Raw genomic sequence first — 43,413 nt, 5'->3', positions numbered from 1 at the left:
GGGCGTCGAGCTGGGCGAGCAGCTCGCGCAGGTGGGCGGCGGTGATCGGCTGCCCGTTCACCTCGCCCGGTTCGGTGGTCTGGCCGGTGAGCGCGGCGAGGGTGGCGATGATCTGCAGGTGTGCGGTCACCGCCGGCCGGCCCGGCTCGCCTGCGCGCAGGAACACCGCCGCGTAGAGCTCGGTGCGCAGCTCGCTCATCGAGCGGGGGTCGCCGGCGTCCTTGGCCAGCCGCGCCATGGAGTCGAGCACGGCCATGCAGGCGGCGGCGACCTCGGCGGGCAGTTCGGCGATCATCAGCGCCATGCCGTCCTGCGCGGAGGGGACGACGCGGACGTCGGCGGTGCGGGTGGCGTCGTCCTTCTTGCGCTCCACGGCGTCGGGGTCGAGTTCCAGCAGCGCCTCGACCGCGCGCTTGCGCAAGGTCCGCAGCGTCCACTCCGCAGCCCGGGGCAGCAGGCGCGCCTCGACCCGTCGGGCCAGTACGGGGTTGGTCCACTGCAGCACGTCGACCAGCACCATCGCCCGGCGCTCGTCCAGCTCCCCGGCGGCCAGCGCCGCCCACGTGGCCGGCAGCGACTCCCGGTAGGTCCACGCCCGCTTCGCCAGCGTGGCGGCGGTGGGCCGGCCGACGTTGAGGACCACTGCCAGCTCGGCGGTGAAGAACTCCGACACCCCGGGCAGCTCGGGATCCGGCGCCCACGACCCCGACCGCGCACCCGGGCTTCCCGCAGGTGGGTCGAGGTCGGCGGGGCGGGTCTGGGCCAGCCGCAGCACCAGCTCCGCCTCGTAGGCGGCCTCCATCGCCTTGCGCGCCTGCACCCGCGCCAGCTCCGCGGCGGCCTGGGCGTCGGAGAGCACCGCCACCGGCAACCGCCCGATCCGCACCGGCTGCTCGATCAGCACCCGGCCAGGCCGCGCTCGATCGGCGACACGTGCCCCGCGCCCGCCGACATGACCCCAACCTAGAGCCGGGGTACGACATAAACGGCAGGTCAGCGGCCGGATCGGCTCACATCCGCGACGGGTCCACGACCACCTCGACCGTCACGACGTCGCCGTCGTCCTTGCCGCGGCGGACCCGCGCCGGGACGGCCAGCAGCCACCCGGCGCGGCGGTCGCGCCACACGCTCGTGGCCCACGTGCTCCCGTCGACGGTGGCCGTCACCGGCACGCGGCCGAAGGGGCCCGCGGAGTCGGGCGCGTGCTCGGCGGGCACCGGCGCGAACACCCAGCCGCCGGAGCCGGGCGAGCGGACGAGCGTCGTCTCGAAGGGCACGCGCGCACCATGCCGCAGGGGACCGACAGGTCAGCCGGCGAGCAGCAGCCCCGCGACGGCGAGCGGGACGCAGACGAAGGGGAAGACGCCCATGGGCTGGAGCGCGCCGCCGAGGTCGGCCTGGTCGCGTTCGGGTGCCCGCCCGAGGAAGGCGCGCACGTCGGAGGTGCCGGCCCGGGCGACCACCGTCCCGCCGACCAGCGCGAGCAGCCCGGCCGCGACGACCAGCGCGACCGTCAGCTTCGCCCGGTAGCCGCCGCCGGCGAGCAGGACCCAGATCCCGGCGGCCGCTGCGCCGACCGCAGCTCCTCCGACGAGCATTCCCAGTGCCTGGCGGAGACCACGGACGACGTGCACGGGCGGAACGCTATCGGTACGGATGCTCAGCAGCGGCGTCCCGAGTCGACCTGCCAGGTCGAGTCCGGCCCCTGGACGGCGTGCAGGGTGACGTCGCCGGCGCGCAGCTCCACGCCGTTCGCGTCCTCGCCCACCACCCGCCAGCCCGTAGGAGGCTCGTCCCCGGGGCCGGCGTACGCCTCCGCCGCGGCCACCGGGGAGGCGGCGCCACCCCGGTCCGACGCGAGGGACACGGCGAACTGGTCGCAGCCGCCGAGGTCGCAGGCGGCCGTCAGCGGCAGGAGCCACAGGACGGCGAGCACCGGCAGCGTGCGCACGGTCGCAGCATGACGGATCGGTGCTCACTCCGGGGCGCGGTGCCGCCCGCCCGAGGGTGGGTGAGGAGGCGTCGCGCGGGCCCGCTCCTCCTCGCGCTGCAGCCACCGCCAGCGGGCGGTGTCGGACGGCTCCGCCGGGAGGCCGGCCGCCTCGCGGGCGGCGCGTGCGGCGTCGGTGACGGCGATCTCGCCGGTGCGCGGACCGCGCGCGTCGACCCGCGCCTCGGCCCGGGCCGCCAGGCGCCGCGCGCGCCGGGTGGGCCGCTCGGGCGCCTGCTCGTCCACGCGACCTCCCCCCGCCGGCCGCGCCGGCCGGCGTGCGCATCGTCGCACGTCTCTCGGCAGGACCTGCCGTCCGACCAGCACCGATCCCGTGGCATCTCGCCGTGGGCGGGAGGGGACGGTGGGGCGACTGCGCCGTCCGTGACGAGCGGGACGACGCGGGGAAAGCGCCCGCGGTACCGCCCGGGACCGCTGTCCGCGCTGTGTCAGCGTCCACGCCGTGCCCGCCTCCCGCCCCCGGACCGCCCGGTGACCGGCCCCGCGCCGGTGCTCGTGCCGGTCCTGGCGGCGCTGGCCGGGGCGGGCGTCGGCCACCTCGTCGACCGGGCCGCCGCACGCTTCCCGTGGCCGCGCCCGGCGACCGTCGGCGCCGTGCTCGGCGGCCGCGGCGGCGCCGCCCCGCGCGGGCTGCTCGAGGCGGCGACGGCGTCGCTGTTCCTCCTCGCCGCCCTCCGCTTCGGCCCGACGGCGGAGCTCCCGGCCTGGCTGTGGTTCGTCGCCGCGGGCGTCCTGCTCAGCGTGATCGACCTGCGCGAGCAGCTGCTGCCGAACCGGGTGCTGCTGCCCGCCGTCGCCGGCGCACTGGTCCTGCTCACCGTCGCCGCCGCCGCGGGCGACCGCTGGGACGACCTGCTGCGCGCGGTCCTCGCCGGCGCGGCCGCCCTCGGTGTCGCCCTCGCCATGGCGATGGCCGCGCCCGGACTCGGCATGGGCGACGTCAAGCTCGCCGGCCTGCTCGGGCTGCTGCTGGGGTGGCTCGGCTGGGGCGTCGTCCTCGCCGGCTTCTTCCTCGGCTTCCTCGCCCAGGCCGTCCTCGGGCTGGCGCTCATGGCCGCCGGCCGGGCCGGGCGGCGCACCGAGCTGCCGTTCGGACCTGCCCTCGCGGCGGGCGCGCTGGCCGCCGCGGTGCTCGCCGGCACCTGGCAGGGCCTGCTGTGACCCCGGGGGAGGGGCGACCGTGCCCCCGACCGGGTGTCCGCCACCACCCGTCCCGGTGGTCCCCGGCACGCCCGGTGACAGGGGGAGGCCGCCCCGGGACCCGGCGGCGTGAGCCGGCCCCCGGGATGTGCGAACGGGCCCCTGAGCTGGGGAGACCCACCTGAGCCGCCGGTCCTGACCGGGCCCGTGCAGCGCCCGGCGTCACCCCCGGGGGGGAGACGCCGCGCCGCCTGCTTCACCCGCCCGGTCGACCGGCCGACCACCACTGCGACGCCGCGACACCGGGTCACACCGACCCGGAGCGCCGACGGCCGACCCACTAGGAGAGCACCGTGACCAGCATCTTCGCCGCCCTGCAGACCCTGTCCCTCGTCGTGTCCGACCGCCTCGCCGCGGTCAAGGAGAACGAGAAGGGCGCCACGATGGTCGAGTACGCCCTGCTCGTCGCCGCCATCGCCGCGGTGGTCGCCACCGCCGTCGCCGCCTTCACCGACGACCTCACGGGCCTGTTCGAGCGCATCATCCCCTGACCCGTCGCGGCCGAGCCGCTCCTGAGGGGTCGTGCGAGGCGGTGCGGTGCCCCACCGGCACCGCGCCGCCTCCACCCCCTCCCGCACCACCCCGCCGGCCCGGCCGGCACCCCACCCCCGAACCGCCCCGAGAGGACGTGCACCGGCCATGCGCTCCCGGTCGAGCCGCCGTCCCCGCACCCTGCGCACCCGCCTGCTGGGGGAGCGGGGTGCCGCCGTCGTCGAGTTCGCCCTCGTCGCCCCGGTGCTGGTGATGCTGCTCATCGGCATCGTCGAGTGCAGCAAGATGTTCCAGGCGCAGAGCACCCTGTCGGCCGCCGCCCGCGAGGGCGTCCGCGTCATGGCCCTGACCAACAACGCCACCAACGCCCGCACCGCGGCGGTGAACGCCGCCGGCTCGCTCGGCGTCCCGGCCGGCTCGGTGACCTTCACCTTCTCCCGTGGCAGCTCCTGCTCCGGCGCGACGCCGACCGACACGGTCACCGCCCGGGTCGCCTACCGCCAGACCTTCGTCTCCGGCCTGCTCGGCCGCACCGGCGTCGACCTCACCGGCACGGCGAGGATGCGATGCGGCGGCTGATCACCTGGCCGCTCCGCCGCCTCACCCCGCGCCGCCTCGCCGGTGAGCGCGGGGCGACGGCCGTGATGACGGCGATGCTGCTCGTGCCGCTGCTCGCCTGCGGGGCCATCGCCGTCGACGTCGCCTCGTACTACTCCGACCGCGCGCAGCTGCTCAACGCCGCCGACGCCGCGGCCATCGCGGTCGCCTCGGACTGCGCCCGCGGCAACTGCGGCAGCACGACGGCGACCGCCACCGCGCTGCAGTCGGCCAACGCCTCGGTCGCCGACTCCTTCGACGCGACCCTCCGGACGCCGACCGTGACGGTGGGCACGCGCCGGGTCGACGTGACGACGTCGGCCGACGCCGCCCACTGGTTCGCCCCGGTGCTCGGCCGCGACGCCAGCCGGGTCACCGCCACCAGCCGGGCCACCTGGGCCCCGACCTCCGGTGGGACCGCGAAGTTCCCGCTGGTCATCAGCTGGTGCGAGTACGTCGGCCAGATGCAGCGCGACCCCAACGGCAACGCCACCATCCGCGTCAACGCGACCACCGACCTCGGGTCGCCCGAGACCTGCACCGGGCCCGACGGCGTCACGCCGGTCCGCGTGGGCTACGCGGTGACCAACGGCGACGGCGGCAACGCCGCCTGCGGCACGACGTCGAGCATCGGCGGCTGGGTCAACCAGTACACCGGCATGTACACGACGTCCTACCGGCTGCCGGTCAGCTGCACCGACGCCTACCTCGCCAGCCTCATCGGGACGACGGTGATCGTGCCCATCTGGGACCGGGTGGAGGGTCCGGAGGGGAGCGCCCGGCTGCGCGTCTACGCCTACGCCGCCTTCTACCTCGAGGGCTACGACTACATCAACCGGCTCGACGACCCGGCGCTGGTCGGCCGCTTCTCCCGCGCCGCCCTGCCGGCCGCCTCCGGCACCCCGGCCTCGGTCTCCCGGACGGCGCCGGACCTCACCACCTTCGACGCGCAGTACCGCGGTGCGTACTCCGTCTTCCTCGAACCCCAGGGATAGGACCCATGCGACGTCGACTGCTGGCCGGCTTCACGGCCCTCGCCATCGCCACGCTCGGGGCGATCCTCATCATCAAGTACGTCCGGAGCTACGAGGAGAGCGTCCGTGCCGACGAGGAACTCGTCTCGGTGCTCGTCGTCCGTGACGAGGTGCCGGTCGGCGCAGATCCCGCGACCGTCCGTTCGGCCGTCGAGGCGGTCGACGTGCCGACACGCCTCGTGGCGGGGGACAGCCTGCGGAGCATCACGGAACTCGACGCCCTGACCGGCCAGGTGACGAACGCCGCTCTGCTCCGAGGCGAGCAGGTGGTCGCACGGCGTTTCGAGGTCCCCAGGGCCGTGAACCCGGACGGCTCCCGACCGGTGCCGGACGGCCTGGTCGGCATCAGCCTCACCCTGGAGCCGCAGCGGGCCCTCGGCGGTCGGCTCGCCGCCGGTGATCACGTGGGTCTCTACATCTCCGTTCCGCAGCAGATCCCCGGCACCACCCAGTCGCAGCCGGTCATCCAGGTGGTCGCCGAGGACCTCCTCGTGACCCGCGTCGCCAGCACGCTGACCGTCGACCCGAACGCCAGCTCTGCGGCTCCGGCGTCCCCGAGCGACAGCGTGACCGTGACCCTGGCCGTACCGGCGGACCTCGTGCCTGCCATCACCACCGGCGGAGAACTCGGGACTGTCTGGCTGACCCTGGTCAGCTCCGGCTCCGTCGACACCACCACCAGCACCACCAGCGGAGGCGACAAGTGACCCAGGTCCTCACCGTCGGCGTCGGCGCCGACCTCGTCCAGCGCTTCGCCGAGGCCAGCAACGGCGACCTGCTCGCCTTCGGCGTCGAGGCGCTCGACGCCGAGGGCGGCCTGCTCGCCCGCATCGCCGAGGCCGGCGGCCCGCACGTCGTCGTGCTCGGCCCCGCCGTGCCCTTGGAGCGGGCGTTCCTGCTCGCCGGCCACGTCGACGTCGCCGCGCCGACCACCAGCGTCGTGGTCGTGGCACACGCCGACCCGGACCTGTGGATGTCGGCCATGCGCGCCGGCGTCCGCGACGTCCTGGCCGCCGACGCCGGGCCGGCCGACGTCGCGGCGGTCCTCGGCCGCGCCGCCGACCTGGCCCGCGCCCGCTGGGAGGCGAGCCAGGCCGGCTCCGGCAGCCGCCCCGACCACCGCGTCATCGTGGTCGCCTCGCCCAAGGGCGGGGTCGGCAAGACCACCGTGTCCACCAACCTCGCCGTCGGCCTGGCGAAGGCCGGGGTCGGCCCGACCGTGATCGTCGACCTCGACGTGCAGTTCGGCGACGTCGCGAGCGCCCTGGCCCTCGCGCCCGAGTACTCGCTGCCCGACACCGTGCACGGCGCCGCCAGCAACGACCCGCTGGTCCTCAAGACCTTCCTCACCCGGCACCCCAGCGGCCTGTACGTGGTCGCCGGCAGCGAGTCGCCGGCCGCCGGTGACGCCGTCACCGCCGAGCAGGTCGGCCGGCTCATCGAGACGCTGAGCCACGAGTTCCGCTACGTCGTCGTGGACACCGCGCCGGGCCTGTCCGACCACACGCTCATGGCCCTGGAGAAGGCCACCGACCTGGTGCTCATGAGCAGCATGGACGTGCCCGGCGTGCGCGGCCTGCGCAAGGAGCTCGACGTCCTGCAGGAGCTCGGCCTCGTCCCGGCCGGCCGGCACCTGGTCATCAACATGGCCGACTCCGCCGGCGCGCTGTCGATGGCCGACGTCGAGACGACCGTGGGCGCGCCGCTCGACGTCGTCCTGCCGCGCACCACCGCCGTCCCGCTGTCGACCAACACCGGCGCCCCGCTGCTGGAGTCCGGCAGCCGCGACGCCGTCGCCCGCGGCCTGCAGACGCTGCTCGGCCGGCTGCTGCCCGACGCCGGCCCGCGGAAGCCCGGCCTCCTCGGTCGCCTCCGGGCGGGCTCGCGGTGAACCTCGGCGACCGGGTGGCCCTCGCGCGCGGGGAGGCGGCGCTGGGCGCCGACCCCGTGCGGGTGGCCCGCAGCACGCCGGAGGTCATCGAGCACGGCTCGCTCGCCACGCGGGCCGCGGCGGCGCACACCGCCCCCGAGCCCGGCGTCCTGCCGGGCCCGCGGCCGGCCGCCGAGGCCGCGGTGCCCGGCGGCGACGCGCTCGGCCGGCTCAAGGACCGCGCCCGCCGGTCGCTGTTCGAGCGGCTGGGCGCCAAGCTCAGCGACGGCAACATGCCCGAGGACCAGCTGTTCGCCCTGGTCCGCGCCGAGCTGCAGCGGGTCGTCGCCAACGAGCAGACGCCGCTGTCGGCCGAGGACCGCCGTCGGCTGATCTCCGAGATCACCGACGAGGTGCTCGGCCACGGCCCGCTGCAGCCCTACCTCGACGACCCCGCCGTGAGCGAGGTCATGGTCAACGGCCCGGACTCGGTCTACGTCGAGCGCAACGGCCGGATCAGCCGCACGACGGCGTCCTTCGCCGACGAGCAGCACCTGCGCCAGGTGATCGAGCGGATCGTCTCCCGGGTCGGCCGCCGCATCGACGAGTCCTCGCCGCTGGTCGACGCCCGCCTGCCCGACGGCTCCCGGGTCAACGCCGTCATCCCGCCGCTGGCCTTCAGCGGCTCCACGCTGACCATCCGCAAGTTCAGCCGCGACCCCTTCCAGGTGGCCGACCTCATCTCCTTCGGCACGCTGTCGCCGGAGATGGCCGAGCTGCTGCGCGCCTGCGTCGAGGCCCGGCTGAACATCGTCGTCTCCGGCGGCACCGGCACCGGCAAGACGACGCTGCTCAACGTCCTGTCGTCGTTCATCCCGGAGAACGAGCGGATCATCACCATCGAGGACGCCGTGGAGCTGCAGCTGCAGCAGGAGCACGTCGTCCGGCTGGAGTCCCGCCCGGCCAACATCGAGGGCAAGGGCGAGATCACCATCCGCGACCTGGTGCGCAACTCGCTGCGCATGCGCCCGGACCGCATCGTCGTCGGCGAGGTCCGCGGCGGCGAGAGCCTCGACATGCTCCAGGCGATGAACACCGGCCACGACGGCTCGCTGTCGACGGTGCACGCCAACACCCCGCGCGACGCCATCGCCCGCCTCGAGACCCTGGTGCTCATGGCCGGCATGGACCTGCCGCTGCGGGCCGTGCGCGAGCAGGTGGCCTCCGCCGTCGACGTCATCGTGCAGATCAGCCGGCTGCGCGACGGCACCCGCCGGGTCACCCACGTCACCGAGGTCCAGGGCCTGGAGGGCGACACCGTCACCCTGCAGGACGCCTTCCTCTTCGACTACTCCGCCGGCACCGACCTCAACGGCCGGTTCCTCGGCCGCGCGGTCCCGACCGGCGTGCGCCCGCGGTTCACCGAGAAGTTCGCCGAGCTCGGCATCAGCCTGTCCTCCCGGGTCTTCGGCGTCCCGCCGCAGCGGCCCGCGTTCGGGGGCCGCGGCTGATGACCCCGATGCTGTGGGTCGCCACCGGCGCGGTGGCCCTCGGGCTGGCGATCGGCGTGCTGGTGCTGACCGTGCCGCGCCCGCCGAGGGTGGGCCTGGAGCGGCTCGCCCCCGGCGCGCGGCCGCAGCAGAGCACCCGGCTGGCCGGCGCCGCCGACGACACCGCGGCGCTGGCCGACCGGGTGCTGCGTCGCCTCGGCCGCGCCGAGCAGCTCGAGCTCGCGCTGGAGCGGGCGGGGATCACCCGGCCGCCCGCCGAGGTGGCGCTGATCGTCACCGGGGCCACCGCCGGCGCGGCGCTCGCCGGCGGCGTGCTCGGCGGGGTCGTGCTCGGCGTGCTGCTCGCCGTGCTGCCGCCCGTCGCCGCCGTGGTGTACGTCAACGGCCGCCGTGACCGGCGGCAGGCCGCCTTCGCCGACCAACTCGACGACGCCCTGCACCTCATGGCCAGCAGCCTGCGGGCCGGGCACAGCGTGCTGCGCGCGCTCGACGCCGTCTCCCGCGACGCCCCTGAGCCGACCTCGATCGAGTTCTCCCGGGTGGTCAACGAGACCCGCGTCGGGCGTGACGTGAACCGGGCCCTGGAGGAGGTGGCCGAGCGCACCGCCAGCCGCGACTTCGCGTGGGTCGTGCAGGCCATCGCCATCCACCGCGAGGTCGGCGGCAACCTGGCCGAGGTCCTCGACCGGGTCAGCACCACCATCCGCGAGCGCAACGCCCTGCGCCGGCACGCCCGGTCGCTGTCGGCCGAGGGCCGCATGTCGGGCCTGGTGCTCATGCTCATGCCGGTCGGCGTCTTCTGCTTCCTCTCGCTGATCTCGCCGACCTACTTCGACCAGATCACCGGCACCTCGTCCGGCGTGGTCATGCTCGTCGTCGCCGCGGTCCTGATGCTGCTCGGCGGGTTGTGGCTGCGGGCCGTCGTGAAGGTGAGGTTCTGATGCCCGGGATCGTCCTGGCCGGCGTGCTGGCGATCGTCCTGCCGCTGGGCCTGTCGGTGCACGTGGCGCTGTCCCGCTCGGGACGGGTGCTGTCGATCGCGCGGCGCAACCTCACCCGGGGGCTGTTCTCCACCACCTTCGAGGTCGGCTCGCTGGAGGCGCGGCGCACCGGCTGGGGCGCCGTGCTGCGCGCGCTGACCCCCGACCCGGCCGCGCGTCGGGTCCGCCGGCTGCTCGACCTCGCCGGCCGGCCCGAGGGCTGGACGATGACCCGCCTGTTGTGGGCGAAGCTCGGCCTGGCCGCCGCCGCGGTGTCCCTCGCCGTGGTCGGCTTCACGGAGAACCCGGGGCTGCTGGTCGGCGTGCTGTGCGTCGCCGGCGTCGCGCTGGCCTACCACGTGCCGGAGATCCTGCTGCACGGCCGGGGGCAGGAGCGCCAGGCGGCCATCGCCCTGGAGCTGCCCGACGTCCTCGACCAGATGACCATCGCCGTCGAGGCGGGCCTGGGCTTCGAGGGCGCGCTCGCCCGCGCCGCGGCCACCGGCACCGGCCCGCTGGCCGGCGAGCTGGTGCGCACGCTGCAGGACGTCACCGTCGGCCGCCCCCGGCGCGAGGCCTACGAGGCGCTGGTCAAGCGCACCCAGGTCGAGGACCTGCGCCGGTTCGTCAGCGCCGTCAACCAGGCCGACGCCTACGGCATCGCCGTCGTCGACGTCCTGCGGGTGCAGGCCGACGAGATGCGGCTCAAGCGCCGCCAGCGCGCGGAGGAGCAGGCCGCGAAGGTGCCGGTCAAGGTCACCTTCCCGCTGATCGCGTGCATCCTCCCGGCGCTGCTGGTCATCGTCGTCGGGCCGATGATCGCCGGCCTCGGCGAGGTCATGTAGACCTCCCGGCCCTGGCGCTCTCCGGGGCCGGGACGCAGGCGGCCGCGCACCTCGGTGGGGGGGGGTGCGCGGCCGCCGTCGTGTCCGGGGTGCGGTCAGCCGGTGCTGCGCGGCTGGCCGGGGTTGGTCGGGTCGCCCTGCGACGGCGGGTTGATCTTCGGGCCGGTCGTCGCCTCGGACACCTTCGACCCGGCGGACGCGGCCACCGGGTCGTCGGCGGCCGGGGCCGCCGGATCGCCGCCCGAGGGCTGCGCGCCCTCGTGCAGCGAGCGCAGCCGGTTCTCCATCGCCATCGTCACCTGCAGGCGGTCGGCGTGGGCCCGCTCGTAGTCGAGCAGCGTCTGCAGGCCGGTGGCGTCCAGCGTGCGGATGCGCGAGATCAGTCCCTCCACCGGCAGGTGGTCGTAGTCGGGCAGCGGCAGCTGGTCGTGCTCGGTCATGGGGCAGCGCCTACCCGTCCCCTTCCGTTCCGACACGGTGTGTGGCGGTCGAACCCGTGGGTAGGCGGCGGACAGTGCGCGTCCCGCCGAGGACGCCGTCCCACCGATCCGCACCGAGGAAGTGGTTCCGCCCATGGACGTGTCCTTCCTGGCACCCGTCTTCGACGCCGCCGGCCCCTACGCCACCGTGACGGCCGACGTCACGCACAACACCGAGAACGCCGACACCGAGCTCGACCTCCGCGTCCGCGCGGTCGCCGAGAAGCTCGCCGAGCAGGGCGCGCCGGAGGCCGTCGTCGAGGCGGTGCGCGGCCGGCTCCTCGAGGGCAACGACGGCGGCGAGGCCGGCACCGTCCGCGGCCGCGCGGTCGTCGTCGCCGCCGACGGCACCGTCGTGTTCGACTCCCAGCTGGCCGACGTGCCCCGGCAGGAACTCGCCGAGTGGTCGCCCACGCCGGACCTGCTGCCGGTGCTGCGCGCGCTGCCCGGCCGCATCCCGCACGTGGTGGTGCTCACCGACCGCACCGGTGCCGACCTCACCGTCGCGAGCCTTCCCGGCCACGCCGAGGAGGAGGAGACGGTGAAGGGCGACACCTTCCAGATCCGCAAGTTCCAGGGCGGCGGCTGGGCCCACCACCGGTACCAGCACAACGCCGAGAACAAGTGGGTGCACAACGCCGACGACGTCGCCGAGCACATCGCCTCGGTGGTGCGCCGGCTGCACCCCCGGTTCGTGCTGCTCGCCGGCGACATGCGCGCCCGGCAGATCCTCACCGACCGCGCCAGCGGGCTGTGGTCGGACCTGATCGTGTCCATGGACGAGGGCGGCCGCGCCGCCGGCGCCGACCGCGAGCCGATCGAGCGGAGGGCCGCCGAGCTCGTCGCCGAGCACGAGGCCCGCGACGAGGCCGACGCCGTCGAGAAGATCAGCTCGGCGGGCGCGCACGGGCTCGCGGTGACCGGTACGGCGAACGTCGTCGAGGCGCTGCGCAAGGCCCAGGTGGAGACGCTCGTGCTCGCCGACCCGGCCGACGACGAGAAGTTGCTCGTGGGCGCCTCGCCGCTCGAGCTCGGCGTCGACCAGGCCGACATGGACGCCCTCGGCGTGCAGGAGGTGCACTCGGTCCCGGCCGAGAACGCGCTGCTCGCGGCCGCCGTCGCCAGCACCGCCGGCGTCGTCGTCGTCCCGCGCGCGGCCATGCCCGGCGACATCCCCGTGGCGGCGATCCTCCGCTACACCGACGACTCCACCCCCACCCCGCAGTGACGGAGGCAGCAGACATGACCGACCCCCGCCAGGAAGGCACCCCCGCCGGCACCAGCCCGGCCGACGTCGACCACCGCGCCGCCATCGCCGAGGCGCTCGGCAAGGAGGTGTGGCCGGCCGACCGCGACGCGCTCGTGGCCAAGGCGCAGGAGTCCAACGCCCCCGACCGCGTGCTCGGCGACCTGCGCCGGCTGCCGGAGGGGCGGACGTTCGAGAACGTGCAGGAGGTCGCCCGGGCGCTGGGCATCGGCACCGAGCAGCAGCGGTTCTGAGCCGGTGACCACCAACAAGGAGCCCAGCCCCGAGGCGCTCGCCAACGTCACCGAGCACAACGTCGAGACGCGCGCCGACCTGCTGCCGGAGGAGGCCGGCATGCAGGGCACGGGCATGGAGGAGGTCGCCGCCGAGGTGATCCTCGCCGAGTCCGAGGAGCGCACCGTGCACCCCGACCCCGACGACGCCCAGGGCGCGCACCGGCAGTCCGCGGAGACGGCGGACCTGCCCTGAGCGCAGACGGCGGCGGCGAGCCGCACGAGCACCCGGTCCAGTTGCGCTGGTCGGACACCGACCTGTTCGGCCACGTCAACCACGCCCGGGTGCTCGGGCTGCTCGAGGACGCGCGGCTGGCGATGGCCGACCCCGCGCCGGGCGCGGGGATCATCCTCGCGCGCCTGGAGATCGACTACCTGCGGCAGGTGCACTACCGGGTGGCCGAGCACCTGACGGTCACCAGCACGGTGACCCGCCTGGGCCGCAGTTCGATCGGCATGCGGCAGGACCTCACCCAGGACGGCGAGGTGGCGCTGCGCGCGGAGATGGTGCTCGTCAACTTCGACTACGCCGCCGACCGCTCGGCGCCGCTGACGGAGGCCCAGCGGGCGCACTGGGCCCGCTGGCAGGTGGGCTGACCCCGCCCGCTGCCGGTCCCGGGCGGGTCAGCCGGCCGGGGGAGCGGTGCTGTCCCGGACGACCAGCCGGGTGGCCAGCTCGATCCGCGGGGTCTCCACCGGCTCGCCGCGCATGAGCCGCAGCACGGTGCGCGCCGCCAGGGTGCCCATCTGCGCCAGCGGCTGGTGCACCGTGGTCAGCGGCGGCGAGGACCACTGCGCCAGCGGCAGGTCGTCGAACCCCACGACGCTGAGGTCCTCGGGCACCCGCAGGCCCCGCCGGCGCGCGGCCTCGTAGACCCCGAGGGCCATCTGGTCGTTGGCGGCGAACACCGCCGTCGGCCGGTCGGGCAGCGCCAGCAGGCGCGCGCCGCACTCCGACCCGGAGCGGTAGCCGAAGTCGCCCTCGACCACGAGGTCGGGGTCGACGGCGACGTCGACGGCGCCGAGGCCCGCGCGGTAGCCGTCGAGCCGGGCGCGGCTGGACCACAGCGGGGCCGGCCCCCCGACGAAGCCGATGCGCCGGTGCCCGAGCCCGGTCAGGTGGTCGGTGGCGCTCAGGCCGCCGGCCCAGTCGGTCGCGCCGACGGTGGGGACGTCGAGCGACGGCACGCCCGCCGGGTCGATCACCACGGCCGGCACCTGCAGGTCGCGCAGCTCCGACCCCAGCGCCGGGTCCAGCTCGCTGGTCACCAGGATGACGCCGTCGCTGGCCCGGGCGGCGAGGTTCTCCAGCCACGCGCGGGTGGCGCTGGCGCGGCGGTGGATGGCGGAGACGACGGTGCCGACGCCCTCGGCGTGCGCGGCGTCCTCGACGCCGCGGATGATCTCCAGCGCCCAGGGGCTGTCGAGGTCGTTGAAGACCAGGTCGACCAGGCGGGCGCGTTCCCGCGGCCGCCCGCCGCGGCGCTGGTAGCCGTGCTCGCGCAGGAGCGCCTCGACCCGCTCGCGGGTGTGCGGGGCGACGTCGGAGCGGCCGTTGAGCACCCGCGACACCGTGGGCAGGGAGACGCCCGCCTCCGCCGCGATCGCCGCGATGGTGACGGCTCGGCCCTGACTCTCGGACACGCGTGCCTCCTGCCTCGGTGCTGGTCAGCCTAGGGCCGCCGTCCGCGACGCCGGCCGCTCCCGGGGTCGGGCTTGACCCGTCCGGGTCGGCTTCGTAACGTGGCTCACGTTCCGGAACATTTCGGAAAGCAGAGTCGCTCCTCCCGGAAGGTCCCTCCCCGCATGCGTTCCTCTCGCTCCCGCACCCTCGCCCGCGGCGCCGTCGGGCTCGGGCTCACGCCCCTCCTGCTGGCCGCCGCGGTGCTCCCCGCGTCGGCCGCGCCCGGCCCGCAGGCACCTCCGCCGCACGCCAACGAGGACCAGTCCTACGGCCAGGCCAAGAAGAACGGCCTGCGCACCGTCGCGCCCGACGACCTGGTCATCGGCACCGCGGCCGCCGGCGGCGGGCACCACGTGACGGCCGGCTACCCCGACCCGTTCACCCACGACCGGCAGTACCGGCGGATCCTCAACGCCGAGTTCAGCTCCGTCTCGCCCGAGAACCAGATGAAGTGGGAGTTCCTCGAGCCGGAGCGCGGCCAGTACAACTGGGGCCCGGCCGACGCCATCGTCGAGAACGCCGAGCGCAACGGCCAGGCCGTCCGCGGCCACACCCTGCTGTGGCACAGCCAGAACCCGGCGTGGCTCACCGAGGGCGTGGCCAGCGGCGAGATCGACGACACCGAGCTGCGGCAGATCCTCGAGAACCACATCAGGACCGTCGTCGGCCGCTACGCCGGCCGCATCGACCAGTGGGACGTCGCCAACGAGATCTTCACCGACGAGGCGACGCCGCGGCTGCGCCCGGAGAACTTCTGGATCCAGCAGCTCGGGCCGGGGATCATCGCCGACGCGTTCCGCTGGGCGCACGAGGCCGACCCCGAGGCGACGCTGTTCCTCAACGACTACGCCGTCGAGCACATCGGGCCCAAGAGCGACGCCTACTACGCCCTCGCGCAGGAGCTGCTCGAGCAGGGCGTGCCGCTGCACGGGTTCGCCGTCCAGGCGCACCTGAGCTTCGAGTACTCGTTCCCCGGCAACCTGCAGGAGAACCTGCAGCGCTTCGACGACCTGGGCCTGGAGACGGCGATCACCGAGCTCGACGTCCGCATGCCGGTCGCCGAGGGCGGCCCGACCGAGGCCCAGCTCGAGCAGCAGGCCGACTGGTACCAGCAGGCCCTCGAGGCCTGCCTCGGCGTGGAGGAGTGCAACTCGTTCACGATCTGGGGCTTCACCGACAAGTACTCGTGGGTGCCCTACTTCTTCGAGGGCACCGGTGCCGCGAACGTCATGTTCGAGGACTACGAGCGCAAGCCCGCGTACTGGGCGCTGCACGAGACCCTCGCCGCGGCGCAGGACTGAGCGGGGGAGCGCGATGACCTCCCGGCGCACCCGCCTGCGCCTGCTCGCCGTGCCGCTCGCCCTCGGGGCGGTGCTGTCCGGCGCCGCCCCGGCGGTGGCCGGCGGCAACGGCGCCGGGCCGGGCCCGGGCCAGGGCGGTCCGGCCACGGCCGAGGTGGTCACCACCACCCGGCTCGGCGGGCAGGTGGCCGCGCTGACCTTCGACGACGGCCCGAACCCGCACGACACCCCGCGGCTGCTCGAGGTGCTGGCGGCCAACGACGTGGAGGCGGTGTTCTGTCTCTGGGGTGACGTCGTGCGGCAGAACCCCGACCTCGTGCGGCAGATCGTGGCGGCGGGGCACACCCTCTGCAACCACACGATGCACCACGAGGACCTCGCCACCTGGACGCCGGAGGCCGTCCGGGCCGACCTCGAGGCCACCTCGGCGCTGATCCGCGAGGTCGCGCCCGGGGCGCCGATCCCGTACTTCCGCGCCCCGTACGGGTCGTGGGGGGAGAGCGCGCAGGTGGCCGCGGACCTCGGCATGCAGCCGCTGGGCTGGACGGTGACCATCGAGGACTGGGAGACCCAGGACGCCGACGTGCTCACCGAGCGGCTGGAGTCGCGGATCCGGGCCAACCCGGGCGCCGTCGTCCTGCTGCACGACGGGCCGGTGATGGACCGCAGCGGCACCGTCGAGGCCGTGGCGCGGGTGGTCCCGGAGCTGCGGGCCGAGGGCTGGCGGTTCCACGAGCCGGACCGCCGGGGCTGACCGGCGGGCTGCCCGGCCGTTCCCCGGCCGGGCAGCCCGCCGTTCCCTGCCGTTCGCCGTCGTCGCGGCTGGGTAGGTGGCGGGCATGCCGAAGACGACGAAGAGCGGGGACGCGAAGGCCGACGAGATCCCCAGCACGCTGGAGCGCTCCGACGAGAAGGCGCAGCGCACCTGGGCCAAGGCGCACGACTCCGCCGTCGAGACCTACGACGGCGACGAGCAGCGCGCCAACCGGGTGGCGTGGGCGGCGGTCAAGCACACCCACGAGAAGGTCGGCGACCACTGGGAGCCGAAGGACCACACGGGCCCGTCCGACGCCCAGGCCGCGGGCGGCGCCGGCACCGACCGGGAGACGAAGGGCGGCGTCGACGCCAACGCCACCAAGGAGCACCTCATGGACGTGGCGAAGCGCCTGGACGTGCACGGCCGCTCGTCGATGACCAAGGACGAGCTCGTCGACGCCATCCAGGAGGCGAACGACAGGAAGACGCGCGAGGCGCGGGAGGGCTGACCTCCCCCGGGGTACCGCACCGCCATGAGCAGCCCCCGCCCCCTGTCGGACCAGGCCGTCGTCGTCCTCGGTGCCTCCAGCGGCATCGGCCGGGCCAGCGCGATCGAGTTCGTCCGCCGCGGCGTGACCCGGATCGTCGTCGCCTCCCGCTCCGTGGAGGCCCTGGCGACCCTCGTCGACGACCTGCGCGGCCGCGGCGCGGAGGCGGTGGCCGTGCCCACCGACATCGCCGACGACGACGCGGTGACCGCCCTCGCCGAGGCCGCCGAGGAGCGCTTCGGCCGCGTGGACACCTGGGTCACCGTGCCCGCCGTCAGCGTCTACGCGACCGTCGCCGACACCACGATGGCGGAGTTCCGGCGGGTCACCGAGGTGAACTACCTCGGGCACGTGGCGGCGGCGAAGGCCGCCGTCCCGGTGCTGGAGCGGGCCGGCGGCGGCGTGCTCGTCGGGATCGGGTCCATCGAGAGCCACCGGGCCCTGCCGCTGCACGCCGCCTATTCCGCCAGCAAGGCCGCGCTCCGGCTGTTCTACGACGCGCTGCGCACCGAGCTGGCCGACGCCGGCTCCCCGGTCGCGGTGAGCACGGTGCTGCCGGCGTCCATCGCGACGCCGTTCTTCGAGCACTCCCGCAGCCGCACCGGGTCGATGCCGAAGCCCCCGCCGCCGGTCTACGCCCCGGAGCTGGTGGCCGAGGCGGTCGTGCGGCTGGCCGAGCGCCCGCGCCGGGAGGTGCCCGTCGGCGACGCCGCGTTCGGGTTCCTCGCCGGCCAGAAGGTGAGCCCCGCCCTCACCGACGCGGTGCTGTCGGTGGTGGGCCCGCGCGCCCAGCGCAGCGACCGGCCCGACGACGGCACCGACATCCTGGACACCCCGACGCCCGGTCCCGGCCGGGTGCGCGGCGAGCACGCGGGCCAGGCGCTGACCACCAGCCCGCTGAGCCGCGCGGCGTGGGCGGTGCCGCGGCCGGGGGAGTTGCTGATGCGGGCCCGCCGGGGGCGGCCGAGGGCCTGAGGCTCAGCCGGCCGGCAGCGTCCAGAGCTCCCGCTGCGGGGAGCCGAGGAACACCGTGCCGGTGGGCGTCAGCTCGACGCCCTCCTCCAGCGCGAGGCGCACGCAGTGCCCGCCCCACTCGGGGACCGGCACGCGCACGGCCAGCTCGAGGGCGAAGACGGTCGCCGGGTGCAGCACCCGGTCGCCGTCGCCGGGGACGCCGTCCTGCCCGTCCCAGCGGCCGATCGCCGGACCCGCCCCGTGCCCGTGCACGCCGACGGGGTGGGAGTAGACCTCCGCGTCGAGCCCCTCGGCGGCCGCGGCGGCGCGGGCGGCGGCGAGCACCTCGTTGCCGGTGCGCCCCGGCAGGAGCGCCTCCGCGGTGAGCGCGCGCATCCGGGTGCCGGCGGTCCAGGCCGCCTGCAGCCCCGGCGGCGGCGCGGTCTCGCCCTCCCTCAGCAGGTAGGCGCTGCGCTGCAGGTCGGTGGCCAGGCCCAGGCTCGCCAGGCCGGCGTCGCAGGTGACCAGGTCGCCCGGCCGCAGCGCGGTGTCCTGGGGCAGCGCCGGCAGCGCGATGCCGCCCTCGTCGGCCAGCGGGACGCCGGCCCGCTGCACGGTCACCCCGGGGTGGAACCACGGCGGCACCCCGAGGTCGGCCAGGCGCTGGTGCACCGCCCAGGCCAGGTCGGCCGCCGTCGTCCTGCCCGGGACGACGACGTCGGGGGACAGGGCCTGCGCGAGCACCCGGTCGGTGAGCCGGTTGAGCGCGTCGAGGGCGGCGACCTCCTCGGGCAGCCGCGTCTCCAGCCAGCCGACGACGAGGTCCTCCGCCGACACCACCCGCTCGGCCCACGGGCCCAGGGCCTCGGTGAGCGCGCGGTGCTCGGCGACCGACAGCCCGTCCGCGGCCGCGCAGCGGGCCGAGACGTCGACGCCGATCCGGCGCGGCGCGGCCTGCTCGACGATGCGCCGGACGGCGGACCACTGCCCGCCGTCACCGGGGGACCAGCCGGGCAGGAACTGGCCCACCGGGTAGCGCGAGACAGCGACCGGCGTGACGCCGTCGTCGCTGCGGTGCAGGACGAGGACGGTGCGCCGCCGCGCCGAGAGCCAGCTGGCCGGCAGGAGGGTGGCGAGCACCGGGTCCTCGTTGTTCTCCCGCCCGGTGACGATCCACAGGTCGATGCCGGCGCGGTCCATGAGCCCGGGCAGCAGGTCGAGCAGGCGCTGGGTCAGCCACCGGTCGCGGACGTCGGCCTGCTCCCGCAGGGGCAGCGGCACCGTCCGCGTCGGGTCGGGGACCACCAGCGTCATGCAGAACAGGGAAGCAGAGAAACGCCGTCCCCACCGGGTGGGACGAGAGGTCAGCCGGCGTCGGAGGGCAGCGCCGGGCCGGGGACCGTCGGCGGGTCGACGCGCTCGGCCGGCGGCGCGGGGCGCGGCCGCGGCGGCGCCGGCCAGGCCACCCGGTCGCGGCCGCCCTGCTTGGCGGCGTACATCGCGGCGTCGGCCCGGTCGACCAGCCACCACAGCTCGGCGGCGGCGTCGTCGCCGTCGGCGGGGCGGGTGAGGGCGACGCCGATCGAGGCGGTGACGGCGTGGCCGGCCCCGGTGCGGGCGGCGGACACCGCGTGCCGCAGCCGCTCGGCGAGCCGGCCGGCCTCCGCCGGGTCGCCGACCAGCCCGAGGACGACCATCTCCTCGCCGCCGAGCCGGGCCAGCACGTCGCTGGGGCGCACGCTGTCGCCGAGGGCCCCGGCCACCGCGCGGAGCACGGCGTCGCCGGCGGCGTGCCCGTGCACGTCGTTGACCTGCTTGAAGTGGTCGAGGTCGATGACCAGCGCGGCCACCCGCAGACCCTCGCGGCGGGCGTGGCGCCACAGCCGCGGCGCCTGCTCCACGAGGTGGCGGCGGTTGGCGAGCCCGGTGAGCGGGTCCCGCTGGGAGAGCTCCTCGGTGGCCACGAGCAGCCGCTCCACGCGGCGGCGCAGCAGGAACACCCCGGTGGCGACGACGTCGAGCATGCCGGCGTGCACGACGACCTGGACGGCGAGGTCGACCCGGTCGGGATAGCTGCCGACCATGGCCACGAGCACCGACACCGGCGTGACCGCGAGCGAGACGGCGAACATCCAGCCGTCCAGGAACCAGGCGGCGGTGAGCGTGACGAACAGCAGCATCATCGGCGTCGCGTGCCGCACCGGGTCCTCGACGCACAGCGCCACGACGGCGTAGATGACCTGGCCGAGCAGCACCAGGCCGAAGGTCGACCAGCGGTCGACGCGGCGGCGCACCGCGAGCACCAGGGCGGCCAGCAGGAGCGTGGCCATGGTGAGGCCGTAGGTCCAGCGCACGGTGCCCTCGCGGACGACGCCGTCGAGCGCCAGGTTCAGCAGGCCCATGCCGCCGCCGACCACGAGCAGCACCGCGAGCGCGAGTGCGGTGACCCGGTGGTCGGAGCCGGCGGACCCACCGCGGGCGGGCGCTGCGTCGCCGGTGACGGAGCGTCGGTCGGAGGTCACGGCGTGAGGATGCCGCACGTCAGGGCGCTGGTGGGCGGTCGCGCGCGTGGTCCGCGACACGCCCGGCGGTGCCAGGCTGCCCGGCATGTCGCATCCCGACCCCGCACTCGTCGACGTCCGGCTGCTCGCCGACCACCCGCTGGCCGAGGCCGGCGCGGCCGCCCTGCGGATGGTGGCCCCCGGGAAGGCGACGGCCGGCCGGTTCGGGCTGGTCGAGTACCGGCTCGGCCCGCACTCGCCCGGCGCCGCGCCGCACTACCACCAGACCTTCTCGGAGTCCTTCTACGTGCTCTCCGGCGCGCTCACGCTCTACGCCGGCGACGGGTGGCGCACCTGCGGCCCGGGCGACTTCGCGCTCGCCCACGAGCGCGGCGTCCACGGCTTCCGCAACGACTCCGACGAGCCGGTGTCCTTCCTCATCCTGTTCACGCCCGGCATCGCCCGCGAGGAGTTCTTCGCCGAGATGGCCGAGATGCGCCGCAGCGGCCGGCAGCCCTCCCCGGAGGAGATGACGGCGTTCTACGCGCGTCACGACCAGGTGATGGTGGAGGGTTGAGCGCGGGGACCGGCTGGGCACGGCTCCTCGCGAGACACCGAGACGAGGAGGTGCGCCGCGATGGCGCAGGGACCGTGGTTCTACTGCCTGAAGCACCACGCCGTGGAGACCCGCGACGGCTGCGCCGAACGGCACCGGCTCGGCCCGTACGCGACGCGCGAGGAGGCCGAGCACGCGCTGCAGTCGGTCGCCGAGCGCAACGAGCGCCTCGACGCCGAGGACCGCGAGTGGCGGGAGGGTGACTGAGTGACCTCCGCGGCTGCCGACCGGCCGGTGGACGACCTGCTCGTCGGCGTGCTCGGGGGCACCGGGCCGCTGGGGCGCGGGCTGGCGGCGCGGCTGGCCGCCGCCGGGCAGCGGGTGCTGCTCGGCGACCCTGACGCCGACCGCGCCCGCGCCGTCGCCGCCGAGGTGGCCGGGCTCGCGGCCGCGGCCGGCGGCGGGGAGGTGTCCGTGCGGGGCGGCGCGGACGCCGACGTCGCCGGCGCGGCCGACCTGGTGGTCGTGGCCGTGCCCTTCGCCGACCACGCGGCCACGCTGACCGGCCTGGCCGAGGCGCTCGCGGGCAAGGTCGTCGTCGACGCGGTGGTCCCGCTGGGCACCGACGACCTCGGGACGTACCTCGTCGACGTCGCCGAGGGCAGCGCCGCGCAGCAGGCCGCCGCGCTGCTGCCCGACTCCGCCGTCGTCGGGGCGTTCCACACCGTGCCGGTGATGCCGCTCGCGGACCTCGCCCGGCCCACCGTCGACGCCGACGTGCTCGTGGCCGGCGACGACCCCGCGGCCACCGCCACCGCGCAGGCACTCGCCGGGCGGCTGCCGGGGATGCGCGGCGTGTACGCCGGGCCGCTGCGCAACGCGCGGCACCTGGAGGCGATGGCCGTGGTGCTCGGCGCGGTCGACGAGCGCTACGGCGCGGCGGCGGGGCTGCGCGTCACCGACGTCTGAGGCCCCGCTCCAGCAGCGCGGGCGCCACCTCCGCCGGTGCCGGCATGGCGGCCATCTCGGCGGCGACCTCGCGGGCCGCGGCGGCCAGGGCCGGGTCGCCGGCCAGCCGCCGCAGGTGCGTGCCGGTCACCTCGCCGGGGTCGACGGCCACCCCGGCGCCGCGGGCGGCGAGCAGGTCGGCGTTGGTCCGCCGGTCGCCGGCGCAGCGGACCACCAGCTGCGGCACCCCGGCGGCCAGCGCGGTGAGCAGGGTGCCGGCGCCGCCGTGGTGGACGACGCCCGCCGCGGCCGGCAGCACCCGCGGGAAGGGCAGCCAGCCGGTGGTGGTGACCTCCGGCGGCAGCGGGCGCCGGGTGGCCTCGCGGTCGGGCCGGACCAGGACGACCTCGAGGCCGGTGCCGGCGGCCGCGGCGGCGACGTCGGACATCAGCCGGTCACGGCCGGGGGAGGAGACGGTGCTCCGGCTGACCAGCACCCGCGGCCGCGGCCCGGGCCGGGTGAACCGCTCGTCGACGTCCCGCTCCGGCGACCACGGGACGAAGCGCATCGGCCGGCCCGCGCGCTCGCCGACCACGCTCGGCGGCGCGGTGGTGACCACCTCCACCGGCGGCGGGAGCTCGCCGAGCCGGCGGGCGCGCGCGTGCACGCGGAGGGCCGCGTCGCGCAGCACCCCGGCGTCGAAGAGGTTGCCCTCCACCAGTACCGCCGGGACACCGAGCCGGGCGGCCGCCTCCGCCCCCGCGGGGGCGAGCGGCTCGTGCACCACGAGGTGCGGCCGCAGGCGGGCGGCCAGCGAGACGACGCCGCGGGCGGTGCGGGCACCGAGCCGGCCGAACAGCAGCCCGACGACGTCGGTGCCGCCCCGGCCGGCCAGTTCGCGGCGGGCGAGCAGCGGGTGGCGCAGCACCAGCGAGCCGAACAGCGGGCCGAGCCGGAGCCCGGGGGCGACGTCGGCCGGCGACAGCTCGGGCGGGCAGGCGGCCACGCCGTCACCGGCGGTGGCCAGCACCACCCCGGCGCCGGCGTCGCGCATCGCCAGCGCGAGGGGGACCAGCGGCAGGACGTGGCCGGTCAGGGGCGAGGCGACGACGAGGACGCGCACGCGGTCAGGCTGGCCGCGGTCCCCGGGCCGCACAAGGCGTTCCCCCGCGCTGCTGCGCACGCGACCATGGGGCCGTGCTGGTGGTCGCGGGCGCGGTGGCGGTGCTGCACGGCGCCGTCGTCCTGTTCATGCTCACCGGGTCGCTGCTGGCCCTCCGGGAGCCGCGGCTGGTGGCGCTGCACGCCCCGGTGGCCCTGGCCGTGCTCGCCGTCAACCTGGCCGGGGCGCCCTGCCCGCTGACCACGCTGGAGCTCGCGCTGCGGGCCCGGGGCGGGGCGCCGCCCTACGACGGCGGCTTCCTGGGGCAGTTCGTGTTCGGCCCGGTGGGGCTCGACGTCCGCTCGACCGCCGTCCAGGTCGGGACGTACGCCGTCGCGCTGGGCCTCAACGCGCTCGGCTACGGCCTGCTGCTGCGGCGCTCGGGCCTCCGGCGCCGACCGCTGCGTCGGTGACGTGCGGTCGCGGCGCATCCCCGGCCCGGAACGCGCCGCGAGCGCACATCACCGTGGCGCGGGCCTACTCGAAGGAGTGCTCCGGGCCGGGGAAGACGCCGCCGCGGACCTCGTCGGCGTACTCGCGGGCCGCCCGGAGCAGCTCCCCGCGCAGGTCGGCGTACCTCTTCACGAACTTCGGCACCCGGCCGCCGTTGAGGCCGGCCATGTCCGGCCACACGAGCACCTGCGCGTCGGTGTCGGGGCCGGCACCGATGCCGATGGTCGGGATGGACAGCTCCTCGGTCACCCGCCGGGCGACGTCGGCGGGCACCATCTCCAGGACGACGGCGAACGCGCCGGCCTCCTGCACCGCGAGCGCGTCGGCGAGCAGCTGCTCGGCGCCGGCGCCGCGGCCCTGCACCCGGAAGCCGCCGAGGGCGTGCTCGCTCTGCGGCGTGAAGCCGACGTGCGCCATCACCGGGACGCCGTTCTCGGTGAGCATCCGGATCTGCGGCGCGACCCGCGCCCCGCCCTCGAGCTTGACCGCCTGCGCGCCGCCCTCCTTCATCATCCGCACCGACGTCTCGAACGCCTGCTGCGGACCGGACTCGTAGCTGCCGAAGGGCAGGTCGGCCACGACCAGGACGCGCGTCGTCGAGCGGGTGACGGCCTTGGTCAGGAGCAGCAGGTCCTCGACCGTCACCGGCACGGTCGAGGAGTGCCCGAGGACGACGTTGCCCGCCGAGTCGCCGACGAGCAGCACCGGGATGCCGGCCTCCTCGAACACCCGCGCGCTGTAGGTGTCGTAGGCCGTCAGCATCGCCCACTTCTCGCCGCGCGCCTTGGCCTGCTGCAGGTGGTGGATGCGCACCCGGGCGGACGACGTCCCGCCGTACAGCACCGACTCGCTCACGCCTGGGCTCCTTCGCGGACGCTGGGCAGGCTCTCCCGCCAGCGGTTGGTGATGGGGAGGCGCCGGTCGCGGCCGAACGCCTTGAGGCTGATCTTGGTGCCGGGGGCGGACTGCCGGCGCTTGAACTCCGCGATGTCCACCAGCCGCAGCACCCGCGCCACCACCTCCGGGTCGTGGCCTCGCTCGAGGAGGGCGGCCATGCCGAGGTCGCGGTCGACGTAGTCGGCGATGACGGCGTCGAGCTCCTCGTAGGAGGGCAGCGAGTCGCTGTCCTTCTGCCCGGGCGCGAGCTCGGCCGACGGCGGCTTGTCGATGGAGTTCTGCGGGATGGGCTCGGTCTCGCCGCGGTCCCGGGCGTACGCGTTGCGCCAGCGGGCCAGCTCCCACACCAGCGTCTTGGGCACGTCCTTGATGGGGGCGAACCCGCCGGCGGCGTCCCCGTAGAGCGTCGAGTAGCCGACGGCGACCTCGCTCTTGTTGCTGGTGGCCAGCAGCAGGTGCCCGTGCTGGTTGGACAGCCCCATGAGCAGCGTGCCGCGGATGCGGGCCTGCAGGTTCTCCGCCGCCGTCCCGCTCAGGTCCACCTGCGACTCGAAGGCGTCGACCATCGGCGCGATCGGCACGGTGGAGAAGTGCAGGCCCAGCCGCCGGGCGCTGTCCTCGGCGTCGGACAGCGAGTGCTCGCTCGACCACCGCGACGGCAGCGCCACGCCGTGCACCCGGTCGGCGCCGAGGGCGTCCACCGACAGCGCGGCGACCAGCGCGGAGTCGATGCCGCCGGAGAGGCCGAACACCACCGACGGGAAGCCGTTCTTGTCGATGAAGTCGCGCAGGCCCAGGACGAGCGCCCGCCAGACCTCCTCCGGGTCGCTCAGCGGGTCGGCGACGTGCCCGGCCCGCGGCTCGAACGCCGGCACCGGCTCCTCGGAGAGCACGGTGCGGGTGACCGTCATCGGCCCGATCCGGCCCTCGCGCCGCTGGGCCACCCGGCCGCGGTCGAGGGTGAGGTCGACGCAGAGCAGGTGCTCGACGAACTGCGGCGCGCGGGCGAGCAGCTCGCCGTCGGCGGAGACGGCCAGCGAGTCGCCGTCGAAGACCAGCTCGTCCTGCCCGCCGACCTGGTTGCAGTACAGGACCGGCGCGTTCGCCTCGGCCGCGCGGCGGCGCACCAGCGGCAGCCGCAGGTCGTCCTTGGCCCGCTCGTAGGGGGAGGCGTTGGGGGAGACGACGAGGTCGACGCCGGCCTGCCCGGCCACGCCGCACGGGCCGCCCTCGACCCAGAGGTCCTCGCAGATGGTGAGCGCGACGTCGACGCCGCGGAAGCGCACCACCTGCAGCTCGGTGCCGGGCACGAAGTAGCGCGCCTCGTCGAAGACGCCGTAGTTGGGCAGGTGCCGCTTGGCGTAGCGGCCCACCACGCGGCCGCCGGTCAGCAGGGCGGCGGCGTTGCGCGGCTGGATGCGGCGGGGGTTGGCGTCGCCGGGCCGCTCCTCGTCGAGGGTCTCCTCGTCGCTGGGCGCGGTGTCGACGGTGGCGGCGCCCTCGGTGTGCGCCAGGTACCCGACGACGACGGCGAGCCCGCCGAGGCCCTCGCGGTCGAGGGTGGCCGCGAGGTCGGTGAGCGCCCGCTCGCTGGCCTCGGCGAAGGACTCGCGGAGCACCAGGTCCTCGGCCGGGTAGCCGGTGAGCGTCATCTCGGGGAACACCACGAGGTGCGCGCCGTCGTCGGCCGCCCTGCGGGACCACTCGACGACGAGTGCGGCGTTGCCCTCCAGGTCGCCGACGCGGGTGTCGACCTGGGCCATCGCGACCCTCAGCTGCACGGAACCGTCCACGGCGTCATCCTCGTCCCGGCCCGGGTACGGGGGGCAGGCAGGCCGTGTGACGGCCGACACATCCAGGGGTCGACCGCGGACGCCACGACGAGCCGGACGACGCCGAGCCCCTCCGCCGCGGAGCCACGGCGGCCGGCTCAGCCGTCGACGAGGGCGGCCAGCTGCTCGGCGTGGTCGCGCTGGTGGCCCGGCAGGAAGGCGAGCAGGTCGGCGAGGGAGACCGGGCCGTCGACCTCGTGCACGCCGACGGCGCCGAGCCGGTCGGGCCGCACCGCCCTGACCGCCCGCAGCAGCTCCGCCTGGGCGGCGGCCACCTCGGCGAGCAGCACCGCCGGCGGGGTGGCGCGGTAGCCGGCGACCCGGCCGGGCTCGTCGGGGACGAAGTCGGGCAGCGCCGGGCGGTCCTCCGCGCCGATCCGCCGGATGCGGCCGGCGAAGACCCGGGCGCTGTCGCGCAGGTGGCCGGCGACCTCGTGCGGCGTCCAGTCCAGCTCGGCGGCGTAGGCGGGGAAGTGCCCGAGGCCGACCAGGCGGCGGCGCGCCGCCGGGGACAGCCGCAGGGCACGCCCATCGGCCCGCGCCAGGAGGGCGGCCACGCGGTCCTGCTGCGTGGCGAGCGCGGTCGCGGCGGCGGCCACCGGCCCGGGGGCGGGCGTCGTGGTGGTCGTCGTGGTGGTCGTCGTCGTGGGAGCCGTCGTGGGGGCCGTCGTGGGGGCCGTCGTCGAGGCCGGCGTCACCGTCGTCGTCACGACGGGCAGCCTCGCCGACCGCCGGCCGGGGCCACCAGCGGCAGGACGGCCGCCGCCCGCCGGGATCCTGCCAGGCCGGCTCAGTCCCCGAGCAGCGCGCGCTGGGCCTCCGGAGGCCACCAGGCGACGACCTTCGGCCACAGCCGCGCCCCCAGGCGGCGGTACAGCCGCTGCGCGGCGGCGTTGTCCTCGCGCACCTCCCACCGGACGACGAGGTCCTCGGCGGTGGCCAGCCGTGCCAGCTCGGTCATGAGGGACCGGCCGACGCCGGTGTCGCGGTGCCCGTCGCGGACGAAGAGGTCGTCGAGGGCGAGGACGTCGCTGCCCAGCCACAGGTGCAACCGGCGCACGGCGGAGACGTACCCGACCGCCTCGCCGGCGCGCTCGGCGACCAGCACCAGCACGTCCGGCCGGGCGAGCATCGCCGCCCAGGTCCCGGCCGTGCTCCGGACGTCGGACACGTCGCCCTCGTGGGCGGCGATCTCGCGGACGAGGGCGAGCACGACGTCGGCGTCACCGGGCCCGGCGCGGCGGACGGTCAGGAGCGGGTCGGGGGTCACGGGTCCTCCTCGTCGGGACGGCGGCGGGCACGTCCCCGGCGGGGCGGCCGTGTGCGAGCGGCCCGGACCGGGCAGGCTGTGCGCGGCGACGTCACACCCCGGAAACGAGCGGACCCGATCATGGCCAGCATGGACCGACAGCAGGAGTTCGTCCTGCGCACCCTCGAGGAACGCGACATCCGCTTCGTGCGGCTGTGGTTCACCGACGTCTCGGGCTACCTCAAGGCCGTGGCGGTGGCGCCGGCCGAGATCGAGGCCGCCTTCGCCGAGGGCATCGGGTTCGACGGCTCGGCCATCGAGGGCTTCGCGCGCGTCTACGAGTCGGACATGCTCGCCAAGCCCGACCCCGGCACCTTCCAGGTGATGCCGGCGACCAAGGGCGGCGCCAGCGACACCGCGCGGATGTTCTGCGACATCACGCTGCCCGACGGGTCGCCGTCGTGGGCCGACCCGCGGCACGTGCTGCGGCGGACGCTGTCGAAGGCCGCCGACATGGGCTTCACCTTCTACACCCACCCCGAGGTCGAGTTCTTCCTCCTCGAGGACCTGCCCACCGACGGCAGCGCGCCCCGGCCCGCCGACAACGGCGGCTACTTCGACCTGTCCACGCACAACGTGGCGCACGACTTCCGGCGCGAGGCGGTCTTCGCGCTCGAGGCCATGGGCATCTCGGTGGAGTTCAGCCACCACGAGGTCGCGCCCGGCCAGCAGGAGATCGACCTGCGCTACGCCGACGCGCTGTCGATGGCCGACAACGTGATGACGCTGCGGCACGTCGTCCGCGAGGTGGCGCTCGCCCAGGGCGTGCACGCCACCTTCATGCCCAAGCCGTTCACCGACCTCGCGGGCTCGGCGATGCACACCCACGTGTCGCTGTTCGAGGGCGACCGCAACGCCTTCCACGACCCGTCCGACCCGATCAAGCTCTCGACCACCGGGCGCCAGTTCATCGCCGGGCTGCTCACCCACGCGCGCGAGTTCACCGCCGTCACCAACCAGACGGTCAACTCCTACCGGCGGCTGCTGGCCGGCACCGAGGCGCCGACGGCGGCCACCTGGGGCCGGGCCAACCGCTCGGCGCTGGTGCGGCTGCCGTCGTACAAGCCGTCGAAGGCGCAGTCGGCGCGGGTGGAGGTCCGCTCGCCGGACTCCGCGTGCAACCCGTACCTGACCTTCGCCGTCCTGCTGGCCGCCGGGCTGCGCGGGATCGAGAAGGGCTACGAGCTGCCGCCGGAGGCCGAGGACGACGTCTGGTCGCTCACCGACACCGAGCGCCGCGCCGCCGGCTACGAGGACCTGCCGGTGTCCCTCGGCGAGGCGCTGACCGCGATGCAGGGCAGCGAGCTGGTCGCGGAGACCCTCGGCGAGCACGTGTTCGAGTTCTTCCTCCGCAACAAGTGGGAGGAGTTCAACTCCTACCGCCAGAACGTGACGCCCTTCGAGCTCAAGCGCTACCTCCCCGGCCTCTAGGAGCCGACAGCGCTACGAGGGCCCTCCCGGGGGGCCCGGCCGCGGCGGATCGACGGGGTTCCTCGTGGGTTGCCGGTGCTGCAGGACCGGCGACCCTCGAGGAACACCCGCACTGCGGCCGGGTGGGGCGCGGACGGCGCCTGACGGGCCGGGGGACGGCGGCGCACTAACCTCGGCACCGTGCCGGAGACCGCCGCCCGCCTGCTCGTCGTCGTCCCGAGCGACACCGCACCGCCCGCCCGGCTGGGGGAGTGGCTGCGCGCCGCGGGCCTCGAGCTCGACGAGCGCCACCTCGGCGCCGGTGACGCCCTGCCCGAGGACCTCTCGCAGCACGACGGCCTGCTGGTCATGGGCGGCCCGCAGTCCAGCGTCGACGACGCCGCGACCGAGCTCGAGCCCGTGCGGGAGCTGCTGCGCCGGGCCATCGCCGCCGACGCCCCGGCGCTGGGCATCTGCCTCGGCGCGCAGCTCGTGGCGCAGGCCGGCGGCGGGCGGGTGCGGGTCGGCGTCGACGGCCCCGAGGTGGGCGCGGGGCTGGTCGCCAAGCGCGACGCCGCCGAGACCGACCCGCTGTTCGGCCCCGTGCCGCTGAGCCCCGACGTCGTCCAGTGGCACCACGACGAGATCAGCGAGCTGCCGCCCGGTGCCACCCTGCTCGCGGCCGGCGTGCGCTACCCGCACCAGGCCTTCCGTGTGGGCCGCGCCTGCTACGCGCTGCAGTTCCACGTCGAGACGACGCCGGAGATCGTCCGCGCGTGGGCCGACGGCGACCCCGTCGGCGTGGCCGCCACCCCGTTCGACGCCGCGGAGGTCGCCGAGCGCGCCGCCGCCGTGCACCCCGACGTCGAGGCGGTCTGGGCACCCTTCGCCGCCCGCTTCGCCGACCTGGTCCGCGCGGCCCGCGGCGCCACCGTCTGACGTGACCGCCGCCCGGGAGGTGCCGCGCCGCGCGGTGGTGCGGCTGGCCCGCTTCGGCTTCGAGGACGGCGAGAAGGCGGCGCTGCTGCTCTCCGACCCGGCCCTCGGCCTGTGGGACCTCGACCGCAACGAGCCCGCCGACCCCGAGGCCGGCCCGGTCGTCTCCGCGCTCGCCCGCGCCGGCGACCCCGACCTCGCCGTCCGATCGCTGTCGCGCCTGGTCGAGGCCCTCGACGCCGCCGACGACACCGGCGGCGCCGCCGCGGGCCTGCTCGCCCGGCTCCGCGGCTCGGGCGCGCTGCGCAGCCGGCTGCTGTCGCTGCTGGGCGCCAGCGCCGGCCTCGCCGACCACCTCGCGGCGCACCCCGCCGACTGGGCCGTCCTCGACGACGAGGACCACGGCCCGGTCCGCCCGGCCGCCTACGCGATCGAGCGGGACATGCTCGCCGCGGTCGGCGCCGACCCCGACGACCCGCCCTGGGGCGTCCGCCTCGGGAAGGCCGCCCCCGACGCCTCGCCGCAGCGCGTCGCGGCCCTCCGCGCGGCCTACCGCCGCGCCGTCCTGTCCCTCGCCGGGCGCGACCTGGGGGAGGGGCTGCCCGCCGAGGACGTCGCCGCCGAGCTGGCCGACATCGCCGCCGCGGTGCTCACCGCCGGCCTGGCGCTGGCCGTCGCCGAGCAGCCCGCGAGCGCCGCCGCCTGCCGGCTGGCGGTCATCGCGCTCGGCAAGACCGGCGGGCGGGAGCTCAACTACGTCAGCGACGTCGACGTCGTGTTCGTCGCCGAGCCGGTCGACCCCAGCGACCCCGAGGCGCCGGCCGTGCAGAGCGCCACCCGGGTGGCCGCCGCGCTCATGCGGATCTGCCACGAGGCCGCCTGGGAGGTCGACGCCGCGCTGCGCCCCGAGGGCAAGGCCGGCGCGCTGGTGCGGACGCTGGCCAACCACGTCGCCTACTACCGGCAGTGGGCGAGCACCTGGGAGTTCCAGGCACTGCTGAAGATGCGCCCGGTCGCCGGCGACCCCGACCTCGGCCGCGCCTACGTCGACGAGCTGTTCCCCATGGTCTGGCAGGCCGGCGAGCGCCCCGGGTTCGTCGCCGACGTGCAGGCGATGCGCCGGCGGGTGGAGGAGAACATCCCGCCCGCGCAGGCCGACCGGGAGATCAAGCTCGGCCGCGGCGGCCTGCGCGACGTCGAGTTCGCCGTCCAGCTCCTGCAGATGGTGCACGGCCGGGTCGACGCGCGGCTGCGCGTCGGCGGCACGCTGCCCGCCCTGCACGCGCTGCGCGCCGGCGGCTACGTGGGCCGCGACGACGCCGACACGCTCATCGCCTCCTACCGCTTCCTGCGCACCGTCGAGCACAGGCTGCAGCTGCTGCGGCTGCGGCGCACCCACCTGCTGCCCACCGACGAGCAGCAGCTGCGCTGGCTGGCCCGCTCGCTCGGCTACAAGCCCGACGCCCGCGGCACCGCCGTCGACGTGCTGCGCGCCGAGATGGCGCTGCACACCCGCGAGGTGCGGCGGCTGCACGAGAAGCTCTTCTACCGGCCGCTGCTGTCGGCGGTGGCCAAGGTGCCGGCCGAGGCCGCGCAGCTCGGCAGCAAGGCCGCCGGCGACTGGCTGCGCGCGCTCGGCTTCGCCGACCCCCAGGGGGCGCTGCGGCACATGGCCGCGCTCACCGGCGGGCTGTCCCGGTCGGCGTCCATGCAGCGCTACCTGCTGCCGGTGGTGCTCCAGACCCTCGCCGACTGCGCCGACCCCGACGCCGGCCTGCTCGCCTACCGGCAGGTGAGCGAGGCGCTGGGCGGCGACCAGTGGTACCTGCGGCTGCTGCGCGACGAGGGCTCCGTCGCCGAGCGGCTGGCCCGGCTGCTCGGGTCCAGCCAGTACGTGGCCGCGCTGCTCACCCGCACGCCCGAGGCGATGCGGATCCTCGCCGACGACGACGAGCTCGAGCCCCGCGGCGTCGAGACGCTGGCCCGCGCCTGGCGGCAGGCGGCCGGCCGCGCGCCCGACCCGCAGGCCGGCATCCGGGTGCTGCGCGGGCTGCGCCGCCAGGAGCTGCTGCGCATCGCCTCGGCGGACCTGCTCGGCCGCCTCGACGTCGTCCGGGTGGGGGAGGCGCTCACCGCGGTCGCCGTCGCCACGCTGCAGGTGGGCCTGGACACCGCCGTCCGCGCCTGGGTGCGGGAGACCGGCACCGACCCCGCCGACGTCCCGATGGAGCTCGCCGTCATCGGCATGGGCCGGCTCGGCGGCGGCGAGATGGGCTACGGCTCCGACGCCGACGTGCTGTTCGTGCACCGGGCGCGGCCGGGCACGGAGGAGTCTCGGGCGGCGCAGGCGGCCAACGCCGTCGCCCACACGCTGCGGCGGCTGCTCGGCGAGCCCGCGCCCGACCCCGCCTTCGAGGTCGACGCCGACCTGCGCCCCGAGGGCCGCCAGGGCGCGCTGGTGCGCAGCCTCGACGCGTTCCGCGAGTACTACGAGCGCTGGGTGTCGGTGTGGGAGGTGCAGGCGCTGCTGCGCGCCACCCCCGTCGCCGGCAGCGCCGAGCTGGGCCGGGCGTTCGTCGAGCTGGTCGACCCGCTGCGCTACCCCGCCGAGGGGCTCACCGACGCGCAGGTCGCCGAGATCCGCCGCATCAAGGCCCGCGTGGAGCGCGAGCGGCTGCCGCGCGGCGCCGACCCGGCCACGCACACCAAGCTCGGCCGCGGCGGGCTCGCCGACGTCGAGTGGACCGTGCAGCTGCTCCAGCTGCAGCACGCGGCGCGGGTGCCGGAGCTGCGGCAGGCGTCCACGGTCGGCGCGCTGGCGGTCCTGGCCGCGCACGACCTGCTGACCGGCGAGCAGGCCGACGCGCTGCGCGAGGCGTGGGAGCTGGCCAGCCGGGCCCGCAACGCCGTCTTCCTGGTGCGCGGGCGGCCCAGCGACCAACTGCCCCGGCCCGGTCTCGAGCTCGCCGGCGTCGCGCGGGCCAGCGGCACCGGGCCCGACGTCGACCCCGGGCAGTTCCTCGACGACTACCGGCGCACCACCCGGCACGCGCGGACCGTCGTCGAGCAGGTCTTCTACGGGCAGGTCCCCGGCGCCTGACACGCCGGGGCCCCTGGCGCGCCGTGCGCGGGCGCTGGCAGCCTGTCCCAGGCCCGCAGCGCAGCCGGCATCCGGCCCGGCGCGGGGGAGTGGCTGCGGTGAGTCCCCGTGGAGGACTCGTGTCCCCGACGCTCACCCGCCAGGTCCTGGCGGAGTTCCTCGGCACCGCGCTGCTCGTCGTCGTCGCGGTCGGGTCGGCCGTGGCCGGCCTCGACCTGCTCGGACCGACGGGCGTGGCGCTCGCCTTCGGGTTCGTCCTGCTCGCCCTCGCCTACGCCATCGGCCCGGTCTCCGGCTGCCACGTCAACCCCGCCGTCACGCTCGGCGTGCTGCTCTCGCGCGGCATGACCGCCGCCGAGGCGGTCGCCTACTGGATCGCGCAGGTGGCCGGCGCGATCGCCGGCGCCGCGCTGCTGTGGCTGCTGACCGGCGACGTCGGCGGGGTGACCGACCAGACCGGCGCGCTGGGCGCCAACGACTGGGGCGATCCCGTCACCGCCGGTGGCGCGTTCATCGTCGAGGCGGTCCTCACCTTCGTCCTCGTGCTGGTCGTCCTGCTCGTGACCGGCCGCTCGGCGGCCCCGGGCTTCGCGGGGCTGGCCATCGGCCTGACGCTCACCGCGGTGCACCTGGTGGCCATCCCGCTCACCGGCACGTCGGTCAACCCCGCGCGCTCCCTCGGCCCGGCTCTGTTCGCCGGCGGCGACCCGCTCGCGCACGTGTGGCTGTTCGTGCTCGCGCCGCTGGTCGGCGCCGTGGTGGCGGTGGCCGCCGCCCGGGCCCTGTCCGGCCCGGCTCCCGTCACCGCCGGCGGGACCGCCGCACCCGCGGCCGTGGCCGACGGCACCGGCGCCGACGTGCCGTCGGCCGCCGCGTCCGAGCAGCGCACCGCCGGGCGGGAGGACGCCGGGCGCCGGCCCGTGTGACCCGGCGGGTGTGCGGGCCGGCCGGGCGGGGCACGCTGGGAGCGTGAGCTCAGCCCTGCCCGCCGACCCGCCCGACGCCGACCCGTCCGGCGCCGAGTCGCCCGGCGACCCGACCGGCGACGCCGCTGCCGGTGCCACCATCACGCCGTACCGCGACGGGCCGCTGATCGTGCGCGGCGACTTCCGGCTGGTCGACCAGGACGGCACCGAGATCGACCCCGGGCGCAGGACAGTGGCGCTGTGCCGGTGCGGCAAGTCGGGCATCAAGCCGTTCTGCGACGGCACGCACAAGCGCTCGGGCTTCTCCGCGCCGAGCGCGCCGAGCCGGCCGCGTCCCGCGGCGGCGATCCTGCGCGAGCGCCGGCGCCCCGACCCGGCCTGAGTGCGCCGCGGGTCCACCTGGGGACGGGCGGCGCGGACCGGCCCCCGTGCCCGGTCCGCGCCGCCCGACCCCAGGTGGGCCCGTCGCTCAGTGCGCCTGGATGGAGCGCGCCATCCGGACCTGCTCCTCGAGCACGTCGGTGATCCGCGCCTGCACCGCGTCGAGGCGGCCGATCACGTCGCTGGTGGCGTGGATGCCGGCGGTGACCTGCTCGCTGCTGGCCTGGATCCCGGCGATCTGGTCGGACACCTGCTGGGTGGCCGCCGCGGTCTCCCGGGCCAGGTCCTTGACCTCGCTGGCCACCACGGCGAACCCGCGGCCGAGCTCGCCGGCGCGGGCGGCCTCGATGGTGGCGTTGAGGGCGAGCAGGTTGGTCTGGTCGGCGATGCCGGAGATGATCCGGATGACCTCGCCGATCGACGTCGACGCCTCGGTCAGGGTGGCCACCTCGGTGGTCATCGTCGAGGCCTGGGCGACGGCGCTGGTGGCCACCTCGCCGGCGGCCGAGGCGGCCTCGCGCAGCCGGTCGACGCTCTCCAGCAGCTCCTGCGAGCGGCGGGCGTCGGCCTCCGACCGGCGGAGGGTGTCCAGCCGCTGGCTGACCAGCTGCTGCACGTTGCGCAGCGCGTCCAGGCGCGACTCCGACAGCTCGACGGTCTCGGTGACGAAGAAGTCCATGGTGCCGATGACCCGGCCGCCCACGGTGATGGGGAAGCAGACGCCGGACTTGACGCCGGCCCGCTGCGCGGCCGGCCGGCGCACGCAGTCGGTGACCTCGGCGAGGTCGCGGACGAAGACCAGCTCGCGCCGCTTCCACGCCCGGCCCGACAGGCCCACGCCCTCGGCGAAGCTGGCGGCGAGGGTGACCTCGCGGAACTCCTCGCCGGCCGAGCCGGACTCGGTCGAGAAGCGCAGCACGCCCTCGGCCTCGTCGAGCGCCCAGAAGGAGCCGTAGGCCCAGCCGAAGGCGGTGCGCACCGTGTCCAGCGCGCTGCGCAGCGCGCTCTGCTCGTCGCGGGCCGCGCCGATCTCGGTCACCACGGTGGTGACGGCGACCCGGTCGTCGAGCGTCTCCTTGAGCGCAGTGGTGGCCAGGGCGGCCCGGCGGGCGTGCGACAGCAGCCGGCTGATCGCGCGCCACTTCTCCCTGCGGACGCCGAAGAAGGGCAGCTCGTCGGCGCTGTGCACCTCGAGGACGGCGGTGACCTGGCCGTCGTCGACGGCGGGGAAGAACGCGCCCTCGCGCGCGCCGGCCGCCCAGGCGGTCTCCCACCGGACGCACTGGCCGCGGCCGGCGGGGGCCTGCGTCAGGTGGACGGTCTTCCGCTCGCGCAGGGCGCGGCCGCCCATGCCGGCGATCTCGGTCAGCCGGCCGTCGCGCGGCCAGGTGGCGGACATCGCCCGGGTGAGCGGCCCGCCCTCCCACGCCAGGACGAACGCGCCCGCGCCGTCGGGCAGCCAGACGGCGCCGTAGCCGAGGCCGCAGGTCTCGACGATCGTGCGGACGACGGTGACGTGGGCGTCGAGGACGGTGGAGACGCCGCCGTCGAGGGCCTCGACCACCTTCTCCAGCGTCTCGACGTCACGCGGCATCGCCTGCTGCGCCGCAGGCTGGCCGGCCGGGGCCGGGTCGGTGCGCCGCCACATGGGGTCCTCCGGAGGTCGTGACCGGCGGGAGCTGCTCCCCACCGTCCGTGCGCCCAGAGGATCGGCAGCGCGCAACCGATGTGCAGCCGGGTGACCTCCCCGATGCCGGACTCAGACGGCCAGCGCCGCCTCCTCGCGGAGCGCGGAACGGCCGGACTCCCAGGCGCCGAGCAGGTACGTGGCGGTGAGCCCGTCGACCGCGAGCGAGCACGCCGCCCCGAAGAGCACGTCGCCGGTGAGCGCGGGGTCCTCGGCCACCAGCGAGCCGCACATGTCCACCGAGGCGATCTGCTCGTGGACGGCGTCGGCCTCGACGTGCTCGTCGTAGAAGACCGTCGTGTGCTCGTCGTGGCCGAGGCGGCGCAGCCCGGAGGAGTAGCGGCGGCTGGGCTCGGAGGAGGTCATCTCCACGCAGGCGAGGTGCCCGAGCGCCGCGCCCCGCCAGCGCCGGTGCAGCCCGAACAGCGACATGGTGTTGACCGAGGTGAACGCCACGGCGGGGGCGGCGTCCCAGAGCGCGCCGTAGCCGGCGTCGAGGCCGAGGTCGCGCATCATCCCGGCGAACAGCTCGCTGTGCATGCGCTCGGGTGCCCCGCCGCCGTACTCGTCGGCCTGGATCTCCACCATCGCGGCCTTGGCGCGGCCGCCGATCCGCGGGATGGCGAAGGTGTGCGGGTCGCCCTCCTTCAGGTGGTAGACCGACCGCAGGGTGAGGTACTCGCGCCACTGCTCCTCGGTGCCGCTGCGGGCCATGTACCGCGAGAGCGAGGGGCCGTCGTCCGCGGCGATCAGCGCGGTGAGCTGCTGGTCGACGGGGTCGTCACCGGCGGGCACCGGGCCGGTCAGCGCGCGCAGCGCGGCCAGGTGACGGCGCTCGAGGTGGGCGCGGACGCCGATCAGGTCGGGGTCCCACTCGAGGGCGTCGTCGACGCCGTCGAAGCCGCGGTAGTGGAGCTCGTAGCAGACGGCGAGGGCCAGCTGCAGGTCGTCGTCGAGGAGGGGGTCGGCCGACGCCCCGGCGGTGTCGCGGGCGAGCTCGACGGTGGCGGCGGAGACCTCGCCGGCCAGCAGGTCGTCGTGCAGTGCGGTGGTCAGGGGGCCCCGGGGCTGGGGAAGGCGCATGTCCCCGCCCATGCCCAGCCCGCGCGCCTTCGATGCACCGCGCGCGATGGGATGCCGCACAGGCCCGCGGAGGCGCCCGGTGCCATCCGCGGCCCCATCCCCGCGCGGATCGACCGGTTGCCCTGGTCGCCCTTCCACACCCGGATGGTGGCCGCCCTGGGGGCCGCGTGGATCCTCGACGGGCTGGAGATCACCGTCGCCGGCGCGGTCGATCGCCGCCCGCCGTCCGGCCACCCGCGCGGAGGGTGCGGCCCGGCCGCGGGGCTGAGTCCCGGCGTCCGGGGTCCGGCGGCAGGATCGCGGCGTGCCCTTCGACCCGCCCGCCGCGGTCCTCCGCACCTCCGGCGCCGACGGCTGGACGCTCGCCGAGCCGCTGACCTACCTCGGCCGGCGCGACCGGTTCGTCGTCCCCGCCGGGTTCGCCACCGACCTGGCGAGCGTGCCGCGGCCGGTGCTCTGGCTGGTGCCGGAGTCCGGCCGCTACACGCTCGCCGCGGTGCTGCACGACTGGCTGTGCACCGTGGGCATCCGCACCCGCGCGGTCACCGCCCGCGAGGCGGACGGGCTGTTCCGGCGGGCGATGCGGGAGGCCGGCGTCCCGGTGCTGCTGCGCTGGCTGATGTGGACCGGCGTGCGCTGGGGTGCCCTCGCCGACGCCGAGCGGCGGCCGGGGTGGCTGCTGTCGGCGCCCGGGGTGCTGGCCATCTCGGTGCTCGCCGCGCCGCTGGTGCTGCCGCCGTCGCTGCTCGCCGTCCCGGGGCTGGCCGTCTACGCCGGGCTGGAGCGGCTGGTGTCCGGCGACGACGGCGTGCGGCCGTGGACCCGGCGGCGGAACGCATCCGGCACTCCTGGGTGACGAGAGGTGTACCGGTCCGTCACACTCCCGTCACCGGGCGCGGGTGCAATGGCCGGCGTCCCTCCTCCAGAGACCCTGGGAGTCCTCCGCATGAGCCCCTCCGTCCTGCGCCGCGGCACCGTCGCCGCGGCCGTGACGACGGCGATGACCGGCATGGTCGTCGCCGCCGCCCTCGCCCCGGCAGCCGCCGCCCCGAACGGGCCGAAGCCGGTCGAGATCCAGCTGCTGGCCCTCAACGACTTCCACGGCGCCCTCGAGCCGCCGACGGGGTCCGGCGGCCGCGTCCAGGTCGGGGTCAACCCCGACGGCACCGCGCGGAACGTGGACGCCGGCGGCGTCGAGTTCCTCGCCACCCAGCTCCAGCAGCTGGCCGCGGAACAGCGCAAGCAGAACACGATCACCGTGGCGGCCGGCGACCTGATCGGCGCCTCGCCTCTGCTGTCGGCCGCCTTCCACGACGAGCCGACCATCGAGGCGCTCGGCCTGGCCGGCCTCGACTACGCCAGCGTGGGCAACCACGAGTTCGACGAGGGCGCCGCCGAGCTGCTGCGCATCCAGAACGGCGGCTGCCACCCGGTCGACGGCTGCGCCGACGGCACCCCGTACGCGGGCGCGGACTTCCAGTACCTGTCGGCCAACGCCTTCGTCACCGAGACCGGGCAGCCGCTGCTCGACCCGTACGCGATCCATGACGTGCAGGGCGTCAAGGTCGGCTTCATCGGCATGACGCTCGAGGGCACCAGCCAGATCGTCAGCCAGCAGGGCGTGGCCGGCCTCGAGTTCCGCGACGAGGTCGAGACCGCCAACCGCTACGCCGCCGAGCTGCAGGCCCGGGGCGTCGAGACCATCGTGGTGCTGCTGCACGAGGGCGGGGTCCAGAGCGGCCCGAACGCGTGGGACGTCGACGGCTGCAACGGCCTGACCGGGCCGATCGTCGACATCGCCACCGGCATGTCCGACGCCATCGACGTCGTCGTCAGCGGCCACACCCACCAGGCCTACAACTGCACGATCGACGGCAAGGTCGTCAGCAGCGCGAGCAGCAACGGCCGGCTGGTCACCGACATCGACCTCACCGTGGACAAGCGCACCGGCGACGTGATCCGCGACCGGACGCGGGTCGACAACGTGGTCGTGGAGCGCGGGGTCCCGGCCGACCCGGCGCAGACCGCCCTCATCGCCCGCTACCGCGAGGCCCTCGGCCCGATCGCGAGCGAGGTCGTCGGCACCGTGGCCACCGACCTCACGCGGCAGCAGGAGCCCCTCCTGTCCGGTGCGGAGTCCACGCTGGGCAACGTCATCGCCGACGCCCAGCTCGCGGCGACCGACGACGAGGCCGGCGCCATCGCGGCGTTCATGAACCCCGGCGGCGTGCGCGCCGACCTGGGGGCCGGGGAGGTCACCTACGAGGAGGCCTTCACCGTCCAGCCCTTCGCCAACAACCTGGTGACGCTGGACCTGACCGGCGCGCAGGTGCAGTGCCTGCTGGAACAGCAGTTCCAGGTGGGGCGGGTCCTCTACGCCTCGGCCGGGGTCACCTACCAGGTGTCCGCGTCCGGTGCGACCGCCGCCGCGGGGGCCGACCCCTGCACCGGTACCCGCGTCGTCGACGAGTCCGTGCGGCTCGGCGGGCAGCCGGTCGTCGCCACCGGCACCTACCGGGTCACGGTGAACAACTTCCTCGCCGGCGGCGGGGACGGCTTCTCCGTCCTGACCGGCGCGACCGGGGCGGTCACCGGCCCGATCGACCTGGACGCGTTCACCGCCTACCTCGGCGCGAACTCGCCCGTCGCGGCCCCGGCGCTGGACCGCATCACCGCCACCGCCTGATCCCCGCACCCCCGCCGCCGGCGGCGGTCCTCCCCGGAGGGCCGCCGCCGGCGCGCGTCCGGGGCCGTCCTGCGCGAGGCTCGCGGACATGACCGACGCCTCCGGACCCCCGTTCCGCGCCGACCACGTGGGCAGCCTGCTGCGCCCGCCCGCGCTGCTCGAGGCCCGCGCCCGGCGCGCCGCCGGGGAGATCGACGACGCCGAGCTGCGCGGCGTCGAGGACGCGGCGATCGCCGACGTCATCCGGCTGCAGGGCGACGTCGGCCTGCGCACCGCCACCGACGGCGAGTTCCGCCGCGCCTCGTGGCACATGGACTTCATCTACGCCATCGACGGCATCAGCAAGGTCACCGGCGAGGACATCGTCGTCCACTTCCGCAACGCCGACGGGACGATCGACTTCACCCCGGCCGGGCTGCGCGTCGACGGGCCGCTGTCGATCGGGGAGCCGGTCTTCGGCGCCGACCTCGCGTACCTGCAGTCGCAGGTGGGGGAGGGGCAGACGGCGAAGCTCACGATCCCCTCGCCGTCGATGGTCCACTACCGCGGCGGCGCGGCCGCGATCGACCCGGCGGTCTACCCCGACGAGGACGCCTTCTGGGACGCGCTGTCGGCGGCCTACGCGCAGCAGGTGCGCGGGGTGGCGGCGCTCGGCTGCCGGTACCTGCAACTCGACGACACCAGCCTGGCCTACCTCAACGACCCCGCCCAGCGCGCCGAGCTCGCCGCCCAGGGCCGCGACGCCGAGCACCAGCACGAGCGCTACATCCGGCAGATCAACGCCGCGCTGGCGGGCCGGCCCGAGGGGCTGACGGTCACCACGCACATGTGCCGGGGCAACTTCCGCTCCTCGTGGGTGGCCGAGGGCGGCTACGACTTCGTCGCCGAGGCGCTGTTCGGTGGCCTGGACGTCGACGGCTTCTTCCTCGAGTACGACGACGCCCGCTCCGGCGGCTTCGAGCCGCTGCGCTTCGTCCCGCCGAGCAAGCGCGTGGTGCTGGGCCTCGTGACGACCAAGCGCGCGGAGCTCGAGTCGAAGGACGACCTCAAGCGGCGCATCGACGAGGCGTCCCGGTTCGTGCCGCTGGAGCAGCTGGCGCTCTCACCGCAGTGCGGGTTCTCCTCGACCGTCGAGGGCAACGCGCTGACCCGCGACGAGCAGGTCGCGAAGCTCGCGCTCGTCGTCGAGGTCGCCCAGGAGGTGTGGGGCTACGCCTGAGACGGGGCCTGAGACGGGGCCTGGGACGGGGCCTGAGACGGGGCCTGGGACGGGGCCTGAGACGGGGCCCGGGACAGGACCTGGGCCCGGGCGGGCGGCACCGGGTCGTGGCCGCCCGCGCCCGGTCCGCAGCGCCGCAGCCGCCGCGCCGTGAGCAGCGCGCCCCGCAGCAGGCCGTGGGAGCGCAGCGCCTGCAGGCCGTAGGTGGAGCAGGTCGGGGTGAACACGCAGCACGGCGGGCGGGCCGGGCTGACCCGCTCCCGGTAGGCGACGACGAGCCGCGCCGGCCAGCGCGCCGCCCACGGCGTGCCGGCCGGCGTGGGCGTCGCCAGCGCGGCGGGCAGCGCCAGCCACAGCAGCGAGAACAGGCCGATGGCGTCGCAGCCGTTCTCGCAGCCGTCGCAGCCGTCGCACCCGTCGGACCCGCTCTTCCGGCGTCGCGAGCGGCGGTTCCGGCGGCGGCACCCGGGGAGGCTGGACACGAGGCGGCATCGTGCAGGGCGGCCGCCGTCCGCGGAAGGCCTGCGCGCGCGGGTCGGGACGGCAACGGTTCGTCACCCGCGCCCCACGGGTGCACCGCCGTCCCACCGGTGGTCGGGTCCCGCGGCCGGGCTGCCGACTCCCAGGACACGACCCGAGGCCCGCGGGCCCGTCCGAGGGAGCAGCCGATGTCCGTGCCGTCGTCGCCCCGGCCCAGCCGCCGGCTCACCGAGCTGCGCGCCGGCATGTCCGTGCTGACCAGCGCGGCCGCCGACCTGCAGGTGGGCGCCCAGCCCGAGGTGCGGGTGCTGCCCGACGGCCGGCTGTGGCTGGCCGAGCTCGGCGTGGCGGTCACCGCCGCCGACGTCTACCAGGCCGCCCGCGGGCTGGTCGCCGCGCAGCTGCACGCCATCGCGCAGGTCTCCGGGCAGCCGGTCGAGGACCACGCGCTGGCGTGGCTGGTGACCCTGCAGACCAACGAGGTCATGGTCGGCCTCGAGGACGCGCCCGTCCTGGAGGACGACGCCGCCTGACCCCGGCGGTCGGTCGCGCGGCTCGGGTGGGGCGGCCGCGGGACCCTGCCGAGAGCGCAGCGCCCCCGGGACCGGACGGGTCCCGGGGCGCCGGCAGGACGGGTCAGCGCAGGTCGCTGCCCTTCGTCTCCGGCGTCAGCAGCGTGGTGACCAGGCCGACCCCGACCAGGAGGACCATGTAGACGGAGAAGATCCAGGCCACGCCCATCGAGTTCAGCCAGGTCAGGACGTAGGGCGCCGTCCCGCCCAGGAGTGCGACGACCAGCGAGTACGGAACGCCGACGCCGGAGGCGCGCACGTGCGTGGGGAAGAGCTCGGCGAAGTAGGCGGGCATGATCCCGACGAAGGCCCCGAGGAAGAAGAGCGCCACGGACATGACGAGGAACAACCGGACCGCCGAGTCGTCCACGAGCGCCATCAGCGGGAACGTCAGCACCAGGAACGCGATGCCGTAGGCGATGAAGACCGGCTTGCGGCCGAAGCGGTCGGACCAGCGACCCCACAGCGGGAGGGTCGCCATGAAGACGAGGTTCGCGGCGACGCTGGCCCACAGACCGCCGGTGGCGTCGACGCCCCGGTTGGCGATCGCGAAGCCCGGGATGCCGACGGCCCAGGTGTAGTAGACGACGGTGACGCCGGCGGACAGGCCGAGGATGCGCACCACGCTGCGCCGGTTCTCCGCGAGACCGCGCAGCAGCTGGCGGGTGGTCTGACGGCTGTGCATCACCGGGCCGGCCTCACCGGCGTACGCCTCGGTCTCCTGCAAGCTGCGCCGCATCCACAGGCCGACGACGGCGAGGATGCCGCCGAAGAGGAACGGGACGCGCCACGCCCAGTCGGTGAGCGCCTCCTCGCCGAAGGCGGAGGAGGCCCCGGCCCCGATGAGCGACGCCAGCACGATGCCCGCGGTCACCGAGACGTAGACGCTCGTCGACCACAGGCCGCGGCGGGCGCGCGGCGCGACCTCTGCGATGTAGGTGTAGGAGGCCGCGATCTCCCCGCCGTGCGCCAGCCCCTGGATCAGGCGGGCGACCAGGAGGACGGCGCCGGCCCACACGCCGATGGTGGCGTGCGTGGGCGCGACGCCGATGAGCAGGCTCCCGAGGGCCATGGTGATCATGGAGGTGGTCAGCGCATAGCGGCGGCCCCGCCGATCGGCCAGCCAGCCGAAGACGAAGCCGCCGATCGGCCGCATGAGGAAGCCGGCCGCGAAGATGGCCAGCGTCGAGAGCAGCGCACTGGTCCGGTCGTCGCTGATGAAGAACTGGGCGGCGAAGAAGGGCGCGAAGATCGCGTAGACGCTCCAGTCGTACCACTCGAGGGTGTTGCCGACGCCGGCGCCGAGCAGGGTGCGGAACCGGCTCTGGTCGACCGGCGCTGCCGGCGGTGGGGCGGTGACGGCAGCGGGTGTGGTCGATGCGGACATGGGGTCTCCCGGGACGACGGTGTCGGGTGCGACGGATGGGGGGTACGGCTGGGGCGGGTCCCGGTGGCCGGTGCGGGACCGGCCACC

General features: G+C 75.9%; 48 protein-coding genes. 30 read left to right on the top strand and 18 right to left on the bottom strand.

Features of this window, described 5'->3' with window-relative positions; genetic code table 11:
- The 5 genes from ACI79X_RS20745 to ACI79X_RS20725 form a co-directional block, all read right to left on the bottom strand.
- A partial coding sequence (locus tag ACI79X_RS20745) for a DUF222 domain-containing protein (RefSeq protein ID WP_457027312.1) occupies positions 1-904 on the bottom strand: 904 nt, incomplete at its 3' end.
- Between the two features lie 106 nt (positions 905-1,010).
- Entirely contained in the window at positions 1,011-1,277 is a 267-nt protein-coding gene (locus tag ACI79X_RS20740) for a DUF1905 domain-containing protein (RefSeq protein WP_457027311.1), read from the bottom strand.
- A 30-nt stretch (positions 1,278-1,307) separates the two neighbouring features.
- Positions 1,308-1,634, bottom strand: a complete 327-nt coding sequence (locus tag ACI79X_RS20735; RefSeq protein WP_457027310.1) for a hypothetical protein — start codon at positions 1,632-1,634, stop codon at positions 1,308-1,310.
- A gap of 26 nt (positions 1,635-1,660) precedes the next feature.
- On the bottom strand, positions 1,661-1,951 hold the full coding sequence (locus ACI79X_RS20730) for a hypothetical protein (protein WP_457027309.1): 291 nt from the start codon (positions 1,949-1,951) through the stop codon (positions 1,661-1,663).
- A 24-nt stretch (positions 1,952-1,975) separates the two neighbouring features.
- Positions 1,976-2,236 carry a hypothetical protein gene (locus ACI79X_RS20725; RefSeq protein WP_457027308.1) on the bottom strand — a complete coding sequence of 87 codons (261 nt, stop codon included), beginning with the start codon at positions 2,234-2,236 and terminating at the stop codon, positions 1,976-1,978.
- Between the two features lie 246 nt (positions 2,237-2,482).
- Between ACI79X_RS20725 and ACI79X_RS20720 the strand changes: the two genes are divergently transcribed.
- The 9 genes from ACI79X_RS20720 (at position 2,483) to ACI79X_RS20680 (ending at position 10,540) form a co-directional block, all read left to right on the top strand.
- Positions 2,483-3,172 (top strand): prepilin peptidase, encoded by a 690-nt coding sequence (locus ACI79X_RS20720; protein ID WP_457027307.1) that lies wholly within the window; start codon positions 2,483-2,485, stop codon positions 3,170-3,172.
- A gap of 332 nt (positions 3,173-3,504) precedes the next feature.
- Positions 3,505-3,702, top strand: a complete 198-nt coding sequence (locus ACI79X_RS20715) for a Flp family type IVb pilin (protein WP_457027306.1) — start codon at positions 3,505-3,507, stop codon at positions 3,700-3,702.
- 148 nt (positions 3,703-3,850) lie between these two features.
- Positions 3,851-4,282 (top strand): TadE/TadG family type IV pilus assembly protein, encoded by a 432-nt coding sequence (locus ACI79X_RS20710; RefSeq protein ID WP_457027305.1) that lies wholly within the window; start codon positions 3,851-3,853, stop codon positions 4,280-4,282.
- Positions 4,270-5,295, top strand: a complete 1,026-nt coding sequence (locus ACI79X_RS20705; protein WP_457027304.1) for a pilus assembly protein TadG-related protein — start codon at positions 4,270-4,272, stop codon at positions 5,293-5,295. Before ACI79X_RS20710 ends, ACI79X_RS20705 begins: the two co-directional genes overlap by 13 nt.
- 5 nt (positions 5,296-5,300) lie before the next feature.
- Positions 5,301-6,041 carry a Flp pilus assembly protein CpaB gene (gene cpaB, locus ACI79X_RS20700; protein ID WP_457027303.1) on the top strand — a complete coding sequence of 247 codons (741 nt, stop codon included), beginning with the start codon at positions 5,301-5,303 and terminating at the stop codon, positions 6,039-6,041.
- Positions 6,038-7,225 (top strand): AAA family ATPase, encoded by a 1,188-nt coding sequence (locus ACI79X_RS20695; protein ID WP_457027302.1) that lies wholly within the window; start codon positions 6,038-6,040, stop codon positions 7,223-7,225. The genes cpaB and ACI79X_RS20695 overlap by 4 nt, the downstream gene beginning before the upstream one ends.
- Complete coding sequence (locus ACI79X_RS20690) at positions 7,222-8,715, top strand: CpaF family protein (protein WP_457027301.1); 1,494 nt, start codon at positions 7,222-7,224, stop codon at positions 8,713-8,715. The genes ACI79X_RS20695 and ACI79X_RS20690 overlap by 4 nt, the downstream gene beginning before the upstream one ends.
- A complete protein-coding gene (locus ACI79X_RS20685) occupies positions 8,715-9,656 on the top strand; it encodes a type II secretion system F family protein (RefSeq protein WP_457027300.1) in 942 nt (313 codons plus the stop codon). The genes ACI79X_RS20690 and ACI79X_RS20685 overlap by 1 nt, the downstream gene beginning before the upstream one ends.
- Positions 9,656-10,540, top strand: coding sequence for a type II secretion system F family protein (locus ACI79X_RS20680; RefSeq protein ID WP_457027299.1), 885 nt, complete (start codon positions 9,656-9,658; stop codon positions 10,538-10,540). Before ACI79X_RS20685 ends, ACI79X_RS20680 begins: the two co-directional genes overlap by 1 nt.
- Positions 10,541-10,635: 95 nt before the next feature.
- Here the strand turns inward: ACI79X_RS20680 and ACI79X_RS20675 are convergent, their stop codons facing one another.
- Entirely contained in the window at positions 10,636-10,980 is a 345-nt protein-coding gene (locus ACI79X_RS20675) for a hypothetical protein (RefSeq protein WP_457027298.1), read from the bottom strand.
- 133 nt (positions 10,981-11,113) lie between these two features.
- Between ACI79X_RS20675 and ACI79X_RS20670 the strand changes: the two genes are divergently transcribed.
- The 4 genes from ACI79X_RS20670 to ACI79X_RS20655 are packed head-to-tail and all read left to right on the top strand — an operon-like array spanning position 11,114 to position 13,155.
- Positions 11,114-12,247 (top strand): baeRF2 domain-containing protein, encoded by a 1,134-nt coding sequence (locus ACI79X_RS20670; RefSeq protein ID WP_457027297.1) that lies wholly within the window; start codon positions 11,114-11,116, stop codon positions 12,245-12,247.
- A gap of 14 nt (positions 12,248-12,261) precedes the next feature.
- The gene (locus ACI79X_RS20665) at positions 12,262-12,519 is read left to right on the top strand and encodes a DUF2795 domain-containing protein (RefSeq protein WP_457027296.1); all 258 of its coding nucleotides are present in this window, start codon (positions 12,262-12,264) and stop codon (positions 12,517-12,519) included.
- Positions 12,520-12,523: 4 nt separating this feature from the next.
- Complete coding sequence (locus ACI79X_RS20660; protein ID WP_457027295.1) at positions 12,524-12,754, top strand: hypothetical protein; 231 nt, start codon at positions 12,524-12,526, stop codon at positions 12,752-12,754.
- A gap of 41 nt (positions 12,755-12,795) precedes the next feature.
- Positions 12,796-13,155 (top strand): acyl-CoA thioesterase, encoded by a 360-nt coding sequence (locus ACI79X_RS20655; RefSeq protein ID WP_457027294.1) that lies wholly within the window; start codon positions 12,796-12,798, stop codon positions 13,153-13,155.
- A gap of 27 nt (positions 13,156-13,182) precedes the next feature.
- Here the strand turns inward: ACI79X_RS20655 and ACI79X_RS20650 are convergent, their stop codons facing one another.
- The gene (locus ACI79X_RS20650) at positions 13,183-14,202 is read right to left on the bottom strand and encodes a LacI family DNA-binding transcriptional regulator (RefSeq protein WP_457027293.1); all 1,020 of its coding nucleotides are present in this window, start codon (positions 14,200-14,202) and stop codon (positions 13,183-13,185) included.
- A gap of 162 nt (positions 14,203-14,364) precedes the next feature.
- Here ACI79X_RS20650 and ACI79X_RS20645 point away from each other — a divergent pair, with 162 nt between their 5' ends.
- From ACI79X_RS20645 to ACI79X_RS20630, 4 genes are all read left to right on the top strand, one after another.
- Entirely contained in the window at positions 14,365-15,543 is a 1,179-nt protein-coding gene (locus tag ACI79X_RS20645) for an endo-1,4-beta-xylanase (protein ID WP_457027292.1), read from the top strand.
- A gap of 13 nt (positions 15,544-15,556) precedes the next feature.
- Positions 15,557-16,297: a polysaccharide deacetylase family protein gene (locus tag ACI79X_RS20640; protein ID WP_457027291.1), complete on the top strand. Its 741-nt coding sequence runs from the start codon at positions 15,557-15,559 to the stop codon at positions 16,295-16,297.
- 85 nt (positions 16,298-16,382) lie between these two features.
- Complete coding sequence (locus tag ACI79X_RS20635) at positions 16,383-16,808, top strand: ChaB family protein (RefSeq protein ID WP_457027290.1); 426 nt, start codon at positions 16,383-16,385, stop codon at positions 16,806-16,808.
- A 24-nt stretch (positions 16,809-16,832) separates the two neighbouring features.
- Positions 16,833-17,822, top strand: a complete 990-nt coding sequence (locus tag ACI79X_RS20630) for an SDR family oxidoreductase (RefSeq protein WP_457027289.1) — start codon at positions 16,833-16,835, stop codon at positions 17,820-17,822.
- A gap of 3 nt (positions 17,823-17,825) precedes the next feature.
- On the opposite strand, the gene ACI79X_RS20625 is transcribed toward ACI79X_RS20630, so the two are convergent.
- Together ACI79X_RS20625 and ACI79X_RS20620 are read right to left on the bottom strand one after the other, a co-directional pair.
- Positions 17,826-19,115, bottom strand: a complete 1,290-nt coding sequence (locus ACI79X_RS20625; RefSeq protein ID WP_457027288.1) for a M24 family metallopeptidase — start codon at positions 19,113-19,115, stop codon at positions 17,826-17,828.
- A gap of 50 nt (positions 19,116-19,165) precedes the next feature.
- On the bottom strand, positions 19,166-20,323 hold the full coding sequence (locus ACI79X_RS20620; RefSeq protein WP_457027287.1) for a diguanylate cyclase: 1,158 nt from the start codon (positions 20,321-20,323) through the stop codon (positions 19,166-19,168).
- 85 nt (positions 20,324-20,408) lie between these two features.
- Between ACI79X_RS20620 and ACI79X_RS20615 the strand changes: the two genes are divergently transcribed.
- Genes ACI79X_RS20615 through npdG form a run of 3 tightly spaced genes read left to right on the top strand, consistent with a single transcriptional unit; the run spans position 20,409 to position 21,827 of the window.
- Positions 20,409-20,879 (top strand): cupin domain-containing protein, encoded by a 471-nt coding sequence (locus ACI79X_RS20615; RefSeq protein ID WP_457027286.1) that lies wholly within the window; start codon positions 20,409-20,411, stop codon positions 20,877-20,879.
- 60 nt (positions 20,880-20,939) lie between these two features.
- Positions 20,940-21,125, top strand: a complete 186-nt coding sequence (locus ACI79X_RS20610) for a hypothetical protein (RefSeq protein WP_457027285.1) — start codon at positions 20,940-20,942, stop codon at positions 21,123-21,125.
- Positions 21,126-21,827 (top strand): NADPH-dependent F420 reductase, encoded by a 702-nt coding sequence (gene npdG, locus ACI79X_RS20605; protein WP_457027284.1) that lies wholly within the window; start codon positions 21,126-21,128, stop codon positions 21,825-21,827.
- Here npdG and ACI79X_RS20600 read toward each other — a convergent pair.
- On the bottom strand, positions 21,814-22,929 hold the full coding sequence (locus ACI79X_RS20600) for a glycosyltransferase (protein ID WP_457027283.1): 1,116 nt from the start codon (positions 22,927-22,929) through the stop codon (positions 21,814-21,816). The two genes, npdG and ACI79X_RS20600, sit on opposite strands and share 14 nt — an antisense overlap.
- A 74-nt stretch (positions 22,930-23,003) precedes the next feature.
- Between ACI79X_RS20600 and ACI79X_RS20595 the strand changes: the two genes are divergently transcribed.
- Positions 23,004-23,381 carry a DUF2784 domain-containing protein gene (locus tag ACI79X_RS20595; RefSeq protein ID WP_457027282.1) on the top strand — a complete coding sequence of 126 codons (378 nt, stop codon included), beginning with the start codon at positions 23,004-23,006 and terminating at the stop codon, positions 23,379-23,381.
- A gap of 64 nt (positions 23,382-23,445) precedes the next feature.
- On the opposite strand, the gene panB is transcribed toward ACI79X_RS20595, so the two are convergent.
- The 4 genes from panB to ACI79X_RS20575 all read right to left on the bottom strand — a co-directional run bounded on the left by panB (position 23,446) and on the right by ACI79X_RS20575 (position 27,420).
- On the bottom strand, positions 23,446-24,276 hold the full coding sequence (panB, locus tag ACI79X_RS20590) for a 3-methyl-2-oxobutanoate hydroxymethyltransferase (protein WP_457027281.1): 831 nt from the start codon (positions 24,274-24,276) through the stop codon (positions 23,446-23,448).
- Positions 24,273-26,111: an NAD+ synthase gene (locus ACI79X_RS20585; protein WP_457027280.1), complete on the bottom strand. Its 1,839-nt coding sequence runs from the start codon at positions 26,109-26,111 to the stop codon at positions 24,273-24,275. Before ACI79X_RS20585 ends, panB begins: the two co-directional genes overlap by 4 nt.
- A gap of 137 nt (positions 26,112-26,248) precedes the next feature.
- Positions 26,249-26,860, bottom strand: a complete 612-nt coding sequence (locus tag ACI79X_RS20580) for a DinB family protein (protein WP_457027279.1) — start codon at positions 26,858-26,860, stop codon at positions 26,249-26,251.
- 80 nt (positions 26,861-26,940) lie between these two features.
- A complete protein-coding gene (locus ACI79X_RS20575; RefSeq protein ID WP_457027278.1) occupies positions 26,941-27,420 on the bottom strand; it encodes an N-acetyltransferase family protein in 480 nt (159 codons plus the stop codon).
- Positions 27,421-27,549: 129 nt separating this feature from the next.
- Between ACI79X_RS20575 and glnA the strand changes: the two genes are divergently transcribed.
- The 5 genes from glnA (at position 27,550) to ACI79X_RS20550 (ending at position 34,213) form a co-directional block, all read left to right on the top strand.
- Positions 27,550-28,890 (top strand): type I glutamate--ammonia ligase, encoded by a 1,341-nt coding sequence (gene glnA / locus ACI79X_RS20570; RefSeq protein WP_457027277.1) that lies wholly within the window; start codon positions 27,550-27,552, stop codon positions 28,888-28,890.
- Positions 28,891-29,070: 180 nt separating this feature from the next.
- On the top strand, positions 29,071-29,808 hold the full coding sequence (locus ACI79X_RS20565; RefSeq protein ID WP_457027276.1) for a type 1 glutamine amidotransferase: 738 nt from the start codon (positions 29,071-29,073) through the stop codon (positions 29,806-29,808).
- Between the two features lies 1 nt (position 29,809).
- Positions 29,810-32,905, top strand: a complete 3,096-nt coding sequence (locus ACI79X_RS20560) for a bifunctional [glutamine synthetase] adenylyltransferase/[glutamine synthetase]-adenylyl-L-tyrosine phosphorylase (RefSeq protein ID WP_457027275.1) — start codon at positions 29,810-29,812, stop codon at positions 32,903-32,905.
- A 119-nt stretch (positions 32,906-33,024) separates the two neighbouring features.
- Positions 33,025-33,831, top strand: a complete 807-nt coding sequence (locus ACI79X_RS20555; RefSeq protein WP_457027274.1) for an MIP/aquaporin family protein — start codon at positions 33,025-33,027, stop codon at positions 33,829-33,831.
- A gap of 43 nt (positions 33,832-33,874) precedes the next feature.
- Complete coding sequence (locus ACI79X_RS20550; protein ID WP_457027273.1) at positions 33,875-34,213, top strand: CDGSH iron-sulfur domain-containing protein; 339 nt, start codon at positions 33,875-33,877, stop codon at positions 34,211-34,213.
- An 87-nt stretch (positions 34,214-34,300) separates the two neighbouring features.
- On the opposite strand, the gene ACI79X_RS20545 is transcribed toward ACI79X_RS20550, so the two are convergent.
- Both ACI79X_RS20545 and ACI79X_RS20540 read right to left on the bottom strand, forming a co-directional pair.
- Positions 34,301-35,860: a methyl-accepting chemotaxis protein gene (locus tag ACI79X_RS20545; RefSeq protein ID WP_457027272.1), complete on the bottom strand. Its 1,560-nt coding sequence runs from the start codon at positions 35,858-35,860 to the stop codon at positions 34,301-34,303.
- A 111-nt stretch (positions 35,861-35,971) separates the two neighbouring features.
- Positions 35,972-36,982 (bottom strand): iron-containing redox enzyme family protein, encoded by a 1,011-nt coding sequence (locus ACI79X_RS20540; RefSeq protein WP_457027271.1) that lies wholly within the window; start codon positions 36,980-36,982, stop codon positions 35,972-35,974.
- Between the two features lie 304 nt (positions 36,983-37,286).
- On the opposite strand from ACI79X_RS20540, the gene ACI79X_RS20535 reads away from it, so the two are divergent.
- From ACI79X_RS20535 to ACI79X_RS20525, 3 genes are all read left to right on the top strand, one after another.
- Entirely contained in the window at positions 37,287-37,838 is a 552-nt protein-coding gene (locus tag ACI79X_RS20535; RefSeq protein ID WP_457027270.1) for a DUF1353 domain-containing protein, read from the top strand.
- 90 nt (positions 37,839-37,928) lie between these two features.
- Positions 37,929-39,668: a bifunctional metallophosphatase/5'-nucleotidase gene (locus ACI79X_RS20530; RefSeq protein ID WP_457027269.1), complete on the top strand. Its 1,740-nt coding sequence runs from the start codon at positions 37,929-37,931 to the stop codon at positions 39,666-39,668.
- A gap of 88 nt (positions 39,669-39,756) precedes the next feature.
- Positions 39,757-40,887 carry a 5-methyltetrahydropteroyltriglutamate--homocysteine S-methyltransferase gene (locus tag ACI79X_RS20525; protein WP_457027268.1) on the top strand — a complete coding sequence of 377 codons (1,131 nt, stop codon included), beginning with the start codon at positions 39,757-39,759 and terminating at the stop codon, positions 40,885-40,887.
- Here the strand turns inward: ACI79X_RS20525 and yidD are convergent.
- The gene (yidD, locus tag ACI79X_RS20520; protein WP_457027267.1) at positions 40,878-41,369 is read right to left on the bottom strand and encodes a membrane protein insertion efficiency factor YidD; all 492 of its coding nucleotides are present in this window, start codon (positions 41,367-41,369) and stop codon (positions 40,878-40,880) included. The two genes, ACI79X_RS20525 and yidD, sit on opposite strands and share 10 nt — an antisense overlap.
- A 186-nt stretch (positions 41,370-41,555) precedes the next feature.
- Between yidD and ACI79X_RS20515 the strand changes: the two genes are divergently transcribed.
- Complete coding sequence (locus ACI79X_RS20515; protein ID WP_457027266.1) at positions 41,556-41,900, top strand: hypothetical protein; 345 nt, start codon at positions 41,556-41,558, stop codon at positions 41,898-41,900.
- A gap of 103 nt (positions 41,901-42,003) precedes the next feature.
- Here ACI79X_RS20515 and ACI79X_RS20510 read toward each other — a convergent pair whose 3' ends face one another.
- The gene (locus tag ACI79X_RS20510) at positions 42,004-43,326 is read right to left on the bottom strand and encodes an MFS transporter (RefSeq protein WP_457027265.1); all 1,323 of its coding nucleotides are present in this window, start codon (positions 43,324-43,326) and stop codon (positions 42,004-42,006) included.
- Positions 43,327-43,413 lie beyond the last annotated feature (87 nt).

The organism is Geodermatophilus sp. SYSU D01119, assembly GCF_054049975.1.
Note: the sequence above shows the minus strand (reverse complement) of the source record. Positions and strands in the feature narration are given on the sequence as shown.

What these genes read in the sequence shown, in the direction of transcription:
- ACI79X_RS20515 (WP_457027266.1), top strand. Translation starts at nt 41,556, where the DNA reads ATGTCCGTGCCGTCGTCGCCCCGGCCCAGCCGCCGGCTCACCGAGCTG.
- ACI79X_RS20710 (WP_457027305.1), top strand. Translation starts at nt 3,851, where the DNA reads ATGCGCTCCCGGTCGAGCCGCCGTCCCCGCACCCTGCGCACCCGCCTG.
- ACI79X_RS20675 (WP_457027298.1), bottom strand. Translation starts at nt 10,980, where the DNA reads ATGACCGAGCACGACCAGCTGCCGCTGCCCGACTACGACCACCTGCCG.
- ACI79X_RS20685 (WP_457027300.1), top strand. Translation starts at nt 8,715, where the DNA reads ATGACCCCGATGCTGTGGGTCGCCACCGGCGCGGTGGCCCTCGGGCTG.
- ACI79X_RS20545 (WP_457027272.1), bottom strand. Translation starts at nt 35,860, where the DNA reads ATGTGGCGGCGCACCGACCCGGCCCCGGCCGGCCAGCCTGCGGCGCAG.
- ACI79X_RS20510 (WP_457027265.1), bottom strand. Translation starts at nt 43,326, where the DNA reads ATGTCCGCATCGACCACACCCGCTGCCGTCACCGCCCCACCGCCGGCA.
- ACI79X_RS20645 (WP_457027292.1), top strand. Translation starts at nt 14,365, where the DNA reads ATGCGTTCCTCTCGCTCCCGCACCCTCGCCCGCGGCGCCGTCGGGCTC.
- ACI79X_RS20640 (WP_457027291.1), top strand. Translation starts at nt 15,557, where the DNA reads ATGACCTCCCGGCGCACCCGCCTGCGCCTGCTCGCCGTGCCGCTCGCC.
- ACI79X_RS20705 (WP_457027304.1), top strand. Translation starts at nt 4,270, where the DNA reads ATGCGGCGGCTGATCACCTGGCCGCTCCGCCGCCTCACCCCGCGCCGC.
- ACI79X_RS20540 (WP_457027271.1), bottom strand. Translation starts at nt 36,982, where the DNA reads ATGCGCCTTCCCCAGCCCCGGGGCCCCCTGACCACCGCACTGCACGAC.
- ACI79X_RS20680 (WP_457027299.1), top strand. Translation starts at nt 9,656, where the DNA reads ATGCCCGGGATCGTCCTGGCCGGCGTGCTGGCGATCGTCCTGCCGCTG.
- cpaB (WP_457027303.1), top strand. Translation starts at nt 5,301, where the DNA reads ATGCGACGTCGACTGCTGGCCGGCTTCACGGCCCTCGCCATCGCCACG.
- ACI79X_RS20635 (WP_457027290.1), top strand. Translation starts at nt 16,383, where the DNA reads ATGCCGAAGACGACGAAGAGCGGGGACGCGAAGGCCGACGAGATCCCC.
- ACI79X_RS20615 (WP_457027286.1), top strand. Translation starts at nt 20,409, where the DNA reads ATGTCGCATCCCGACCCCGCACTCGTCGACGTCCGGCTGCTCGCCGAC.
- ACI79X_RS20665 (WP_457027296.1), top strand. Translation starts at nt 12,262, where the DNA reads ATGACCGACCCCCGCCAGGAAGGCACCCCCGCCGGCACCAGCCCGGCC.
- glnA (WP_457027277.1), top strand. Translation starts at nt 27,550, where the DNA reads ATGGACCGACAGCAGGAGTTCGTCCTGCGCACCCTCGAGGAACGCGAC.
- ACI79X_RS20610 (WP_457027285.1), top strand. Translation starts at nt 20,940, where the DNA reads ATGGCGCAGGGACCGTGGTTCTACTGCCTGAAGCACCACGCCGTGGAG.
- ACI79X_RS20630 (WP_457027289.1), top strand. Translation starts at nt 16,833, where the DNA reads ATGAGCAGCCCCCGCCCCCTGTCGGACCAGGCCGTCGTCGTCCTCGGT.
- ACI79X_RS20625 (WP_457027288.1), bottom strand. Translation starts at nt 19,115, where the DNA reads ATGACGCTGGTGGTCCCCGACCCGACGCGGACGGTGCCGCTGCCCCTG.
- ACI79X_RS20525 (WP_457027268.1), top strand. Translation starts at nt 39,757, where the DNA reads ATGACCGACGCCTCCGGACCCCCGTTCCGCGCCGACCACGTGGGCAGC.
- ACI79X_RS20670 (WP_457027297.1), top strand. Translation starts at nt 11,114, where the DNA reads ATGGACGTGTCCTTCCTGGCACCCGTCTTCGACGCCGCCGGCCCCTAC.
- ACI79X_RS20530 (WP_457027269.1), top strand. Translation starts at nt 37,929, where the DNA reads ATGAGCCCCTCCGTCCTGCGCCGCGGCACCGTCGCCGCGGCCGTGACG.